Source organism: Bradyrhizobium sp. B025, assembly GCF_042257955.1.
GTDB lineage: Bacteria > Pseudomonadota > Alphaproteobacteria > Rhizobiales > Xanthobacteraceae > Bradyrhizobium > Bradyrhizobium diazoefficiens.
Window position 1 is genome coordinate 2,977,197 of record NZ_CP170150.1, and the last position, 57,111, is coordinate 3,034,307.

The window sequence follows — 57,111 nt, forward strand, 5'->3', positions numbered from 1 at the left end:
GAGTATCCTGCCCGGTCCGTACAAGATGCCGGCCTATCGCTGCCGCACCTTTTCGGTTGCCACCAACAAATGTCCGATCCTGCCCTACCGGGGCGTCGCGCGCACCGGCGTCTGCTTTGCGCTGGAATTGATGCTCGACCTCGTCGCGGTGGAGGCCGGGCTCGAGCCCGGCGAGGTGCGACTGCGCAATCTGGTGCGCCCCGAACAGATGCCGTTCGACAACATCACCAGGAAGCATTTTGACAGCGGCGATTATCCGGAAGCGATGCGCCGCGCGCTCGCCGCGATCGATGTCGAGGCCATTCGCGCGAAGCAAAAGCAGGGCAGGGCGGATGGCCGCCGCATCGGCGTCGGCGTCTCCATCTATTGCGAGCAGGCCGCGCACGGCACGTCGGTCTATGCCGGCTGGGGCATCCCGATGGTGCCGGGCCATGAGCAGGCATCGGCGCGGCTGACGCCGGATGGCGGTCTCGAGCTGCGTGTCGGCGTGCATTCGCATGGGCAGGGCATGGAGACGACGCTCGCCCAGGTCGCGCATGAAATGCTGGGAATAGACGTCGCAAAGATCCGCATCATCCTCGGCGACACCGCGATGACGCCCTATTCGACCGGCACCTGGGGCTCGCGCTCGATGGTGATGGCGGGCGGTGCGGTGGCGGCGGCCTGCCGCGAGCTCGGCGAACGTGCAAGGCGCATCGGTGCCAAACTGTTGCAGCACGAGCCGGCTTCGGTCGTTTTGCAGAACGGCGAGGTGCGTGGCGTCAACGGCAGCGTTAGTCTGAAGGCGATCGCCCACACCTGGTATCGCCGCCCGCAGGATCTGCCGGCCGATGTCGATCCCGGCGGGCTCGAGGTGACGCAGGGCTACAAGCCCGTGCGCGACAGCGGGACGTTCAGCTACGCCGCGCATGCGGCCGTCGTCGCGGTCGATCCTGATCTGGGCGAGGTGGAAATCCTCGACTACGTGATCGTCGAGGACGGCGGCGTGCTGGTCAATCCGCTGGTGGTCGACGGCCAGATCTATGGCGGTCTCGCGCAGGGCATCGGCACCGCGCTCTACGAGGAGATGCCGTTCGACGCCTCCGGCCAGCCGCTGGCGACGACGCTGGCCGACTATCTGCTTCCCGGCGCGACCGAGGTTCCGGCGGCGCGCCTCGATCACATGGAGACGCCGTCGCCCTATACGCAGTTCGGCGTGAAAGGCATCGGCGAGGGCGGTGCGATTGCCCCGCCCGCCGCGATCGCCAATGCCGTCAACGACGCGCTACGCCCGCTCGGTGTCGAGCTGATGCAGTCGCCGATCACGCCGCATCGCGTCGTCGCGGCTGTGCTGGCCGCTCGCGCGGGCGAAAGGAGCGCGGCATGAAACCGGCGCCCTTCGCTTATGAACGCCCGCGCGATCTCAATTCGGCGCTGTCGATGCTGGCAGCGGCAGGCGGATCGGCGAAGATCATCGCCGGCGGCCAGTCGCTTGGGCCCATGCTCAATCTGCGGCTGGTGCAGCCGGAGCTGATCGTCGACATCTCCGGGCTTGCCGAGCTCAAGCAGGCCGAGCTTCGCGATGGCGGGCTGGTGCTCGGGGCCCTCGTGACGCATGCCGATATCGAGGACGGACGCACGGCCGACGTGACCCACGGCGCCATGCGCGGCGTCGCGGCCAACATCGCGTACCGCGCCGTGCGCAACCGCGGCACGATCGGCGGCTCGCTCAGCCATGCCGATCCCGCCGCGGACTGGATTTCGGCGCTCGCGGCCTTGGGTGCGCAGGTGACATTGCGCAGTCTTGCCGGTGCGCGCACGATGGCGATCGAGGCGTTTGTCGTCGGTGCGCTAGAATCGGCGCTGCACGCCGGCGAAATCGTCGAGGCGATTCACGTGCCGGCCCGATCGGCCTCCGCGCATTGGGGCTATGCCAAGAGCTGCCGCAAGACCGGCGAGTTCGCCCATGCCATCGGCGCGGTGCTGGTCGACCCGGCCACCGCCACCGCGCGCATCGTGATCGGTGCGATCGATACGGCGCCGATCGTCGTGACCGATGCCGCCGGGTTGTTCGGCGGCCGGATTGCGGCCGACTACAAGCAGCGTTTCGACATCCGCGTCGTCGACGCTCTTCTGATGAAGGCCGGCATCGACGATGCCGCGCAGCGCCATATCCATGTCAGCGTGTTGAAGCGCGCCGTCCTGGAGGCCGCGGCATGAACACGGTCTCGCTTCAGGTCAACCGGCGTGCGGTGGAGGTCTCGGCCGAGCCGCGCACCAGCCTTGCCGATTTCGTGCGCGAAAAGCTCGATCTCACCGGCACCCATCTCGGCTGCGAGCATGGCGTCTGCGGCGCCTGCACGGTGCTGCTCGACGGCGTGCCGGCGCGCTCCTGCATCACCTATGCGGTGGCCTGCGAAGGCGCCGACATCACCACGATCGAAGGCCTCGACGAGGACGAGGTCACCACCGAGTTGCGCGCCGCCTTCACCCGGGAGCACGCGCTGCAATGCGGCTATTGCACGCCCGGCATGCTGGTCTCGGCGCGCGACCTGGTGTTGCGCCTGCCTGACGCCGACGAGCGGCGCATTCGCGTCGGCCTCAGCGGCAATCTCTGCCGCTGCACCGGCTATGTCGGCATCGTGCGCGCCGTGCAGTCCGTGATCGGGACGAGGCGTGCGCGCAACATTGCGCCGCAGGCCGACGGTGGCCGGACCAGTCTCGGCCCCGCCGGATCGGGGCGAGCCGCACCCGATCAAGATCGGCAGTCGCTGCAGCCTACGCGACAGGCGTTAGCGCCGGTGTCAGAGAGTGCTGCACCGGGCAGAATTCCCGACTTCACCCCAGCGACCGTTCTCGATCAGCGCTTCTCGCTGCCGTATCCACCGGCGAAAGTGTTCGCGATGTTCGATGATATCGCGGGTATTGCAGCCTGCCTTCCCGGCGTATCGCTCGCGGCGCCGCCAAGGCCCGAGCGTGTCGAAGGCGTGATCCGCGTCAGGCTCGGGCCGATCGCAGCAAGCTTCGAGGGGGCCGCGCGCGTCGAACGCGATCCCGCGACGCTCTCCGGCCGCATCGTCGGCATCGGCACCGACCAGCGCAGCCATTCGGCGACGCAAGGCGAAATCCGCTATCGCCTGATCCCGCTCGATGGCGGCGCGGCGACCGCGGTCGACCTGTCGATCGGCTACACGCTCACGGGCATGCTGGCGCAGGTCGGCCGGCCGGGCCTCGTGCGCGATCTCGCCAGACGCCTGGTCGCTGAGTTCGCGGGAAATCTCGACCGCCACATGTCGGGCGCGCCGTCGGGGGCGGCGGCCCCGGCGGAGCTCAGCTTCTGGTCGCTTGCATCGGACGTTTTGCGTGCTCGGCTCGCGCGCATGTTTGGCCGCGTCTTCACTGGAAAAGGTGGCGCGGAATGATTGGCGCGCTCGCGCCGCGGAGTGACGAAGGCTGGACTGCCTAGAGATCAACAGCGTTGGATTTGGAGAGACAACATGAAACGAGCACTCGGACTGGTTCGGACAATCGCGCTGGCGACGGCCTTGTTCGGCGGCGCGGCAGGGGCGCAGACCATCAAGATCGGCGTCAACGAGCCTCTTACCGGCGCCTTCGCGGCCTCCGGCACCTACGTCGTCAACGGCGCCAAGATCGCCGCCGACGAGATCAACGCCAAGGGCGGCATTTTGGGCAAGAAGATCGAACTGGTGATCGAGGACAACAAGAGCAACCCGACGGAAGCCGCCGCCGTCGCGGAGAAGCTCATCACCAGCGACAAGGTGCCGGTCCTGATGGGCGCCTGGGGCTCGAGCCTGACGCTCGCGGTGATGCCGAAGCTGATGGAATACGAGACGCCGATGGTGGTGGAGACCTCGTCCTCGGGCAAGATCACGACGACCGGAAATCCCTTCATCTTCCGCATCTCGCCGCCCTCGGCGGTCGAGGCCGCGGCGTTCAAGGGCATCGTCGACAAGCTCGCCCTGAAGAAGGTCGACTTCCTCGTCATCAACAATGACTGGGGCCGCGGCACCGCCGAGGACTTCAGCAAGATGATGAAGGACAAGGGCATCAGCATCGGCCTCGTCGAGACGATGGACCAGGGCGCGCAGGACATGAGCGCGCAGCTGTCCAAAATCAAGAGCTCGGAGTCCGAGACGGTCATCGTCACGACCGCCGTCGACCAGTTGACGCTGATCTTCAAGCAAGCTGCTGCGCTGGGCCTGAAGAAGCGCATCATCACCACCGGCGGCTCGCAGAACCCCGACCAGATCATCGCCCAGGCAGGAGCCGCCGCCAACGGAACCATGCATCTGACGACCTTCCTGCCGTGGTTCCCGGACAAGACGCCGAACCCCGAGGCAACCAACTACTTCATCACGGAATGGAAGAAGCGCGGCTTCGAGTTCGCCGGCTGCACCGAAAGCTTCCGCGGCTATGACGGCATCCGTACCGCGGCGGCCGCGATCGAGAAGGCCGGCAAGGCCGAGCCGGCTGCGATCAAGGCGGCGCTCTGGGATATCAACATCAAGGGGCTGAACGGCGACATCGTGTTCCGCAAGTCCGGCCCCGAGGGCAAGGAGAGCGGGCAGAGCCAGCCGAACGTCTATCTCATCGAGATCAACGACGGCAAGGTCGGGATGAAGACGCTCTAACGCGTTTCTTCGCGGGCGAGGGCGGCGCACCGCCGCTCTCGCCGCATTGCGGGTCATACGGAAACGGCTTTGAGCGAGTTTCTCCAGCATCTGGTCAACATGCTTGTGCTCGGCGGCACCTATGCGCTGCTCGGGATCGGGCTGACCTTGATCTTCGGCATCATGAACGTCGTGAATTTCACGCACGGCGTGCTCTACACGTTCGGCGCCTACATCATGTTTATCGTGGTGCAGCAGCTCGGGCTGAACTTCTTCCTTGCGCTGCCCGTCGCCGTGCTGGCCGGATGGCTGTTGGGGGCGGCTATCGAGCTGACATTGCTGCGGCCCCTGCGCGGCTCCGACATCGACACCACGATGCTGGTCATGATCGGCGCCTGGATCGCGATGCAGTCGGGCACGCTGTGGATCTGGGGCGGGGTCGCCAAATCGGTGGCGACGCCGTTTCCCGAGGCGCCCCTGGTGCTCGGACCTGTCTCCGTGTCCTGGCTGCGGCTGTTCGTGCTTGCCGCCGCGGCACTGCTGATCCTGGTGACGTATCTCCTGATCAACAGGACGAGCCTCGGCCGCGCGATGCGGGCGACGTTCCAGGACCACGACACGGCCTCGCTGATGGGCGTCAATGTCGACATGATCTACACCTCGACCTTCGCGATCGGCTCCAGCCTTGCCGCCGCGGCGGGGGCTCTGCTCGGCCCGGTCTACGTGATCTTCCCGCAAATGGGGGATCTTGCCGCCGTCAAGGCCTTCGCCATCGTCATCCTCGGCGGTCTCGGCAACATCACGGGTGCGGTGATCGGCGGCTTCATCCTGGCGCTCGCCGAGGAGCTCGGCGCGGGCTACGTCTCATCAGGCTATCGCGACGCGATGGGCTTCGTGATCATCATCGCGGTTCTCATCTTCAAGCCGACCGGCCTGTTCGCGCGCGCGGAGCGCGTCGGATGAGAATAGCCCTCACCATTCTCGCCGTCGCAGCGCTTGCCTCGGTGCCGCTCTGGCTGCGCGATCCCTATCTCCTCAACGCGCTGATCACGACCGGAATCTTCGTCATCGGCGCGATGAGCCTCAATCTGCTGCTCGGCTTCACCGGCCAGCTCAGTCTCGGCCACATCGCCTTCTTCGGCATCGGCGCCTATGTCAGCGCGCTGACATCGCTCGGTTTCGACGTCGGCCTGCCCGGAGACCTGCGCCTGGTTCACGCGCCTTGGCCGCCCATCGTGGGCTTCGTGCTCGCGATCCTGGTTGCCGGGCTGTGCGGCTATTTCGTCGGGTTGCTCTCGTTCCGCGTTCGCGGCGCCTATTTCGTCATTGTCACGATCTCCTTCGCCGAGGTCGTTCGGCTGGTCGCGCTGAACTGGGTCGAACTGACGCAAGGCCCGCTGGCGCTGACCAACATTCCCTCCATCGCACTGCCGTTGCCCGGCTTCGGTGAGCTGACGCTGCGCACCAAGATGCAGAACTACTACCTGGTGCTGGTGGTGGCGGTGATCGCCTATCTCCTGATCGCGCGTCTCGTTCATTCCCATTTCGGCCGCGCGATGCGCGGATTGATGGAGAATGAGACGCTCGCGGTCTCCGTCGGTATCGACGTGACGAAGACGCTGACGCTGGCGGCGGTGATTTCCGCCGCGATCGCTGGCGCCGCCGGCAGCCTCTATGCGCACTATATCCGGATCATCGATCCTGAAGTGTTTGCCTTCATCAACACCGTCACCATGGTGATCATGGTCATCAGCGGCGGCAAGGGCTCGCTGGCGGGGCCCGTCGTCGGCGGCCTGATCTTCGGGCTGTTGCCGGTTGCGCTGCGTCCGATCATGGCGCCGGAGGCGCAATGGATCGCCTATGGCGGCGTGCTGATCGCCATCCTGTTCGTGCTGCCGCGCGGCATCGTGCCCTCGCTCGCGCAGCGATTTCGCAGGAGACAGAGCGGCACGACGGCACTGGCGCCGGTGGCCCTCGCCGAGACAGCTGACAAGGAGCGGGCGTGATGACGGCACGCAGCGTTGCCATGACGATCGAGCAGGTCGCTGTCCGTTTTGGCGGGCTCGTCGCGATCTCCGACATGAGCTTCACCGTTGGCGAGGGCGAGATCGTCAGCCTGATCGGGCCGAACGGCGCCGGCAAGACCACCGCCTTCAACGTCATGACCGGTTTCCTGACGCCGAGCGCGGGCCGTGTCACCTATCAGGGCACGACGCTCACCGGGTTGAAGCCGCATCAGATCGCGGACCTCGGTCTGATCCGGACCTTCCAGCGCACCAGCGTGTTTCCCAATGACACCGTGTACGACAATCTCCTGATCGGCCTGCATCGTCAGGGCCGGGTCCGGCTGCTCGACGCCATCCTCGGGCTGCCCGGCGCGCGGGCCTCCGAGCGCAGGCTGCGGCAGCGGGCAAGTGAGCTGATCGAATGGGTCGGTCTCGAACGCCGTGCCCACGATGCGGCCGGCTCGCTCTCCTACGGCGAGCAGCGCCTGGTCGGCGTTGCGCTGGCGCTCGCGGCGGAACCCTCGATGCTGCTGCTCGACGAACCCGTCTCCGGCATGAACGCCTCGGAAACCCACCGCTTCGTCGAGCTCATTCGCGACATCCGGGGTCGCGGCATCACGATCCTTCTGGTCGAGCACGACATGCCGATGGTGATGACCGTCTCGGACCGCATCGTGGTGCTCAACTACGGCCGCATCATCGCCGAGGGGACGCCGGACGTGATCCGCAACGATCCCGCCGTGATCGAGGCCTATCTCGGACATGGAGCGGCGCGTGCTTGAGATCCGCGACATGGTGTGCGGCTATGGCGGCGTCACCGCGCTGCGCGGCATTTCGCTCGACGTGAAGGCCGGGCAACTGGTGGCGCTGATCGGGGCCAACGGCGCCGGCAAGAGCACGACGCTGCGCGCGATTTCCGGACTCGTGCCGCCGCGCGCAGGGCAGATGCGGTTCGAGGGCATCGACATCACCGAGGCGAGGCCGCCGCGCGTGCTGGCGAGCGGGATCGCGCATTGTCCGGAAGGGCGGCGCGTGTTTCCGCACATGAGCGTCGAGGAAAATCTCGACATGGGGGCTTACCTCCGTCGCGGTTCAGGCGAGATCGCAGCCGATCGCGATCGCATCTATACGGAATTTCCGCGGCTCGCCGAGCGGCGCCGGCAGGCGGCGGGCACGCTGTCCGGTGGCGAGCAGCAGATGCTCGCGATCGGGCGTGCGCTGATGTCGCGGCCGCGGCTGATCATGTTCGACGAGCCTTCGCTCGGCCTTGCCCCCAACATCGTCGAGCGCACCTTTGCGATCATCCGCGGCATTCGCGATGCCGGCACCACGGTGCTGCTGGTCGAGCAGAACGCGTTCGCCGCACTCGAGATGTGCGACCACGCCTATCTGCTCGAGAACGGCCGCATCGTGCTGTCCGGCGCTGGCACCGAGCTGATCGAGAACGAGCATGTGCGGAAAGCCTATCTCGGTGGATGATCCCGCTGTCCGTTCGGACGAGCCCGGATGGATCCCGGTCTGTGACCTCGGTCGCCTGAAGGCAGAGATCATCGTCCGCGTTGCCGGGCGCGATATGCTTGTGATCTGGAACGAGGGCGATGTCGTCGCGTGCGACCGTGCCTGCCCCCACGAACAGGCCGATCTTGGTCTTGGACAGGTGACAGCGGGGCGGCTGCAGTGCCCGCGCCATGCCGCATCATTCGATTTGCGCGGCGGGGCGATTACAGCGGGCTGGCCAAGTCCGCCATTGCGGCTCTATCCGGTCAAGGTCACGGGAGAGCAAATCTGGGTTGAAGAGCCTGAGCGGCGATCGGGGCGATGATGGCATCATGCCCCTGTTTTGCCCGACGAGTCAAAACGATCCGCGTCGTAGATTTTGCCTTTGGAAACAACGGCGTTCTATTGTGCATGGGGTTGTTTTCGCGTTTTTAGTCCAGCAACCGGCGTGCAGCCTCCACCAGAGCGCCGTCCGGCCGACGCAGCGCCTCGAGGATGGTGAAATGGTCGGCGCCTGCGACCGGAATGAGCTTGCCGGGCGCCTGTGCGGCCGCACGCTTCTCATGAAGGTTGATTGAATCCAGCACCAGGGCGGGGAGTTCGTTGCTGCCATAGGCGATGTCGAGCCGCTTCTGTGTCACGGGGAGGCGAAGCGGCGAGAGCTTGGCGATTTCCTCATCCGTCAGCTTCAGCGCGTTGTTCAGCCCGGTATCGCGGATCGGCGCCAGATCGTAGACGCCTGATATCGCAAGCCCCGCATGGACGCGCGGATGGTCCAGCGCCATCGCCACGAGATGGGCGCCGGCGGACCAGCCGGACAGGATGACCGGCCCGCCGATGCCATAGGATACGCCATGCGCGGCGAGCCAGTCGAGCGCGCGCGGGATCTCGGCCACGATGTCGGTGAGGGACACCTCGGGCGCCAGCGAATAGCCGGGAATCGCAACCGACCAGCCATGTGCGGCAACGCCTTCGACCAGCATGGCGAACAGTTCACGCGAATTGCGCTGCCAATAGCCGCCATGCACGAACACCAGGCAGGGCGCATCGGGCTTTGCGGCGGGGTAGAGATCGATCTTGTTGTTCGCCCGCTCGCCGTAAGGCAAATCGAGATGGGACTTCAGCGTACCGCGCAGCCGGCTGGAAGCTTCGTTGCGCTCGGCGATCAGGGCAGGGCTGTTCTTGACCGCCGCATTGTTGTCATAGGCGGCGCTGCGTTCCGCCTGGGACAGTTCGGCCCATTTGCTGCGGGGATCGAACGGCCGATGTGTCGAGCTTGTGTTGTTGACCATGGAGTCTCCGAGCGGCCGGTCGTGGCAATGACCGGCGTCGCTCGCTCCTGTCTGCCACGAATCCCGCTCGAATTGCAGATCGCTCGTGCTCAGACGAGGGATGCGCCGTTCGCGGAACTTGTTTCAACTGGCTGTGGAGGGACGGGTCCGGGGCGGCAAAGCCGGCGACGGAAATTGACGCGCAAAGGCGCTCGTCTTCGGCTGAACACGCGATCCGTCGATCACCTCCAGCCGGCCGCAGCGGTTCAGGGTGTGCAGCTTTCGGCCGGGCCATGCGGGTCCCGGCTTCAGGGAGTGGCGGACGATCTGCTTGAATGTCGTGGGCGACAGTTCGATGACCTCCGCCAGGGCGAGCGCCGCGCCGTATCCGTCGGCACAATTCTGGACCGGGCGCCACAGTCTTTCGTTGATGGTGACGAAATTCCCGGCCGGTCGCGTACTCGCGCGATCGATCAGGACCGGGTTGCTGGCATGAGGCAGCCAGGGGCCGAGCAGGTGGTCGGCGTAGTAGATCGCAAGCGAATCCGAATAGCCGCCGGCTCCGTCGCGCCAGGCGCCAAACAGGTAGTTCAGGCCGTTGTGCCGCGTGATCGTCGCGTCGGCGAGCTCCAGGCCCGAAAGCAGCGTCGCATGCCGCTCCCATTGGTCCGGAAACCGAACGCATTTGTAGAGGGCGACGTCCCCGTTGATCGAGCTCTCCGGGATCATCCACAACTCGCCGTCGTCCTCGATCAGGAACGGATAGGACAGGTGCCAGGGCTCTTCCAGCACGGGCATGACGTCGCCGACTGGCCCGGTGTCACCGAACTCGATCACTGAAATGATTCCCTTGCCGACCCGGTGATCGAGATCTTCAAAAAAGACGAACGTTCGTCCACGCCAGGTGACGGGAAAGGGATCGGCGTAGAAGTGGTTTCCGGGATCTCCCAGAACGTTCCAGCGGGGCCCGGAGAGATCTCCGGTCTGCCAGACGCCTGCGCCGTCATTGAAGCGCCATCCGATATGCCAATGCGGGGCGTAGCAGCAGAGGCGATAGATCTCCTTGGCGATCGAGACGGCAAGGCCGCGCGCGACGTAGCCGACAGGTCCACGTCGGTTCATGGCGCCGGCGGGACGCGACAGTTGTGGCAGAATGCGCGGCCGTCCCGACAGGATTGCCGCCACCATGGTCAGGGTTCGCGCCATGACCGTTTCGAGCGCGCCGCTCAGGCCGGCTGCAGTTTCTCCCGACGGGTGGCCGCGATCGAGGACGGCGCCGTCGATCTCGTTGACGATGTCGATCACCGGCATGTCGCCGGCAAGAATGGCGGCGAGCGCGGCGTTTTCTCCTGCAGTTCCGTTGAACAGCGGGCGCAGATACAGCGAAGCCGAGCAGTCCCGATCGCGCGCGCCGCCTGTGAAATCGACGATCACGTCGGCCGTGCCGGTGCGAGCCTGCGTCCGCTCGGGAATGATCTTCAGCCCGTCGGCACCGCCGGGTTTGCCCTTGTGCAACACCATGCGTTCGAGCGCGAACAGCGCGTCGAGACCCGCAGGCCGTGACTCCGCCGTCGCCGTCCAGGCGATCTGGACCGGAACGTCCCGCCCGTCGATCGACAGCGTCTCGCGGTGCATCCACCGCCGCGCATGCTCACGTTCACAGCGAAACTCGATGATCATGTCGAGCCAATCTATTCCAGCGGATCAGGTCAAATGACTTGGCCGAGAATTCGAACATATTCCTCAACCATGGAATCCACCGAATACCGCAACCTCAGGCCTTTGGCGTTTTGTCGCAGTTCGTCGCGCAGGGTTTGGTCGGTCAGGAGTTTCGAGACGGCGGCCGACAGCTTCGCATGATCGGAGGCATCCACGAACAGTGCTGTCGGTTTGCCTTCGAAGGACAGCACCTCGCGCAGGACGGGAAGATCGGTGACGACGGAGGGAACGCCGGCGTTTGCGGCTTCGACCGCGGCGAGGCCGAAAGTCTCGGCTTGTGTCGGAAATACGAACACGTCCAGGCAGGCGAGAAAGTCGGCCATCTGGCGCGGGGTGATTTCCCCGAGCAGATGCAGTCTGTCCGAGACTTTCAAATCATCCGCCAGCTGCCTTAGCCGAACCTCGTCGGCACCCTGGCCGGCCAGTGCGAGATGCCAGGACGGTTGATCCGGCAGCAGGCGTATCGCTGCATCGAGCCGCTTGTGCGGGTGCAGCCTGGCTGCGCAGCCAAGCAATATGCGGTCCGGCGGAAGATTGAACTTCTGTCGCGCAGCTTCCTTCGGCAGGGTGAGGGCCTTGTCGTCGAAGCCGTGCGGGACATGCACCATGCGCGACCGGTAGGCCGCAGGGTAGCGCGAATATTCGCGCTGCATGTCCAGCGAGTTCAGCGTGATGCGGTCGAAGAAGCCGAGGCTGCCCATGACGATGTCGGCCGTGCGGACCGGCCAGCTCATCGACAGTGCGGACGATACCTGATTGGCGACGACGGGCGCGCGGCAGACGAGGCGAGACACGCCCGCGCCGATGACGTTGCCGAAATGCTGAAAGGTCAGAACGGCGTCGGGCCTGGTGGTCCTGATATGACGGCCGAGCATCCACAGCATTTGCAGCAGGGCCAGTGGATGTCCCGGCCGGCGCGATGCGCAGTAGAGCGTATCGGGCGGCTCGTCGAATGAATCCGATTTGCGGAAGAAGAACAGATTGGTGACCCGATAGCCGCGCGCGGTCAGGCCGGCGCCGAGTAGCCTGGAAATCTCCTGGGCGCCCGCATTCTCGGCTTGCGTCTGGACGAGAAGCACGTGCGGCTTCGGTCGGCCGCTGCCCCGACTTGCGAGTGCTGCCGCGGTCGACGGCAGCTTCGGTGCCTCGCCCAGTTCTGCGCCTGGCTGGTAATGCAGCACGGATCCCGACCCGCTAATGAAACGTTCACCTTCTTAACGCCGTACCTATCATGCGAGCGTCGCGCGGACACCGGCTAGCAACAAACGGAGTTAATGCCCTGTCCGCCGGAACGGCATCGTTCACAGGAGAATGGCAGCGGTTTGCGGACGGTGCGAAGCGAGCGCGTTAACCAATTGGTCATCTTCGCGCGGAGGCGGGTAACCGCGGATTAACCATAGATATTTACGGTGGCGCAGGCCACTGAACAGTGCTTGCCAGTTGAATCCGAGTAAAGTCCATGACGTTCGGTCGCCGCGCAGACCCGACAAGTTCCGGATCGACCGGTGTCTCCGCGTCGTGGCAGACTCAAGATGCGTCGAACGGTGAGGCTGGCGCAGCCGCAGCCCGCCTTGGCGGTGTGCTCACTGCCGCAGGCGCGCTCTCCTTCATTCGGGACAATGCTCGCCGTATCCTGGCGCTCGCTCTTGCGATCTTCGCCCTCGGCGTCATCGTTCTGCTGGTGATCCCGGCTCGATTTGCGGCGACCGCGCTGGTCGTCGTCGATCCCCGCGAACAACGCGTGACCGCGGATCAGGACGTTCTGCCGGGCATAGGGCAGGATAGCGCCGCGCTGCAAAGCCTGGTCGAAGTGGCGAAGTCCGACGGCTTTCTCAAGCCGCTGATCGAGCAGCTCAAGATTCGGGATGACGAGGACATTTCCGGGGGACATACCGACCCCGCGCGCCTGCTCGAGAGGTTCCGCAACCGTCTCGACATTTCCCGCCGCGGGCTCACTTACGTCATCGCCATCCGCTTCACGTCGAACCGGCCGGAGCGGGCGGCCTATTATGCGAACGCGATAGCCGAGGCGTTCGTCGCGAGCCAGAGTCGCAACCGCACCGATGCGACCGACGAGGCGGCCGACTGGCTCAGTGGCCGGCTCAAGACATTGAACGACCGGTTGAGGGCGTCAGAGGACGCCGTGGCCACGTTCAAGCTCGAGCACAGGATCGTCAACGCCGGCAAGGATTCCACGACCCAGCAATTGCGCGTGACCGAGCTGTCGCAGCAGGTCGCCGCCGCGCGCGCCCGGGCCGAAGAGGCCAAAGCCCGCTACGAGCAGGCGCAGCGCGACGTCAAGGCGAATGTCGAGGGTCCGGCCAAGCAGGATCTCCTGAGCGCGCTGCGCGCGCAGCGGTCGGCGCTCAATGATCAAATCGCGCAGAAGCGCGCGGTGTTCGGCGATCGCCATCCCGACCTCGTCATGTCCTACAGCCAGCTGAACGATCTCAACAGGCAGATCGAGGTCGAGCGGGCCAAGAGCATCGACACCGCAAAGTCGGAGTACGAGGCCCAGCGCGAACAGCAGAAGGCCCTCGAAGGCCAGATGAAGGCGGCTGAATCGCAGCTCCTGGTCGACGGTCAGGCTCTGGTCAGGCTCCAGGAGTTGCAGCGCGACGCCGAGGCGAACAGAAACATCTACGAACAATTCCTGTCGCGCTCGAAGACGACGAACGAGCAGCGTCTCCTGCAGAGCTCCCAGACCAAGATTGCGTCGTCCGCCATTCCGCCGCTTCGCTCGACCCTTCCGCCGCTGCCCTTGCTGCTTGCCGCGCTCGCGATCGGCTCGCTGCTGACATCGACGGCGGTCGTTGCCGCTACGGGACGCCGATCGGACAAGCCCGTCGAAGACGTTCGTGCCCCCGATCCGGCTCCGCGCCAGCCCGCGTCGTGGCCACGCCCGCCCGTGTGGGCCCGCATTCCCGACTTGCTGCCGGGCGATGTGCCCCGAAACATCTGGCAAGGTCCGGTCTCAGCGACGGCTGCGCTCGATCTCAGTCCACATTTGCGCCCGCTGCTCGACCGGCTGGAGAAATTGCCGGGAGCCCGGGGCAAGGTCGCGCTCGTGATGTCGGTCGGCAAGCGGGCCGGCGGCAACACCGTCGCGCGGTCGCTGAACCGGTGGGCGGTGAACAAGGGGAAGTTGAGCGTCCTGATCCGGGTCGAGCCGGACCTCGGTGGTGCCGCGGTTAGCCTCGTCAAGGAGCAGGCGGACGGCATGACCACGGCGGACTTTCGCAGCGTCGACGCGCTTCTGGGCGCCGGCAAGCGGCCCGAGGCGTCGCCCGCGGATGACATTCGTTCGGAGTTCGATCTGATCGTCGTCCACGCCACCTCGCTGGCCTTGCAGCCGGAGGCGGCGGCGCTCGCCGCTCACGCTGATCTGGTCGTCCTGGTCGCTTGCGAAGACGCGGTCGATTCCGCTGCAATGCGCAGGGCAATGGCGGCGCTGTCCCGCTTTGGCAGCGTGCCGACCGGGCTCGTCATCAATCGTGTCCCGCCCGATCCGTCGGCGGCGCGTCGTCGGGGCGAAGTGTTGGGCCTGGCCGGTTGATCGACGCCTAATCGCCGGAGTCGGCACTGCGGACCGCAAAGGCGCCGCGTTTCGATGCCGAGAAGCGCAGAAGCACGAGAATTGAAGGGTCGACTCCGGTTCGCCGGCGACAGAGGATGTTGAGCGCGATGGTCGCGAACGCCAGCGACACGGTCGCCGAGATCGCCGCGCCAAGCACGCCGAGCCAGGGAATCAGGACGAGAAATCCGACCAGCCGCAGTGCGACGTTCGCCGCGACGACGGGGACATAGATGCGCTCATGGCCGGTCAGCTGCAGGATCGCGGCAGATGGACCGCCCGCCGCCTGGAAAGCGGTGCCGATCGCGAGCACGATCAGGACCCAGTGCTGTGCGGCGAAATGAGGCCCGAACAGGTTGAGAAGATGGGGGCCGCCGATCCAGATCAGGAGAAGTCCGCTGGCCACGCAAAGTGCGGTCACTTCCGCCATGAGCCGCAACGTTCGCCCGAACTCCTGGTGGTTCTTGCTGAAGTACAGCGAAGGAAGCCGACGCGCCCCGAAACTGTACAGCGCCGCCGACAGCATGGCGAAGATGTTGGCCAGGCGCGAGGCGGCGAAATAGATTCCAGCGGTCGCCGGATCCAGCATCCAGTAGACCAGGATGACGTCGAAATACTGGTTGGCCGCTTCCAGGATGGACGCAACCCAGAAATGGAGCGCGCTGGCTCTCCAGCGAGAGGTCTCGTAACGCGCCGCCGTGCTGCGCAAGTCCGGCAGGGCTCGCGCAATGGCAACGACCTGCGCGACAAGGCCGACCGACATGGCGATCGTCATCACGGCGAACAACTCGGCGGGATCGAGCTGCCGATGGCCGAACAACATGGCAAGCAGAAACAGGACGACGATGACCCGCCAGAAGAGCTCCCGGTTTCCTTCGCCCATGAGAATGCTGACCAGCGAGCGGGCGATCTGGCTGCCGAGCATCAGTCCGGCATTCACCGCCGTGTAGGCCGAGAGAGCAAGGATCAGCAGCCACCAATCGCCCCTCAAGCTCGCGGCCAACGCGACCGCGGCGATCGCGATCAGCATCGCGACGGAGGTCATCTTGAAGCTCGACAGGAGGACCCCTTTGGTGAGGTCGGGCCTGTCTTCGACCTGATACTCGTTCAAAAATCGCACCAGAAGCGACTCCTGGCCGACCAGCCCCACGACCGCTGCGATCTGGGCAACGGAAAGCCAGGTCGCAAAGATGCCGAATCCATCAGGCGACATCGTTCGCGCCGCCAGCGAGAACAACGCAAACGCAAGCGCGCCGCTGCCAACCTTGAGGAGGATGGTCCCGACAACACCGCGCGTCACGTCGCGCCGCAGGAACTGGACGATGGATTCGATCATGGACGTTGAGGGACGACTTTCCCCTGGAGATACGCGCTGCGATGGCGGTGACAGCCTAGCATGGTGAAAAACCGCGAGTGTTAATGGGGCCTCTGGAGTCCTGTTGGTTGCGGCCGATGTCGGCGAAACATCCGCTGCGTCACGGTGGGACACCTTCGTTCCGGCTGTCCCAGTTAGAGCGCAGGCCGGCTTCGTCGAAAAGCGACGTGATGTCGCTCTGACGAGAAGCAGCCATGCGTTCCGCCGTGGCGTCGCCGAACACCGGTTCTTGTCGAACATCCCGAGCAAGACGCGTGCCGAAACATCGTCCGGCCAGATCGAGTCTTCGGTTCGTTAACCTCGATCGACGGAAATGATCGCGTTCGGTCCTGCGATGCGACATCAGGCGGGATAATTGCACATGGAACCACCGTTAACCGTGGGAGCCTGGACCATGACGGCGGATAGCACCGTGACTGAGCCGATCGCCGCAGCTGCGACCACGACGATCGTTGCGGACGTCGCGATTGTCGGAGGTGGCCTTGCAGGTTCGCTCGCGGCTGCTGTCCTTGCGCGGGCAGGGCATCGCGTCGCGCTGGTGGACAAGCGCGCGGTCTATCCGGACGAGTTTCGGGTCGAGAAGATCGGAGGCCCGCAGCTGGAGATGTTCCGCAGGCTGGGCTTCATCCGCGGCCTCGCGAGCGTCGCTTGTCCATACGATCAGGTGCTCAATGTCAGGGAAGGCAAGGTGGTCGATGTCAGCGTCGGCCAGGCTTACGGGCTTCCCTATGCCGGTCTCGTTGCCATGGCGCGCGGCCAGATACCCGATCCGTCCAGCCTCATCGTCGACGAGGTCACCGCAGTCACCTGTAGCGACGACGTCCAGCATCTGGAGCTTGCCTCCGGGCGCCGCCTCAATGCGCGTCTTGTCGTTCTGGCGACGGGCGTGGCCGGAGCCCTCGGCTACAAGCTGGGCATCAGGCGGCGCGTGCTGGCCGCAGGCCACTCGGTCTCGTTCGGCTTCACGATCGCGCGCCGGGACGGCACGCCGTTCGATTTCAAGGCGCTGACCTGTTACGGCGAGCGCATTTCCGACGGCGTCGATTATCTCAGCCTGTTTCCGGTACCCGCCGGCATGCGGGCCAATCTCTTCATGTTCCGCGACCCGACCGATCCGGTCATGCGTGATCTGCGTCGCGACACGGAAGCGACGCTCCTGCGGCTGCTGCCGGGATTGCAGCCCTATCTCGGCGATTTTGGCGTGACGGACCGGGTCCAGAACTGGGTGATGGATCTGTCCGTCGTCGAAGGACACCTCCAGCCCGGCGTCGTGCTGATCGGCGATGCGTTTCAGACCAACTGTCCCGCCGCCGGAACGGGCGTAGCCCGCCTGCTGGTGGACGTCGAGCGTCTCTGCACCGAATATGCGCCGCGGTGGCTTGCGACCGAAGGCATGGGCAAGGAGAAGATATCGGAGTTCTATTCCGATCGCGACAAGATCGCCGCGGACCAGCAGTCACTGAAGATGGCGCGCTTTCGCCAGGCGCTGACGTCCCGCAACGATATCAGCTGGGACGTGCGGCGACGGTTGCACTTCCTGCGGCGGAGCATTACCCATCGGGTCGATCAGATGCGGCCGGGCTGGCTCGCGCAGGTCCGCAGCGCGCTGCGCGCCTGAGGCTGCAACCCTCCAGCGCCTCGCGCCCGTCAGCGCGTGGGCGTCGAGGTGCGGGTCGGCGAGAGCCTGACCTCCGAAATTCGCTTCGCGGCAAGTTTGAGCCAGGGCGCCTGCTTCAGTGCGAACAGGGATATCGCGCCTGTGGTGCTGCCGGCCTGCGTGACCGCCCACATCGGCGAGGCCTGCGCGCCGAACAATTTCTTGTATGGCTCGTCGCCAATGGTGAAGTCGAGCATCTGATCCCCGCGCTCGATGCAGTCCTTCGCCACCTGCTCGAACATCAGCGCGCCCAGGGACTGGCTCTTGTATCCGGCAATGTCGAAGGCACTCATGATGACGAGGAAGCTGTCGCGGTGCTGCAAGCCGAGCACGGCGGCGATCACCTCGCCATCCATCTTCATGGCATAGAGCCGCGCAAGGGACCCGAGACCGCGGACCGCGACGTCGGAATAGAAGTCGTAATATGCGGGGCGCTGGAGCAGATCTCCGTCGCCCTGCGACTGGAACCGCGGACCGCGAAATTTCCTCATCACGTCCAGCACCTCGAGCACGGCGGCGCTGTCGTTGCAGCACGAGAAGCTCAGCGCGCCCTTCTTCTGGAGCTGCCGATACTTCTTTGCGAGCTCCTTCTGATAGGAACGATCCATCGCACTGGCCCGCCATTGCTCGAATGGGGCGAGGAGAACGGTCGCGTAGGCATTGGTGTCCATCGCGACGCGGCGCGGCGCGGCCAGAAGGTTCTCGATCGGGAGCCGCCCGTCCGGCAGCTTGGTCACGCGGAGCAGGTCGAAAGGACGAACGAGGCGGCGAATTTCGGCGCATGCCTCCGCATCCCCAAGCAGTTCGGAAAACACCGCCGGACTGCAAACCGGCGCCAGATAGTCGGAGACGCGGAGATCTGCGAATTCGACGGTCCGTATCGGGCCGCGCCGGATCCGGAGCAGGGGCAGCACCATCGCAAGGGCGCCCGTCGCGCGGTAGCGAACGACGACGACCAGAGGGGTTGCTCCCGCATGAGACGCGAGCCTGCTGTAGAGGCTGTGCAGCCAGAGCGGATGCTGGAACGCGGTGGCGGCCGAGTGGTCGAACAGCTCTGCATAGTCCGCCGACAGGAAGTCGAATGCCGGCTCGACGGCGATATCGAACGTGTTGCCAGGCGTGTTCATGCGTAACCAGGGAAGCCAGGGAATTCGGGAGTGCTCGATCGAGCTGAGGGCTTATAGCAGGGGAGTGACGGTCGAGATACCGAGGTGGTACGATTTGCATTAAAAGGACCGAGCCGGGTTCGTATCGTTACCGAAGTCTTAAGATTTCGCGGCCGCGGAGGCTCGGAAGTGCAGACCTCGCCGCGCTAGCAAATAATTAACCGCGTTTAAGGAAGGTCAATCATGGCCAGCCTACAGACCGAGGTGGACTCCGGGGCTCCCGGGAGCGCGATCTGGAAGACGCGCAGCGTTGGCGTTGAGAAGATTGCCAGGGGCGCGATTGGCTGTTCGATCACCATCAACGTCGTCGCGTCGATGGGCACCTTCAACACCGGGTTGTTGCCGGCGGAGCTGACCTACCTGCAGCAGGCCGTCGCGGTCCTGATGTGGGGCGTCCTGATCTACGCCAGCGCATTCGTGCGTCCGCCCCTGCGTTTGCAGTTCAATCCCGATCTGATCGTTCTGGTCGCATTCTACGCCTTCGCCGTCATCTCCGTGTTCTGGACCAGCCTGAACACTGCCGCGATCATGAAGAGCCTGGCGCTTGCGATGACGACCTTCGGTGCATTCTGTCTCATCACGCGCATCGACATGGACGAGGTTGTCAGGGCCACGGCGTTGGGCCTTTTCATATTGGTCGCCGCATCGGCCTTCTTTGCGCTCGCCGTACCCGATATCGGGATAGACCACAGCTGGATGCATAACGGTCAATGGCAAGGCGTCTATGAATCGAAGCAGACCCTCGGTTTCGTCGGCGCGTATCTGATGTTCTTCGCCTGCTATCTGAAGATGAAGGGGCAGGGGTGGCCGGCTTTCCTCCTGACCTTCCTTCTGGCGTCCACATGTGTCCTCGCGTCGGAATCTCGGGGCGCCGGTGCCGTTGCCCTGGCCGCATGCGCATTGCTGTTGACCTCGATGTGGTCGGTCATCTGCATGAGACTCTATGCGGTCCTGCCGTTCGTCATGTGTTTGCTGGCCGGCGCGCTGATCTTCTATTTTTACGCGACGGGGTATGACGCGATCCATGTCGGCGACGCGTCCGTCGATTTGACCGAGCGGACGTTCATCTGGCATTACGCCATCAGCCATTTCGATGACGCGCCGCTGCTCGGCTTCGGGATCAACGGCTTCTGGACCATCCCGTCGATCTACGACTATTTCGAGCAGAACCATGGCTGGGTGCTCGACAATTATCACAGCGGCTATATCGCGATCCTGATGGAGTCGGGGTTTCTCGGCTACACGCTTTTCGCCGCGAGCGTCCTGCTGTTTTCGAACAAGGTTCTTCATCTGATTTCGGCCCGCGCGATCGACCGGTCGCACTGCGCGCTGATCATCGGATTTGTCGTTCTCAGCTTTCAGACCAATTTTACCGAGACGACGTTCCTTCGTTCGACGATGTTCACGTCGGTGCTGCTGGTGGCGTTCTTCTTCGCGACGTGCAGGCCTGTACCGCAGACCGATCTCTAGTCTCAACGAATGGAAGCAAGATGAGAGCCATCCGCGCTCGCTGGACGAGACGCTTCAATCTTGCGGCAACGGCAGTTTTCCTCGCGTCGTTTGGCTTCCATGCCCATGGGGCCGGGCAGGCTTCCCGTGACCTGCCGAAATTGGGGCGCGGCATCAATATTCTCGGCTATGACGGGATCTGGGAAGGCGGCCGGAACGCGCCGTTCCGCCTGGACAATCTGACGGCAATCAGGAAGGCTGGATTTTCGCACGTCAGGATCAATTTCTTCGGCTTCAAGTTCATGGGCCCGGGGAACATGCTGGACGAGATCGTTCTGAGGCGGCTCGATGCCGTCATCGAGGACGTCCTTGCAAGGAACCTCATTCCGATCGTCGACGAGCACGACACCCATATCTGCCAACGCGACGTTTCCGAATGCGGCGAGAAGCTCAGGGCATTCTGGCGGCAGATCGCCGAGCGCTATGCCGGAAAATATCCCGCGCTGGTCTTCGAGGTCCTGAACGAGCCTGGCGGGCAAATGACGTCCGCCGACTGGAATTCGCTCCTCAATGAATGTCTTGAAATCATCCGCCGCACCAATCCGTCGCGGCCGGTCATTGCCGCGGTTCTCAACACGGACGACATCCCCGCCGACGACCTGGCTTTGCCGGCCGACGACAGGAACATCATCGTCACGTTTCACTATTACGCGCCGATACGGTTCACGCATCAGGGCGCACCTTGGTCCCCGACGTTTTCGCGGATCGGGCCGCTGGATTGGGGCAGTCCCGACGACGAAGCGAAGGCTGCTGCTGACTTCGGGAAGATGAATCTCTGGGCGGAGAAGGAGCAGCGCCCCGTCTATCTCGGCGAGTTCGGGGTATACGAGCGCGCACCATCGGACAGCCGCGCGAGATATTTGTCGTTCATGGCGAGAAGCGCCGACAGGCTTGGCTGGTCATGGGCCTATTGGCAATTCGACCATGATTTCGCGGCCTTCGACAGCGCGCGTCAGGCCTGGAAGCCGGACATCCTGCGTGCGCTGATTCCGCCGCAGCGTTGAAGCGGCGGTCGCGATTTCGCTGCACAGTCTTGTCGGCCGTCGCGCGAAATCTGCCGCGCTCTCGCCGCTCGCAATCGCCTAGCGTGGCGCGTCGATCAAAACCATGTGGCGATCTCCCGGAGGCGTCGATACGCCGTCTCGCGCGCTGCGAGGATCGGGTCCGCCGGGCCGGTGGTCGGCCCGATCGGCACGAAGCGCACGTCGCTGATGCCAATGAAACGCAGCGCCTCGCGCAAATAGGGTGTCGCCATGTCGGTGCGGCCGCGATTCATGCCGGTGACGAAGTCGCTGCCGCTGGCGAGGATGACGATGGTCGGCCGGTCCTCTAGGAGCGGAAGATAGCCCGACGCCGGGTCGTACCGGAAGGTAAGGCCGGGCTGGACGATGATGTCGAACCACTGCTTGAGCTTGTAGGGGATGCCGAAATTCCACATCGGCGTCGAGATCAGCACGCGTTCGGCGAGCGACAAGCGCGTCGCCATTCGCTCGGCCTCGGCAAAGCTGTCGCGCTGGGCGTCGTCGAAGGCCTGGGCCTTCATCCGCGCATATTTGGCCTCGACAATCGGCCCCGCAAACTCCGGCATCCGCTCCCGCCAGAGATCCATGACGTCGATGTCCCAGTCGGGACGCACCTGGCGAAATCCGTCAAGGAAGACGCGCGCGCCGGCGCTCGACTCCGAGTCGGGACGCGGCGAGCAGGAGAGGTGCAGGAGCTTTGCCACCGCTCATCCCAGCGCTCTGATGACGGCATCCGCCCGCGTGACGATGGCGACGTTCTGCATGGCAAAATTGATCGAGGCCGAGTGCCAGTCGGCATTCATGGTCGAGCAGCAATCCTCCGGCACGATCATGAAATAACCCTTGTCAGCGCCGGTCCGCGCGGTGTGCTCGACCGACATGTTGGTCCAGGCGCCGGTGTTGATGATCATGTCGCGGCCGGTGGCCTTCAGGATCGTCTCCAGCCGCGTGCCCTCCCAGGCGCTCATCCGCATCTTCTCGACGACGAAATCGCCCGGCCGGGGCTCCAGGCCCGAGACCGGCGCCGCGCCCCAGCTGCCTCGCACCATCGCCTTGCTGTCGACCAGACCCTCGAACAGCGGCGCGTTCAGCGTCACGCCGGGGGCGCCGGGCTCGACCACGAACCAGACATGGATGATGGCGACGCCGCGCGCCCGCGCGGCCTCGGCAAGACGCCGGACATTCTCGACCACATGCTGCTGCTTCGCGTGAGCGGGCGCGCCTGACCCGTCGAAGGCGCCGCCATCCATGATGACGTCGTTCTGAAGATCCTGGATGATCATGGCGCAGCGCTGCGGATCGAGCCGCATCTCGCCGTCGGTGAGGATGGGCGCTGCGGCCGCGGGGCCGGCGCTTGCGCCGGCGCCGCCGCGCCTGCCGCTCATATAGGGCTCGTGGCGCGGTCCCACCCTGGTCGGGATGGCATAGACCGAATGCGTCGAGGTCAGATAGAGCGTGCGGAAATCCGGCCCGCCCCAGGCGAGGTTGGCGACGAGCTCGGGCACACGTACCTTGCCGAGCAGCTCGCCGCGCGGCGAGTAGACCCAGACGCCGCCGGGTGCGGTGACCCAGACATTGCCGTGCTGGTCGCACTTCATGCCGTCGGGCAGGCCAGGCTCGAGCTCGGACTTGATGCCACTCGCGAACACCCGCGCATTCGAGAGCGTGCCGTCGGCATTGACGTCGAATACGCGGATCAGCGCCTGCACGGTGTCGTTGACATAGAGCAGCCGTTCGTCGGGCGAGAAGCACAGTCCGTTCGGCTGGTCGAACAGATTGCGGTCGACGACGAGCTTCGGCTCGCCGCCCGGCATGACACGATAGACGCCTTGGAAGCCAAGCTGCCGCGGCCGCTCGACGCCATAGACCGGCATGCGGCCGTACCAGGGATCCGAGAAATAGATTGCGCCCGAGGAGTGCACGCAGACGTCGTTGGGGCTGTTGAGCTCCTGGCCCCCGAAATGCGAGGCCAGCACCTCGCGCCGGCCGTCCGGCCGCTCGCGGATCAGCGACGAGGTCGCGTGCTCGCAGACGATCAGATTGAGCTCGGCGTCGTAGGTCATGCCGTTGCATTTGTTCGACGGGCGCTTCACCTCGGCCACGCCGCGCCGTGCGTCCCAACGCCGCCGAACGTCGCCAGGCATGTCCGAGAACAGGAGGTAGTGATCGATCGGATGCCAGATCGGGCCCTCCGTGAAGTCAAAGCCTGTTCCGACCTGCGCGACCGGCGCATAGGGATCGATCAAGGTCTCGAACTCACTTCGCAAGGTGACATGCGTCATCGGTCGATCCTTCGAGCGCGTCAGGCCGGGAACCAGTTGCGCGGGGGCAGCGACTGCACGATCGGGCCGGGGACCTGGTCGTGCAGACGGCCGACGACCATGCCGCCTTCGATCTTGGCCGGCCTGTCGTGCACCGGCAGCAAATAGCGCGAATTGCTCAGCAGCTTCTTGATCGAGGCCTTCTCCGCCCGCTTGCTGGTGCCGTGGTTGCCGGTCGTCCGCGGCTCCCAGTCGTGAATCTCGTTGAACGGCGTGACGATCTGGTCGTTGAAATCGTAGATCACGTCCCCGCAGATGGTGGCGATCCCGTCGGCGGTCTCGACGATGATGTTCATGGAGCCCTCGGTGTGGGCGTTGGCGGCGTCGCAATAGACGCCGGGCATCAGCTCGATTGGCCCGGTGATCTCCAGATCGAGGAAGCGCAGCGCGCTCTTGGTGTGCAGGCGGTCGATCAGGTGCTTGATGTCGGGCGCCGGATATTGCGGATGCATCAGGCCGGAGACCGAATATTCCAGCTCCTTGCGGTTGAGGACGACGGTCGTGTTCATCGGAAACAGATCGTCCTTGCCGGCGTGGTCTATGTGCAGATGGGTGTGGCAGACAAAGCGCACGTCGCCCATGCGCACGCCATGGCGGGCAAGCTGGTTCTCGATCATGTGCTCGTGGTACTGCAGCCCGCGCATGCCCAGCGTCTCCATGATCTGGTTGGAGCGGTAGCCCGTGTCGACCACGACCGGATATTTGCCGCCGAGGATCAAAAAGCCGAGCGTGAGGACGCGGCGGGTGCGGCCGCAGTCGCGGCCGAGAACCAGAAAGCTCGATTCCAGCTCGATATCGCCATAGTCCAGGATCTTGATCTCCAGCGCCATCCGTGTCTCTCCCTGTCTCGTTTCTTGTCTGTCAAAGCCGGTAGACGCGCGCTGCGGTGGTCCTGAAGATCGCGTCCTGTTGCCCGGTCCTCAGCGGAGCGGCCGCCGCGCGAAACGCGTCGACGAGCTCGCGATAGCTGGTCCACAATTTCTCGATAGGGAAATTCGATCCGAACAGGCAACGCTCGGCGCCGAAGATCGCGACCGTGTCGGTCAGTACCGCGGCGATATGCGCGGGATCGTTGCGGTGGATGAACGTGCCGAGCCCGGACAGCTTCGACACCACGTTCGGACATGCGGCGAGGCGCGCCATCCCCGCGCGCCAGGCCGCGCGGCCCGCCGGCGAAAGGTCCTCCAGCATCCCGGCGTGCTGGAGGATGAACGTCACCTTCGGACAGGCCTCGGCCAGGTGCGCGGCATCCGGCATCTGCGGCGTGAACACCTGAAGGTCAAAACTCCAGCCGTAGTCGGCGAGGTATCCGACGTTGCGGCGGAACAAGGGATCGAGACAGAGATCAGGCCTGGTGGCAAACCGATAAAGCGGGTTCTCGTGCCAGTGCAGCTGCATCCGCACGCCGCGCACGAGCGGGTAACGCTTGAGGCGGTCGAGCTGCGGGCGTACGTCGTCGACGGCGAAATTGGCGTAGGCGACGATGGCGTGGGGCCAGCCATGCTCGTCCGCGGTCTGCTGCACCCAGGCCGCCTCGTCCTCGAAACGATCGTTGGCCCAGTTGGTCTGGACGTAGACGGAGCGATTGACGCCGGTGCCCTTGAGATCGCCGATATATTCCTGGATCGGATAGTCGCGCCGGATCGGCTCGTAGGGTCCGAAGATGCGGGGCTGCATGGGGCCGATCAGCCAGGGCAGGTCCGCCTGCCGCCAGATGTGATGATGGCCGTCGACAATCTCGGTCACGCAACTCTCCTTCGTCCCAGTGCCAGTACATGCGCGACGATCGACGCGCTCGACCCGCCGTCGACGAGATCGTCAACGAAGCGTTCGATGGCGACGAGCGCTTCGGTCTGCGGGCGAAAGCCTGGGCTAGTTGCGAGCGGCGTCAGCCAGCTCATGCGCCAGGCCCGCCGCGACAGTCTTGCCACGGCGTCGCGCAGCGCGTCGGGTGCGCCGCGCTCCAGCCCGTCCGAGACGACGATAACGGCCGCCCCGCGCGCATAGCCGCCGAACCGCGGCACCGCGAGAAAGGCTTGCAAGGCATCGCCGATCCGGGTGCCGCCGTCCCAGTCGCTGACGAGATGGGCGGCCGCGCTCAGCGCCTGTTCGCGGCGCTTGAGCCGCAGCGCGCGGGTGACACGGGTGAGGCGCGTGCCGAAGGTGAAGACCTCGACATTGGGCGCGGCCTGCACCAGCGCGTGGGCGAGCTTCATGTTCTTCTCGGTGCGGCTCTTCATAGAGCCGGAGACGTCGATCAGCAGCAGAATTTTTCGCGGGCGCTGCCTGCGCTTCAGGTGGCCGAGACGCAGGACCTCGCCGTCGCTGCGCACGGAATCGCGCAAGGTCCGGCGAAGATCGGCGAACGGACCGCGCCGGGCCTGCATGCGCCGGTGGCCGCGTCGCCTGGGCAGACGCCGCGGCGCTTCGCGGGTTAGGCGGCGCAGCGCATCGCCGGGAGAGAGTTGCGCAAAGCGGCGGTCGACCAGCGCCTCGGTACGGGTCGCGGTGAGGCCGGATTCGTTGGCGTCGTCGGAGAGCAGAGGCTCCTCCTCGCCGCGGCCTTCTTCCTGAAGCCGGACGGTCTCGTCGTCCTCGCCGTCGTCATCGCGCGTGACGGCCTCGCTGCCGCGGAAATGGAGGTCGAACAGCCGGTCGAAGGTCGCGCGGCGTTCGGGCGGCGGGGCGAGGGTGGCCAGCGCCGCCTGACGGATATCGCCGAGGTGGCGCGGGCCGAGCAGCTCGATCGCGGTGAGGAACGCGGTGGTCTGCTCCGGGGCGACGGCAAAGCCGTTGGCGCGCAGCAGTGCGACGAAGGAGACGAACACGCGCGCCGCCTGCGGCAGTTGCAGTTCGGGACTCATGCGGTTGCCTCCGCAAGCATCGCATCGAGCCGGGGTGAGATGAAGTGCAGGTCCTCCTCGTCCTTGAGCGCCACGCCGATCGAGCGCCTGAAGGCATCGGGCCAGCGCGCGCCGCCCTTGTGCAGCAAGGTTGCAGCCTCGGCCCAGTCGACGGCTTCAGCGATGCCCGGGGCCTTGCTGAGCGGCTCGCGTCTGAGCTTGCCGACGGCGGCAACGACGGCGCGTGCGGTTGCCTCCGCAACGCTGGAGGCGCGCAGCATCACGATGCGCGCCTCGCGCTCTTCGGTGGGATAGTCGATCCAGTGATAGACGCAGCGGCGGCGCAGGGCCTCGTGCAGGTCGCGCGTCCGGTTCGAGGTCAACACCACGACAGGACGCTCCGCCGCGCGGACCGTGCCGCGCTCGGGGATCGAGATCTGGAAGTCGGACAGGAATTCGAGCAGGAAGGCCTCGAACTCCTGATCGGCGCGGTCGATTTCGTCGATCAGCAGCACGGTGGAATCGGGCGCACGCAGTGTGGCGAGCATCGGCCGTTCGATCAGGAACGTCTCGCCATAGATGTCGATGCTCTCGTCGCCGGCCTGGCGGATCGCGAGCATCTGGCGCGGGTAGTTCCACTCGTAGAGCGCCGCGGACGAATCGATGCCCTCATAACATTGCAGCCGGATCAAACGCCGCCCCAGCACGGCGGCGATGGCCTTCGCCGCCTCGGTCTTGCCGACGCCCGGCGCGCCTTCGAGCAGCAGGGGCTTGCCGAGGGCGAGGCCGAGATAGGCTGCGGTCGCGAGCCCCTCGTCGGCGAGGTAATAGGCCGCGCGCAGCGCCTTCTCCAGCGCTTCGGGGCTGTCGATGCCGACGATGTTGCTGCGGACCGCCATTGCAAGACCTCTAGCGCCGTGCCTGCGGTCGCGCGCCGCCCTGGGATTTGATGGCGCGCAGCACTTTTTCCGGGGTGATCGGCAGATCGTCGATGCGGACGCCGACCGCGTTGAAGATCGCATTGGCGACGGCCGGTAGCACCGGATTGGCGCACATCTCGCCGGGGCCCTTGGCGCCGAACGGGCCATCCGGCGCAGGACGCTCCAGCACGGCGATGTCGTGCGGGCAGATATCGCCGGGGCCGGGCATCAGATATTCGACGAAATCGCGGGGGCCGTGAACGGGATCGGGATAGTAGGGCTCAGGCGTCTCGTAGAGCGCGTGGCTGACGCCCATCCAGGCGCCGCCGACCAGCTGCTGCTCGACCAGGCGCGGATTGAGCGCGCGGCCGAGCTCATAGGCGGAGTCCATGCGCACCATCGCGACCTCGCCGGTCTCGTCGTCCACCTCGACCTCGGCGACCAGGCAGGCATGGGCGTAGCAGGTTGCCGGCGACATCTCGCCGGTTTCCGGATCGACGTTGGAAAGAGGGACGAGGAAGATGCCGCGGCCGGAGATGGTCTTGCCCTGCTTGAACTGCGCGGCGATCGCGACGTCCTTGGTCGAGATCGACCGGTGCGGCGCGCCCTTGACGTGGATGTTGCCGCGCCCGTCGGTCTCGAGATCGGCGGCGTTGACCTCGAGCTCCTCTGCGGCGGCCTCCATCATCACGCCGCGCGCCTCGCGGGCGGCGGCCATCACGGCATTGCCGACGCGGTGGGTGCCGCGCGAGGCGAACGAGCCCATGCAGTGCGGGCCGGTGTCGGAGTCGGCCGTGTCGACATAGACGTCCTCGACCGGCACGCCCAGCGTCTCCGCGCAGATCTGCCGTGTCACCGACTTCATGCCCTGGCCGAGGTCGATCGACGACAGCGCGACGGTGAACTTGCCGCTCGGATTGGAGTGCACCAGCGCCTGGCTGGGGTCGCCGCCGAGATTCATGCCGATGGGATAGTTGATCGACGCCATGCCGCGTCCGCGATGCCGGGTCATCTAGCGCCTCCTGGTGCCGAAGACGGAGGAGAAACGGGTCGCGCCATGCGAGGGCGCAGCGGGCCGCGGGGGAGGCGGCGCCGGTGGTGGCGGCTCGCGCGGCGGCTCGCGGGTGACCGTCGGTGGAAGCCGGTCATAGGTCGTGCGCTGCTGCGCGGCCACAGCCGGCCTTGGGTGCGAATCCGTCGGTGTCGGCGGAATCACGGCGCGGCTGCCGCCGCCGTCCTTGCGCGAGGACGCGCGCTTGAACTCGTCGCGGATCGGCCATTTGGCCTTTTCGGCCGCAACCTGAACACATTCGATCAGCGCGGTGTTCTTGGCTTCGCGCCTGTGCGCCTTCATGTCGCCGTCGCGATAGGCGTTCAGGATGCGGAACTCCATCGGGTCCATGCCGACGAGATTTGCCAGCTTGTCCATCTGACACTCGATGGCAAAATCCATCGCGGTGACGCCGAAGCCGCGCATGGCGGTTGCAGGCGTCCGGTTGGTGAAGACGCAATAGACGTCGCCATAGACGTTCGGGATGGTGTAGGGGCCGGGCAGGTGGGCGGCGCATTTCACGGCCGCGTAGCTGGACAGCCGCGTATAGGCGCCGCTGTCGAAATAGGCGCGGATCTTGCGCGCGACGATGCGGCCGTCGCGCATCACGCCATCCTTGATGTAGATGCGCTCGGCGCCGCGCGGCGGGCCGTATTGCATCTCCTCCTCGCGGCCGAACACGTAGCGCACGGGCCGCCCGGTCAGCATCGCTCCCAGGATCGCGAGCGGTTCCGTCAGCGTGTCCACCTTGCCGCCAAAGCCTCCGCCGACGGTGCCGCCGATGAAGTGGAAGGTGTTGGATGGCACGTCCAGGATCTTGGCGCAGGTGTCGACCGAGAAGAACAGCGCCTGCGTCGAGGTGTAGACGACGTAGCGGCCGTTGGTGTCGGGCGCGGCGATCGCGCCGTTGGTCTCGGTCGGCGCGTGCTCGATCGGCGACATCTGGTAGCGCTGCTCCAGCACGTGATCGGCGGTGGCGAGCGCCGCATCGGCGTCGCCGAAACGCAAGCGCTGGTGATCGTAGACCTCGTGATAGGTGAATGTGTTCTTCGGGTAGGTCTCGTTGACCACGGGCGCGCCAGGCTTGAGCGCGTCCTCGACGTCGAACACCGCCGGCAGCACCTCGTAGTCGACCTTGACCTTGGCAATCGCCTCGAACGCCTCGCGCTCGCTGTCGGCGACGATGGCGACGATCGGCTCGCCCTTGTAGCGGACCTTGTCGACCGCCAGCGAAGGCTCGTCGTCCTTGCCGAAATTGATCAGGCTCAGCAGCGTGTTGAGATTGACCGGCACGTCAGTGCCGCGGATGATCCGGCGCACGCCGGCCGAGCGCTCGGCCTCGGTGGTATCGATACGGCGCAGTCTCGCATGCGCCTCGGTCGAGCGGACGACCTTCAGGTGCAGCATGCCCTGAAGTTTGTGGTCGTTGAAATAGCTCGACGTGCCCGTGACGTGGCCGAGCATGTCCTGGCGCTGCGTCCCCTTGCCGATCTCTTTCAAATTATCGTCGCGCTCGTCGGCGAAGATGTCCTTGCGCAGTTCCAGCATGATGGGGATCCTCAGGCACTCGCTCGGCTGCCGGAAGCAGCGAGGATGGCGTCGATGATGGGCTCGTAGCCGGTGCAGCGGCAGATATTGCCGGAGATCGCCTCGACGACCTCGGCGCGGCTCGGGGCGGGGTTGCGGTCGAGCAGGGCCTTTGCCGCCATCAGCATGCCCGGCGTGCAATAGCCGCATTGGGCGGCAAAATGGTCGGCGAAGGCGCGCTGGAGCGGATGCAAATTCGGGCCCTGCTTCATGCCGTCGAGCGTCTCGACCGCGCGGCCCGCGACGGTCTCGGCCAGCGTCAGGCACGAGAGGTGCAATTCGCCGTCGATGAGCACGCTGCAGGTGCCGCAGCCGCCCTGGCCGCAGCCGAATTTCGGTGTCATGTCGCCGATCAATTCGCGCAGCGCCACCAGCAGATTGGTGCCGCCGTCGACGAAGATCGCGACGTCGCGGCCGTTGTGACGAAATTGCAGGGGTATTTTGGACATGACGATCTATTCCCTGTCTATTCCTGGCCGGACAGCAGACGCCGCAGATGGACGCCGACGATTTCGCGGCGATACCAGGCGCTGCCGAGCGCGTTGTCGGATGGCGATGTTCCTTCGGTTGCTGCGGATGCGGCGGCCGCGATCGTCGCGGCATCGAGCGAGCGGCCCTCGAGCGCTCGCTCGGCGGCGCGCGCGCGGATCTGCGTCGGCGCCATCGAGCCCAGCGCGATGCGGGCGCCCGCGATCCGGCCGCCGCTGACCGGCAAATGCGCGGCAAGGGTGATGACCGAGCCGCCCTTCGGCTTGATGCGCGCGATCTTGCGATAGCGGAAGGCCTCGCTGCTGGCCGGCCGGGTGCAGGACACCGACAGCACGAGCGTCCCGGCCTGGCGGTCGCGCGCCTGCAAGAACTCTTCGATCGGGACGTCGCGCGCGCCAAAGCCGCCCTGCACGGCGACGGTGGCGTCAAGCGCCAGCAGCGCGACGGTGAAATCGCCATAGGGAGTGGGCGCAAAGAGATTGCCGCCGACGGTGCCCATGTTGCGCACGGCGGGACCGCCGATCGAGCGGGCAGGGGCATGCAGGAAGGCGAGGTCCCGTTCGGCGAGGATGCGCGCGAAGGTGACCCCGGCCCCGAGCGTCACGCGCGGACCGGATGCGTCGATCCGGGTCAGCGCCTGGTCGTGGGCGCGAACGACGGTCGAGATCGTCACGTCGCCCTCGTTCAGCGCGCGCATCACAAGTGTGCCGCCGCCGAGATAGCGCGCGCTGCGGTCCGAGGACAGCGCCCCGGCCGCCTCGCTGGCACTGGTGAACGTCTTCACTGTCACGGCCATGATGATGCGGCCTCCTTCAGATGCCGGCGGATCGCCTCGAACCCGGCCTGATAAATGTCTTCGGCGACCATGTGGGTGATGCGATCCTTGTCTTCCGGCCTGGTCGTGAAGCGTGACTCCCAGTGCCAGAAGGTGCGGTCGCCGTCGGTGACCGGCAGCAGCCGGACATGGGCGACGTAGTTGAACATCGGCACCGGCGTATCGAGGAGGCAGTAGCTGAAGGACTGCTCCAGGTCGGACAGCGCCAGAAGCTGCTCCCGCAGCTCGGAGCCGTCCTTCAGCTTGAAGCGCCTGACACAGCCGATCTTGTCGGAGGGCTGCGCACGCTCGATCGTGGAGGTCGCAACCGCCGGGTGCCAGCGGTCGTGCCCGTTGAAATCGCGCAGCACGGACCACGCCGCATCGGTCGGCGCGTCCAAAATCGTGCTTTTGACGATATGCGGCACGGGTGTCAGCCTCCGAACACGCGCTTCAGCGCGTCAAACCCGCCCTGGAACACGCCGCCGCCGATATTGTTGACGAGCTCCGTCTCGCGCTCCGGCGCGCAGTCGAACTCGGCGGTCCATTCCATGAACGTCTGGTCGCCGTCGGTGACGGGCGTGAGCCGCAGGGTGGCGACGTAGTTCTCCACGCCCATTGGCGATTCCAGGATCGAATAGGTGCAGAACATGTCGTAGTCGGAGAGGCCGAGCAGCTTCTCGCGGATGCGGTCGCCGTTGCGCAGGCGAAAATCCCTGACGCAGCCGATCTTGTCCGAGGGCTCGCCGCCCTCGATCCGGCTCTCCGCGATCGCCGGGTGCCAATTCGGCAGGCCGTTGAAATCGCGCACCCGCGCCCAGACGCGGTCGTTGCGGGCGTTGACGACGGTGGAGACGTAGACGCGGGCCATGAACGCGATCCTCAGCTCTTCTTCCGCGGCCCGCGCTCGGCCGGCGGTTCACCGCCTCCCTCAGTCGCAGGCGGGGAGGCGGCTGGCTTGTCGCCGCCACCGCCGCCTTTGCGCGCGGACTCCTTGATGCCCTGCATGTCGCGGGCTTCGCGGATCAGGCCCGGCATCTTGGCGAGGCTGCCGCCCTCGACGCCGATGTCGGCGAGGATCGAATCGATCAGCGGCGCCTGGACGCGGTAGCGCAGCGCCGAGTCGATCACCTCGTCGGTGGCGCTGCGGCCGCCATTGCCGCCATGGCCATTGCCGTTGAGCCCGTCGACCTGGAGGATGCGGATGCCCTCGATCTTCTCCATCGGCTTGACGCTCTCGCGCACGATGCCTTCGATGCGGTCGAGCAGCTTTCGTCGGAACAGCGAGTAGCGCGCCTGATCCGTGAGGACGTTCTCGGCCTCGTTGAGCATCCGCTGCGCTTCGGCCTCGACGGTGGCGCGGACACGCTCGGCGTCGGCCGCGATCCGGGTCTCCTCGGCCTGCTTCTCGGCCAGCAGCACCTCGACCGTCTTGCGCCGCCTTGCGATCTCGCTCTCGCGCGCGGTGATGACGCGCTCGGTGGCTTCCGTCGCATGGATGCGGGCTTCCTCCGCAGCAGCACGCGCTGCGGACTCTTCCAGCGACTTCTGATGAATCGCGATGGCCTTCTCCATCAGCACCGTCTCGACGTCCTTTTCGCGGTTGACCTCGAGCTTGCGCAGCTCGCGCTCGCGGCCGATGCGCGCCTCATCGAGGCCGCGGTCGGACGCGATCCGCGCGCGCTCCACCTCTTCGCGCGCGGCAATCTCGGCTTCCTGCAGCGACTGGACGCGGGCGACCTCGAGCTGCTCGATGGCGCGGCGGCGCTCGATCCGCGCCGCTTCCAGCGCCTGCTCGCGCGACACGTCGGTGGTCTCGACGTCCTTGCGCGCGACGATCTCGGCCTGCTTGACCTGGCGGTCGGCGTCGATCCGTTCCGAGCGCTTGGTGGAGAGCGCGATGACGCGGTCCTCGTCCGCGATCTCGATCGCCTTCTTCTGCTCGATATTGAGCACCTCGCGCTTCTTGGACGAGTTGATTCGTTCGGCCTCGAGCGCAAGATCGACGCCGATGCGCTGGCGCTCGATCGCGTCGCGCCGCTTCAGCTCGGCGGCCTCCAGGACGCCGGTGCGCTCGATTTCGAGCGCGCGGGTTTCGCGCTCGGCCTGGATGCGCTCGGCCGCAACGGTCTTCTCCTGCGCGATCCTGGCGGCCTCGATCGCTTCGCGCGAGGCGATGTCGGCTTCCTCGACGGCGCGGTTGCGGGCGATTTCCAGCGAGCGCACCCGCTCCTCCTGGGCGATGCGGGAGGCTTCGGTCGCCTCGCGCGCGGCAATTCCCGCGACATCGAGCGTCTGGTTGCGCTCGATCTCGAGCTGCCGCGTGTTCTGCTCGGCGGCGATGCGCTCGGCGGCCAGCGTCCGTTCGCGGGCGATACGGGCGGCCTCTACCGCGCGCTGCGCCTCGATCTCGGCCTCCTGGATGGTGCGGACCTGCTGGATTTCCAGGGCGCGGGTCCGCTCGTCCGAGGAGATGCGCTCGACATTGACCGTCATGGTCTGGGCGATGCGCGCCTTCTCGGTGGCTTCGCGTGCGGCGATCTCGGCCTCGTCGACGGCGCGGGTGCGCTCGATCTCGCGGCGCCGCGTCTCCTCCTCGTTGGCGATGCGGGCATCGGTGACGACGCGGTCCTGCTGGATGCGGGCCTTCTCGATCGATTCGCGTGCGGCGATCTCGGCCTCCTCGACGGTGCGCATGCGCTCGATCTCGCGCTGGCGCACGTCGCGCTCCGAGGCAATGCGGGTGGTGTCGATCGAGCGCTGGTTGGCGATCCGGGTCTTCTCGATCTCCTCGCGCGCCAGCAGCTCCTTTTCCTCGATGGTGCGGGTTCGCTCGATCTCCTTCTGGCGGGTCTCGCGCTCCGAGGCGATGCGGGCCTCGGCAATGGCCTGGTCATTGGCGATCCGCGCGCGCTCGATGGTCTCGCGCGCGGAGATCTGGGCCTGTTCGGCCTCGGTCTCGCGCAGTGCGCGTTCGCGGGCGACTTCGGTGCGCTGGAGCGCGCGGCGCATCTCGATGTCGCGTTCCTGCTCCAGCCGCGCCGTCTCGCTCTCGCGCTCGATCTCCAGCGCCTGCCGCTCGGCCTCGAGATTGCGGGAGCGGATCTTGATCATCGAGTCCTGCTCGATGTCGTTACGCAGCTTGCGCTTGGCCTCGATGTCCTCCATCAGGCGGGTCAGACCTTCAGCGTCGAACCGGTTCGACGGGTTGAAGAATTCGAGATCGGTCTGATCGAGATCGGTGATGGCGACGGATTCGAGCTCGAGTCCGTTCTGGGCAAGTGCCTCCGCCGCATTGGTCTTGACGCGCACGACATAGTCGCCGCGCCGCTCGTGCATCTCCTCCAGGGTCATTTCGGACGCGACCGACCGGATTGCGGAAATGAACTTGCCGGCCAGCAGCGCGTGGAGCCGTTCGGGTTCCATGGTGCGGCGGCCGAGTGTGGCAGCCGCGATCGAGACCGCCTCCTTGGTGGCCTGGACCCGGACGTAGAAGTCGGCCTCGATATCCACGCGCATGCGGTCGCGGGTGATCACGGCGTCCTGGCGGGAGCGGACGATGCCCATCGGCAGCACGTTCATGTTGACCGGCGTGTAGTCGTGGATGAACGGCAGCACAAAGGCGCCGCCGTTGATCACCACGCGTTCGCCGAGGAAGCCGGTCCGGACGAACGACGTCTCCTTGGAGGAGCGATGGTAGAGCCAGTTCACGATGTAGACGGCCACGACGATCACGATGATCGCGACGATCAGCCAGAGGATCAACTCGCCGACCAATATCCCTGACATCTTGTCCTCCCTCGAACCTGAAAGGCGTTATCGCGCGCCGATCGCCTTGAATTGACGCACCTGTTCCGTCAGGGCCCGCTCCACGGGCAGTCGCTCCATCGAGGACGCGCCGTAGAAGCCGTGACAGTTGCGGGTGTTCTTCATGATGAAATCGGCGTCGGCGGGATCGGCGATCGGCCCGCCATGCGCGAGCACCAGAATCTCCGGATTGACGCTGAGCGCGGCCGAGGCCCAGGTGTCGATGCGCGCCGGGCAGTCCTGCAATTTCGGCGCGGTCTGCGCCCCGATCGTGCCGCCGGTGGTGAGCCCGAGATGGCAGACGATGATGTCGGCCCCGGCGATCGCCATCGCGGCGGCTTCCTTCTCGCTGAAGACGTAGGGCGTGGTCAGCAGGTCCTTCTCGCGCGCCTTCGCGATCATGTCGATCTCGAGCGCGTAGGACATCCCGGTCTCTTCGAGATTGGCGCGGAACACGCCGTCGATCAGGCCGACGGTCGGGAAGTTCTGCACGCCGGCAAAGCCGAGCGCCTTCAACTGGTCGAGGAACACGTCCATGTCGCGGAACGGATCGGTGCCGTTGACGCCGGCGAGCACCGGCGTCCTGCTGACGACGGGCAGCACTTCGCCGGCCATCTCCAGCACGATGGCGTTGGCATCGCCGTACGGCATGAGCCCCGCGAGCGAGCCGCGGCCAGCCATGCGGTAACGGCCGGAATTGTAGATGACGATGAGATCGACGCCGCCGGCCTCCTCGCATTTGGCCGACAGCCCCGTGCCGGCGCCGCCGCCGACGATCGGCTCACCCCGCTTGGCCATGCCGCGAAATCGCCTCAGGAGTGCTGCGCGCTCAAACCTGGCCATCGGTCACCTCGCTAGTCTCCGGCGCGCCCCGGTGCGGCCGAACAGCGTTCGGAACGCAGCTGCGATGGTCGAGGCGAACTCGGGATCGTTGATGTTTCTGGGGACGCGAATGAGCTGACGGTTGCCAGTCTGCCGCACGGTGCGTTCCAGGGTGCGGAACAGCGCGGCGTCGGCATCCGGATCCCAGAACGGCTGACCACGGGTATCGAGCGCGGAGACGCCGCCCTCGGGCAGGAAGAAGCGCACGGGCCCGTCCATCTGGTTCAGCTTTTCGCCGATCCAGCGGCCGATGCGCTCGTTCTCCTCGGCGGTGGTCCGCATCAAGGTCACCTGCGGATTGTGAACGTGGAACTTGCGGCCCCGGTAACGCTCCGGGATGGTGTCGGGCGCGCCGAAATTGACCATGTCGAGTGCGCCGACCGAGCCGACATAGGGCGCGCGCGTGCGGATGATCGCACCGAAACGATCCTCGGTCGCGGGAAACACGCCGCCCATCAGGAGGTCGCAGACTTCGGTCGTGGTCAGGTCGATGACGCCTGCGAGCTGGCCGGTCTCGACCAGCTTCTCCATCGAGCGGCCGCCGACGCCGGTGGCGTGGAAGACGAGGCACTCGAAATCCTCGCGCAGATCGGCGGCGATCCTCTGCACGGCTGGCGTCGTCACGCCGAACATGGTGATGCCGATCGACGGCAGGCTGGCGGCGGTCGCGCGCTCCCTGGCTTCGCGCTGATCGAGGCGCGCCTTCACCATGCCGGCGATGGCATTCGCACCGTTCGACAGCACCGCGCGCGAGATCGCGTTGAGCCCCTGCACGTCGGTGACCGAATACATCATGGTGATGTCGGCGGGCCCGACATAGGGCCCGACATCGCCGGAGGCGACGGAGGAGATGATCAGCTTCGGCACGCCGACGGGCAGGGTACGCATGCCCGGCGCAACGAGCGATGCGGCACCCGAGCCCCCGGCCGTGATCACGCCGGCGATATTGCCTTGCCGCCGCAGCCAGTTGGCGAACGCATCCGCCATCGCGGTCACGGCGGCGCCGCGGTCCGGGCCGAACACGGCCGAGCCGCCGCGTCCGTGGTTCAGCGCGATCTCCTGTGCGGAGACGTCGCAGCTCGCATGCCTGCCGCTGGTGGAGACGTCGACCAGCCGTGTGCGCAGGCCGCTTCCCGTGATGATGTCGCGGATGAAGCGCAGCTCGGTGCCCTTGGTATCGAGCGTGCCGACGACCAGCACCACCGGAGGTCCGGATGCCTGTGCCGTCGCCGGCTCGCGCTTGCGCCGCGCGGTCTCGTCGAGACGTGCGACCTGCGTCGAGAGCGTGCGTGCGGCGGCTTCGATCCGCGCGATCGAGACCGGCTGGGACCAGCGCGTCGGCAAGGTAGGGTTGGAGATGTAAATCCGGATCGGCCCGCTCGGGCGCGACGGCTGCGGGGCCGGCTTCGGCTCACTGTCGGCAGCGGGCGCGTCGGGATCCGGCTCGAGCGTCGCGTGCAGTCCGACGCCGAGCAGGCGCTGCTGGAGTTCGCGATCGGCGGCAAGCCGCGCCGAATCGATGATGCGGTTGATGCGGCCGTTGACCATGATCGCGACATTGCGCGAGACCGCGGTGGCGACGCCGATGTTCTGCTCGATCACGAGCACGGCCATGTCGCCGTCCTCGCCGAGCCGCAGCAGCATCTCCTCGACCTGCGCGACGATGACGGGGGCAAGCCCCTCGGTCGGCTCGTCCATGATCAAGAGATGCGGATTGGTGAGCAGCGCGCGCGAGATCGCGAGCATCTGCTGCTCGCCGCCGGACAGCTGGCCGCCGCCATGGTCCTTGCGCTCGGCGAGGCGCGGGAAGGTGTCGTAGATGCGCTCGACTGTCCAGGCACCGGATCGCATGCTGGCGGCGAGCCGCAGGTGCTCGTCGACGCTGAGCGAGCGCCAGAGGCGGCGGCCCTGCGGCACATAGCCGACGCCGAGGCGGGCGATGTGAGCCGGCGAGCGCCGCGTGATGTCCTCGCCGCGGATGCGGATCGATCCGCCGCTCACCGGGACCAGTCCCATGATCGCCTTGCACAGCGTGGTCTTGCCCATGCCGTTGCGGCCGACGACGGAGAACACGCCGCTCTCCAGCGCGAGGTCGACGCCTTGCAGCGCGTGCGAGTGGCCGTAGTAGACGTCGAGGCCGCGGACCTCGAGCGCGGCGGCTGTGCGGCGGACCTCATTCATGGCCGCCTCCGAGGTAAAGCTCCTGCACCTCGGGATCGGACTCGATCTCCTGCGGCAGGCCTTCCTTGAAGACGCGGCCGTTGTGCATCATCGTGACGCTCTCGACGACGCGCAGGGCGACGTCCATGTCGTGCTCGATGATGATGTAGCCGATATGGGCGGGCAGCGAGGTCAGGATCTCGATCAGCTCCTGCCGTTCGGTCGGGGACAGGCCCGCGGCCGGTTCGTCGAACAGCACGAAGCGCGGGGCGCCGGCGAGCGCGAGCGCGATCTCGAGCTGGCGCTGCTGGCCATGCGCGAGCTCGGCGACGCGCTGGTCCTTCACCGCGGTCAGGTGCACGGCCTGCACCAGGTTGTCGGCTGCGTGCATCAGGGCGTCGTTCTGTCCCGGGCGCAGGAACGAGAAACGTCCGCGCGAGATGCCGCGGCAGGCGAGATAGACGTTGTCCTGCACGGTGAGGCCGGGGAACAGCGCCGAGATCTGGTAGGTCCGGCGCAGCCCGCGGCGGATGCGTTCATAGGGCGGGAAGTGGGTGACGTCCTCGCCGAAGAAGCGGATGGTGCCCGAGGAGGGCGGAAAGTCGCCGGTGATGCAGTTGAACAGCGTGGTCTTGCCGGCGCCGTTCGAGCCGAGCACGGCGCGCCGCTCGCCGGGACGCACGGTAATGGTGACGTCGGTCAGCGCCGCCAGCGCGCCGAACAGGCGCGTCACGCCGCGCAGCTCGAGCGCGGCGCCGGCGCCGACGGCGGAGAGGCGTTGGGCGACGCTATCCATGGCCGCTTGCTCCGCCCGAACGGCTCGTCGCGGGGCGATGGCTCTGGCGCCAGCGCTGCCACAGGCCGATCACGCCGTCCGAGGACCAGAATACGATGGCGAGGAAGCCGAGCCCGATCAGCAGCCGGAAACGGTTGCCGTCGAGCCCGAACTTGATCAGGACGTCGAGCGCGAAGGTGCGCAGCAGCACGAAGATCAGCGCGCCGATGAAGGGACCGATCGGGCGCGTGATGCCGCCGACCACGGCGATGATCAGCACGTCGATGCAGGCGCCGACGCTGACCGAGCCCGGTGAGATCTGGCGGTAGTTCCAGACCTGGAGCACGCCGGCGAGCGCCGCGACGAAGGACGCGAAGGCGTACGCCGCGACGCGGTGCGCATTGACGTTGAAGCCGAGCGCGGCCATGCGGCGCGGATTGTCGCGCACGCCTTGCAGCGCCAGGCCGAACGGTGCGCGGGAGATGTAGTCGACCGCGAAGTAGCACAGCGCGGCGACTGCGAGCACGATGTAGTAGAAGGGAATGTCAGCGCGCCAGTTGACGCCCCAGAAATGCGGCGTCGCGACGGTGTTGATGCCGGTGTGGCCGTTGAAGATCGCCCAGTTCTGGTTGGTGAAATAGTAGAAGGCCGCGCCGATCGCGAGCGTGATCATGATGGTGTAGATGCCTTCGGTGCGGACGGCCAGCGCGCCGCCGAGCGTGCCGAAGACGGTCGCGAGCGCGAGCGCCATCGGGACCGCGAGCCACCACGGCCAGCCGAGGCTGATATTGGTGTTGGCGCTGACGCCGAACACAGCGACCATGTAGGCCGCAAAGCCGGCGATGGTGAGCTGCATCAGGCTGACCATGCCGCCATAGCCGGCCAGGAACATCAGGCTCAGCGCCATGGTGCCGAGGATCAGAGTGGTGGCGAATATCTCGATCAGGAAGAAGCCGTTGGCGATCAGCGGCATGATCAGGAGGAGGACCGCGACGATCCAGGCGGCGGGATTGTCGATCTCCGGCCATGCCCGTCCGGAACGCTGTGCCACGGCGGCGGGGTGGACGGTGACGCGGGCATCGTGGGCGAGGGACATGTCAGCGCCTCGCCAGGAGGCCCTGCGGCCGGATTGCCAGCACCAGCACCATGATCAGAAAGGTCACGACGATGGCGTAGGTCGGGATGTAGACCGAGCCGAGCTGCTCGGCGAGGCCGATGATGAGCGCACCGAGCGCCGCACCGGGGATCGAGCCCATGCCGCCGACGATCACCACCACCAGCGAGGCCAGCAGGAAACGAATGTCCTCGCCGGGGGACAGCGACTGGAAGGTGCCGCCGACGACGCCAGCGATGCCGGCGAGCCCGGCGCCGAACGCGAACACCAGCACGAAGACGAGCTGGATGCGCACGCCGGTGGCGGCCAGCATGTCGCGATCGTCGACGCCGGCGCGGATGATCATGCCGATCCGGGTGCGGTTGAGCGCGAGCCACATGCCGACGCCGATCACGACGGACGCCGCGAAGATCACCAGCCGCACCACCGGATATCGGAGATAGACCGGCTCGCCCGAGGATTTCACCGCCGTGATCAGCGGCAGGTCCACGGGCCCGATCAGCCAGCTCGGGGTCTGGATCTGGTAGAAGTCGCCGCCGCAGGCCCAGAGCATCAGGTCGGCAAACACGATCGAGAGCCCGATCGTCACCATGGTCTGCCTGAGGTCCTGGCCTTCCATGCGCCGGAACACGATCACCTGAAGCAGCACGCCGACCAGTGCAGTCAGGACGAAGGCAACGATGAAGCTGAGGAGCCAGGAGCCGGTGGCTGTGCTGATGGCGTAGCCGACATAGCCGCCGAACAGATAGAGAGAGCCGTGCGCCAGGTTGACGTTGCGCATCAGGCCGAAGATCAGCGTGAAGCCGCTCGCGACGAGGAAGTAGAGCCCGCCGAGCGTGATGCCGTTGAAGACGGCGTTGAGGAAGACGCGCTTGCGCCCGATTGCCTCTTCGAGGCCCGGCGGCCAGACTGCGAAGATCAGCCACAGCGCGATGGCGATCGCGATGATCGAGATCAGCGCCCAGGCGGGATGGCGTTCGATGAAACGGCTCATTTGCGCCGCCCGCTTGTCCAGGCGGCGCGCCGAAGCTCCACCGAATGCAGGTCAGACAGCCTTGCAGCGGCTGCTCGCCTCGCCATGAACGTGCGCTCCCGTCGTCGCGACCATCTGGGGGTCGCGTTGCGCTCATCCTAGCCGGGCTTTAAGTGCGACATTTGATCGTGAGTATCTTTTCGCGCGGCGGTCAGGCGCGCAAGACCTTGGCGGCGCGACGATAGTCGGTCGGAGCCATCCCCACATTGGCGGCGAAGAAGCGGGTGAAGCCGCTCTGCGAGGAGAAGCCGAGATCGAAGCCGATATCGGCGATCGGTGCCTCGCTGGCGACCAGCGCTTCGAGCGCCTGTTCCATGATCAGCGTGTTGAGATAGAGGTTCGGCGTGACGCCGGTCTGGACGCGGAACAGCCGGTAGAAGTGAGGTCGCGACAGGCCGGACTCGCGCGCGATGGTGTCGAGCTCCATCTCCGCCCCCGGACTCTCGGACATCAGCTTGATGCATTTGCGCACGCGGAAGTCGGTCACGGCGCCGCTCGCCCGCGCATCGCGTACGGTCTCCGCCTGTTGCCAGCTTTCATCGTAGCAAATGTCGATCAGCCGCCGGAGCTCGGAATCGAGGCTGGAGAGCGATGGTGCGCCGCACACCAAGGCGGCTGTTCGCCGGATGTGCTTGTCGAGCGCGACAGTGCGCTTGAACTGCGTGCGGCCGAAGCGCAGCCGGTCGGTGCCCGATGCATCGGGCGCAAACCATTCGGGATTGACATAGAGCACGAAGAAGATCGCGCCGCCGTCGAGGTCGGTCGGCAGAAAATTGTGCGGCTCCCAGGGATTGACGGCAACGACCGAGGTTTCGTTGAGATCGTAGTGGCCGGCGGAGACATCGATGCATGCGGGCATGCCGCCGACATGGAAGATCAGATGACCTTCACGATGCGCGTGGATATTGAAAGGGCGGTTCAACTGATAAACCGTCGCCCGACCGAACCGGCCGTGGAAGACGGCGAGCGCACGGCTCATGCCTTCCCTCCCGAATGTTCTTGTCTTTTCAGCCAGCGTTCAACAACGCCGCCGAGATTGCAAGAGCGGAGAGCGCCCGCGTCAGCAAGTCGCTCCCCGCTCGTCTGCTGCCGATGTGATGCGTCAGTATTTCTTACATTCCGGCACGGTGCGGCTCGGCAGCCCGATCTTCGAGAACACGGCCGGGTCGTAGCCGAGCGTCTGGTTCACGTTCGGGATCACCTTCACGACCTTGCTGAACAGCGCGCCCTTGCCGTCATCGACGACTTCGGTGACGAAGTTGGTGCCGATCGCCTGACGATTGGAGTCGAGCTTGATCTTGCCGTTCGGCGCGTCGAGCTCGATCTTCGCGAGCGCAGTCCTGAACTTCGATTGGTTGTCGCTGAGATCGCCATTGACCTCGCGCAGCGCCAGGATCAGGGCCATTGTCGAGCCATAGTAATTGGTCGCGAGCAGTGACGGGCTTGGAAAACGCTTGTTGGGCGGGAAGGCGTCCTGATAGGCCTTCACGAACTTCTGCCAGCCCGGATCCTCCCAGGTATCGGCCTGGCCGCTCGCAGCGATGGTGCCGATCAGCGCGTTCTTGGCATTCCCCTTTGACGACAGGATGGTCTGGTCGATCATGATGGAGCCTCCCATCAGATGCGCCTTGCCGCCGGCCTGCTGATACTGATTGAGGAAGTTGACGGCGTCCGCCCCGCCAAGCCCGAGATAGATGGCATCGACGTCGTCGGGCAGCGCGGCGATGACGGAGGCAAAGTCCTTGGTGCCGAGCGGCACCCATTGCCGGTTGGTGACCTGGCCTCCGGCGCCGCAGAACTCGAGCACGAGGCCGAACACCTGGGTGTAGATGAAGGAGTAGTCTTCGCCGACGGTCGCGATCTTGCGATACTTCTTGTCGTCATAGGCGTATTTGCCGAGGCCGACCTGCCACTGCGCGCCGTCCATGTTGTAGCGGAAGAAGTTCGGGGCAGGATCGACATAGGTCGTTTCCTGGGCGCCGGATGCCGCATTGATGAAGGTCAGCTCGGGATGGGTCTTTGCAAAGTTCTTCACCGCGATACCCTCGTCGCCGGAGAGCGGCGACAGCAGGATCTGCACCTTGTCCTGCTCGATCAGCTTGCGGACGGCGCGCACTGCCGAATCCGGCGTCGCGTCGGTCGATGCGACGATGAATTCAAGCTCCTTGTCGCCGATTTTCTTGCCCAGCACGTTGAGTGCCGTCTGGTGGCCGCGCATGCCGTCCTCGCCCAGCACCGTGTAGGTGCCTTCGAGGGTTGCGGTCACGCCCACCTTGATCTTTTCCTGGGCGATCGCCGCGCTCGAAAGAAACAGGCTGCTCAGCGCAAGCAGTCCCACACCGCATTTCGACATTGTGCTCCTCCCTGTGTCGTCGCTTTGTTGCCGCGCCGAACCGGGCGCGACGCCCGTGGCTCTCGAACGGCCCGCGGCTTTGGAGGGAAGCTAGCTGAAGTCGAATGCGGTGCCTGCGTGGGCGCCTCGTCCGGTTTGACGGGCAGTCTCATTTTTGAATGTTGCGGCGCAAGTGATTTTGCAGTGCAATCGGCGACCGTGCCGCGCCCTGATGCGCCCGCCGTCCTCAAGGCATCTCACACCCAGCCGCCATCCACGACGTAGTGCTGAGCGGTGCAGGCGGAGGCCTCGTCCGAGGCGAGGAAGACGGTGAATTTCGCGACCTCGTCCGGCACCAGCCGGCGCTTCAGGCACTGTCGCTGCTGCAGTTCGATCTCGCCCGCCGGCGTCATCCATTTCTCAAGCTGGCGCTCGGTCATGATCCAGCCCGGCGCGATCGCGTTCACGCGGATATTGTAGGGACCGTAGTCGCGCGCCAATGAACGCGTGAGACCGACTACGCCCGACTTGCTGGCTGTGTACGCCGCCATGCCGCCTTGTCCGGCCATCCACGACACCGAGCCGAAATTGATGATGGCGCCGGCCTTCGCCGCCTTCATGTCCGGCAGCACGGCTTGCGCCGCAAAGAACTGGTGCTTCAGGTTCACCGCGATGCGGTCGTCCCAATATTCCGGCGTCATCTCTTCGGTGTTGTGGCGTTCGTCATGCGCGGCATTGTTGACGAGGATATTGATCGCGCCGTGCGCTTTGCGCGCCTCGGCGACGCCGGCGCGCAACGCGGCGATGTCGGTCAGGTCGACGCGCTGGAAATGCGCAGCCAGACCCTGATCGGACAGCTCGCGTGCCAGGCGTTGGCCCTCGTCGGCCTTGATGTCGAAGAACACGACATTGGATTTCTGCTGCGCGAAGCGCCGCACGATCGCAGCCCCAATCCCCGATGCGCCACCAGTGACGAGAACGACCTTGCCGGCAAGGTCGGAATAAACGGCGGCCATGGGCACCTCTTTTTCTTGTGTTGCGGGCGGTGCAAGGCGCCGCCCGGTTGTCCTGCCAACCTTAACCGCTTCCGCCGTGAGGTCCATAGATCAGAATTTTAGTTGCGTACCTCAAAAATCGAAGGCAGGATTGCAGCCAAAGAATAAGAGCCGATCGGGAGGGATGTGATGAGACTGCTCGGGAAGCTGGGACTCGCCGCTGCCGCATGCCTGCTTTGGGTCAACTCTGCCGCAGCCGACACGACGGTGAAATGGCTCCACATCGAGGCCAATCCGGCCCAGGTGAAGATCTGGGAGGAGGTCGCGCGCGACTATGAGGCGTCGCATCCGGGCGTCAAGGTCGAGATGCAGTTCCTCGAGAACGAGGCCTACAAGGCCAAGCTGCCGACCATCCTGCAATCCAAGGATCGGCCCAACATCATCTACAGCTGGGCCGGTGGCGTCCTGACGGCGCAGATCGAAGCCGGCGTCCTCGACGACATCACCGATTCCGTGAAGGGTTACAGCGACAGCCTGACGCCGGCAGCGCTCGCTGCCTTCACCAGCAATGGCCGCGTCTATGGACTTCCGACCGCGCTGTCGCAGGTCGGCTTCCTCTGCAACAGGGAGCTGATGGCCAAGGCGAAGGTCGATCCCGCGGGGATCAAGAGCTGGGATGACCTGCTTGCCGCCGTCAAGACGTTGAAGGCCGCAGGCGTGACGCCGATCGTGGTCGGCGGCGCCGACAAATGGCCGTTGCACTTCTATTGGACGCATCTTGCCGTGCGCATTGGCGGCAAGCCGGCCTTCGACGCGGCGCTGCGCGGCGAGAACGGCGGCTTCGCCGGCGAAACCTTCCAGAAGTCCGGCGAGCTGTTCAAGCAGCTCGTCGATCTTCAGCCGTTCCAGAACGGTTTCCTGGGCTTCAAGAATCCGCAGGCCGTCGGCTATTTCGGTGACGGCAAGGCCGCAATGACGCTCGCCATCAGCACCGTCTATCATCTGCAGCGCGCGCTCGCCGCCGACAAGGTGGGCCTCTCCGAGGACAAGATCTGCTGGTTCGACTTCCCGGTCGTCTCGGGCGGCAAGGGCGCGCCGACCGACACGCTCGGCGGCATCACCGGCTGGCTGATCACCAAGGGCTCGCCGAAGGAGGCGGTCGACTTCCTGAAATACTTCGTCTCCAAGGACGTACAGACGCGGCTTGCGGCGGGCAATTTCATCATCCCGGTGGTGCAGGGCGCGGATGCCGGCCTCAACAATTCCTTCATGAAGCTGATCGCGGCCAATCTGGCGAAGTCGAACTATCACCAGAACTTCTACGACCAGAGCCTCGGTCCCTCGGTTGGCCGCGTCGTCAATGACGTTACTGCCGAAATCGCCGGCGGCAGCATGAGCCCGCAGGACGCCGCGAAAGCGATCGAGGCGGCCTGGAAGCAGGGTAACTGACGGTGGCGCGACCGATCGCGAGCGCGCCGGCGATGAGCGTTGCGCAGACATCGGTCTCGCCGACGGCGGTGCGCGGCCCCGGCTGGGACGGCCGCTTCACGGTGCTGATCCTGTTCCTGCCGCCGGCGCTGCTGTTGTTCACGCTGTTCGTGGTGGTGCCGATCGGCGAGGCGGCCTGGTACTCGGCCTTCAACTGGAACGGCTTTGGCCGGCCGACCAACTGGATCGGCTTCGACAATTACCGCTTCGTGCTCGAGACGCGCGCCTTCTGGCTCGCGCTGCGCAACAACGGCCTGATTATCGCGGTCTCGCTGCTGGTCCAGCTGCCGCTGGCGCTCACGCTGGCCTTGATGCTCGCCGAACGTTTCCGCGGGGCAGTGGCGCTGCGCATGCTGTTCTTCATGCCCTATATCCTGGCCGAGATCGCAACCGGGCTGATCTTCTCATTCGTCTATGATGGCGATTATGGCCTGGTCGCCTCGATCTGGCGCACCTTCGGCGCCGAGCCGCCGCATCTGCTGGCCTCGACCGACACTGCGATGCTGGCGGTGCTGATCGTCATCGTATGGAAGTATTTCGGCTTCCACATGATGCTGTTCATCGCCGCGCTTCAGGGCCTCGACAAGAGCCTGGTCGAGGCGGCCACCATCGATGGCGCGACGCGGTCGCAGACGCTCCGCCACGTCGTCATCCCGTTGCTCTATCCGACCATCCGCCTCTCGGTGTTCTTCGCCATCATCGGCTCGCTCCAGCTGTTCGACCTGGTGATGCCGCTGACGCGCGGGGGACCTGCGGATTCCTCCAACACGATGGTGAGCTTCCTCTACAACAACGGCATCTCCCGCATGCGCGTCGGCTATGGCAGCGCCATCGGTCATCCTGTTCGTGATCTGCGTGACCTTTGCCTTCACCTACAAGCGATGGTTCATGCGCGATGAGTAACACTGAGACCACCCGTGCCGCGTTCGATCCCGCCGTGCTGTTCAAGGCGCTGTTCCTCGCCGTGATCGCCGTCTTCGTGCTGGTGCCGCTGCTCGCGACCCTGCTCGGCGGCTTCAAGTCGCTCGGTGAGCTGCGCGTCAATCCGTTCGGCCTGCCAAGGCACTGGGAATGGCAGAACTATGCCGACATCCTGTTCTCAGCGCGCTACTGGCAGCTGCTCCGCAACTCGCTGGTCATCTCGACGCTCGCGGTGGCGCTGACCCTGATCGTGGCTTCGATGGCCGCGTTCACCTTCGCTCATGTCAGGTTCTACGGCTCATCGATGCTGCTGAGCTACCTGACGCTCGGCCTGCTGTTTCCCGCCGCGACGGCGGTGTTGCCGCTGTTCATCAAGGTGCGCGATCTCGGGCTGCTCGATACGTATTTCGGCGTCGCGCTGCCGCAGGTCGCATTCAGCCTGGCCATGAGCGTGCTGCTGCTGCGGCGCTTCTTCAAGGACATTCCCTATGAATTGCTCGAAGCCGCGCTGGTGGACGGCTGCAGCTACATCAAGTTCTTTCGCTACGTGACGCTGCCGCTGTCACGGCCGATCCTTGCCACCGTCGGCACCATCACCTTCGTCAACAGCTGGAACGCCTATCTGCTGCCACTGGTGATGCTCAACACCGATGCGCTCTATCCCTGGCCGCTCGGTATCATGGTTTATCAAGGCGAGTATTCGTCCGAGTGGCACCTGATCCTGGCCTTCATCACGCTGACCATCCTGCCGACGGTCATTCTCTTCCTTCTGGCGCAGAAGCACATCGTTGCCGGCCTCACCGCAGGCGCGGTCAAGGGATGAACGGAATCTCACGGAGATCACAATGAGAAGAATAGGCGTCGGAATCATCGGCTGCGGCAATATCAGCACCGCCTATCTGAAGGCGGCCCAGCGCTTCCCGGTCATGGAGGTCAAGGCGCTCGCCGACATGCGCAGCGATGCCGCGGAGCGCCAGGGCGCGGCCTTCGGCCTGCCGGGGATGCGGGTCGATCAGTTGCTGAGGCGCGACGACGTCGAGATCGTCATCAATCTCACGGTGCCGCTCGCTCACACCGACGTCAGCCTCGCCGTGCTCAATGCCGGCAAGCATGTCCATTCCGAGAAGCCGCTCGGCATCAACGTCGCGGAGGCGCGCAAGGTGATCGATCTCGCGGCGCAGAAGAACCTTCGCGTCGGCTGCGCGCCGGATACGTTCCTGGGCGGTGGACACCAGACCGCGCGCAAGCTGATCGACGACGGCGCGATCGGCACGCCGGTTGCGGGCAGCGCCTTCTTCGGCTGTCCCGGCCACGAGCGCTGGCATCCGGCGCCAGGCTTCTATTACCTGCGCGGCGGCGGGCCGATGCTGGACATGGGGCCATATTACATCACCGATCTCGTCCAGCTGCTCGGCCCGGTCGCGAGCGTGATGGGCTCGACCGCGCGTCCGAAATCCGAGCGCGTGGTGACCAGCCGGCCGATGAACGGCACGCTGATTCCGGTCGAGGTCTCGACCCATGTGGCGGGCACGCTCGAATTCGAGAGCGGGGCGGTCGTCTCGATCGCGATGAGCTTTGATGTCCCGAAGCACCGGCACGCGCCGATCGAGATCTATGGCGACAAGGGCAGCATGCTGGTGCCGGACCCGAACCGCTTCGGCGGCGAGGTGCAGGTCGCGAGGACCGGCGGTGAATGGGAGACGGTGCCGCCGACGCACGGCCATGTCGACGGCGAGTTCCGCTCGATCGGCGTCGCCGACATGGCCGCCGCGATCCTGAACAACCGGCCGCACCGCGCCAGCGGGGCGCTCGCCTTCCACGTGCTGGAGGTGATGGAGGCGTTCCAGACCTCCGCCGACGACGGGCGGCGCGTCAAGATCGAGAGCCGCGTCGAGCGGCCGGCGATGCTGCCGGCCGGACGCGAAACCGGACAGATCGACTGAGGACAGAAACATGCGCAAGGCAATGATTGTTTGGGGCGGCTGGCCGGGACACGATCCGGATCTCTGTGCCTCGATGATCCGCGGCTGGCTGAAGGCGGAAGGCTTCGAGGTGCGGATCGAAACCACGACGGCGGCGTTCGCCGATCCCGCGATTCACGATCTGTCGTTGATCATCCCGATCTACACCATGTCGAAGATCGAGAAGGCGGAAGCGCTCAATCTCTGCGCGGCGGTGCGCAGCGGCGTCGGGCTCGCCGGCCATCACGGCGGGATGTGCGACGCGTTCCGCGATTCGGTCGACTACCAGTTCCTGTGCGGCGGGCAGTGGGTTGCGCATCCCGGCAACATCATCGACTACAAGGTCGACTTGACGAAGCCGGACGACCCCATCATGAAGGGCCTGAAGAGTTTCGAGCATCGTTCAGAGCAGTATTACATGCATGTCGACCCCGCCAACGAGGTGTTGGCGACGACGACCTTCACCGGCGAGCACGCGCCCTGGATCGAGGGCGTGGTCATGCCCGTGGTGTGGAAGAAGCGCTACGGCGCGGGCAGGGTGTTCTACTCCTCGCTCGGCCACCGTGCCTACGAGCTCGACGTGCCGGAGATCCGAACGCTGATGACCCGCGGCATGCTGTGGGCGGCGCGCGAATGACAGCCGGCGCGGCGCAGCCGGTGCTTCGCGCGACGCTCGAGGATGTCGCGCGCGCGGCGGGCGTTTCGCTCGCCACCGTCGACCGCGTCGTCAACCGGCGCGAGGGCGTGCGCGCCAAGACGGTTGCGCGTGTCGAGGCCGCGGTAGCAAAACTCGGCTATCGTGCCGACGTCGCGGCCGCGCGGCTTGCCCGCGGCCAGACGTTCCGTTTCGCGTTCGTGCTGCCGACCGGCAGCAACAGCTTCATGACCAACCTGACCGAGCAGGTCCAGCGCACCGCGGACTGGCTCGCCGGCCAGCGCGGCTTCATCGATATTCTCCATGTCGACGTGTTCGATCCGGACGTGCTGGCCAGCGCGCTGGAAAACCTGTCGCCGGCCTATCAGGGCGTCGCCGTCATCGCGCTCGACCATCCGAGGGTACGCGCCGCGATCGACGAGCTCGCAGGCCGCGGGGTCGCCGTGGTGACCCTGGTGTCGGACGCGCCGAGCTCGCGCCGCCTGCACTATGTCGGTATCGACAACCCGGCCGCGGGGCGGACCGCTGCCACGCTGATGGGACGCTTCCTCGCCGGCAACGAGGGGACGGTCGCGGTGATCGCGGGATCGTTGTCGCTGCGCGATCACACCGAGCGGCAGTTCGGCTTCCACCAGATCCTGTCCAGCGAGTATCCGGATTTGCGCGCGCTCCCGGTCATCGAGGGCCGCGACGACAGCGACCGAACGCGGAAGCTCACGGCCGCGCTGCTGGCGCGCCATGCCGATCTCCGCGGCATCTATTGCTGCGGCGCCGGGAACCGTGGCATTGCTGATGCGCTCGAGGCCTCGGGACGGGCGCGCGAGGTGGTCTGGATCACCCATGAGCTGACTCAGTATACGCGGCGCTTCCTGGTCCGCGGCACGCTCGACGCCATCATCAACCAGGACCCCGGCCACGAGGCGCGGTCCGCAGCGCGCGTCCTGCTCGCGCATTGCTCGGGTGAGCCCATCAGCCCCGACCAGGAACGCATCCGCATCGACATTTTTCTGCGGGACAATCTGCCGTAACTGCGAGCTCTGATGCGCGGCCGCTGCTCTCGCCCGATCGAGCCGGCGAGGGCGGTTCAGCCTCCGCCTTGCCAGCCGGCGGTCGCGGAGAGGGCGCGCGCGTGGGCGCTCAGGGCCGTCGCTGTCGGACCTTTCAGGTCATCGTCGAGAATACCGATGGGTCCCATCATCGTGATGGCCGCGATCATGAATCCGCCCTGGTCGAAGATCGGTGCGGACAGGGAGGTGAAGTTCGGCAGCAGCGCGTCACGACAACGGCTGATGCCGTCGCGCCGGATCGTGTCCATCATCTCCTCCACCTCGGCCTTGGTGGTTGGCGCGTCATCGACCCGCGTCTCGCGCGAGCGTTCCTCCTTGAGCTCCTGATCCAGCATCTCGCCCGTCAGCGAGCGCGGCAAATGTGCAAGAAAGTTTCGCCCCAGCGCGGACCGCAGCAGGCTCAGGACGCTTCCGACACGCAGCTCGATGATGGGCCGGCTGGCTCCGCCCTCGACGCGATAGATGATGGTCGGTCCGCGATTGCCCCACACGCCGAGAAATACGGTGTGGCCGATCGTCGTTGCGAGTTCGGTCATGGCCGGCCGCGCGACGGCGAAGACGTCGAATTGCTCGATGGCCGCCATGCCAAGCTTCAATGCGTAGGGGCCGAGGGCATAGCAGCCGGTGTCGCTCTCCTGTCGGACGATGCCCACCGCCTGAAAGCTCACGAGATAATAGTGGACGTTGGCCGCGGACATTCCGGTGTTGGCGGCGATCATCTTCAGCGGCACGGGCCGCATTTCGGTCCTAAGGTAGTCGAGGATCTTGAAGCCGATCTCGATCGACTGAATGCCGCGCCGTCCGGGCCGTTCCGCCTTGGTGATCTTGCCGGGTTTGGCTCCTCGTGCGGATGCGGGCGCCGGATCCGGCGGACGGGGTCGGCGCGGCTTCTTCACTGAAAATCCTTATAGATCAGGGTGTTATGACGGGTGTCGTGCTGGCGCATTATTGGGCGCGTCGCGCCGGATATTCAAGCTTGCTGTATTTGACGACATCATATGTATATGACTAAATAAAATTGCCTGAAGCGGGGCTGGGTTTGGCCGCGGGCGCAAACAGGGGAATGACGATGGATGCACGAGCGACGGCGGTACCCGCCGACCAGAATCTGACGCGCAGCGAGGAGCGGCAGGTCGTTCTCGCCTCGACCCTCGGCACCGTGTTCGAGTGGTACGACTTCTTCATCTACGGCTCGCTGGCCGTGTTCATGAGTTCGGTATTGTTTCCGCCGGACAACCCGACCGCCGCCGTGCTTGCGTCGCTCGGTGCTCTTGCGGCAGGCTTCGTGATCCGGCCGATCGGCGCAGTGGTCTTCGGCCGCATCGGCGATCTGGTCGGTCGAAAATATACCTTCCTCATCACCATCGTGATGATGGGCGGCGGCACGGCCTTGATCGGCTTCCTGCCCACCTATGCCAGCGTGGGTCATGCCGCATGGATCTCGCTGGTCATGCTGCGATTAATCCAGGGCCTCGCGGTCGGCGGCGAATATGGCGGTGCCGTCATCTACGTTGCGGAGCATTCGCGTACGGACCGGCGCGGGCTTCTGACCGGCTGGATCCAGATCACATCGTCGGTCGGGCTGGCGCTCTCCATCGCGGTCATCATCGGCACGCAGAGCGTCATGAGCGAGGCCGATTTCAAGGCCTGGGGATGGCGCGCTCCCTTCATCATCTCGATCGCGATGCTGGCGTTCTCGATCTACGTCCGAGCCAGGCTGCATGAATCGCCCGTCTTCACGCGTCTCAAGGCCGAGCGTCGCCTGTCCAGGAGCCCGGTCAGAGACACGTTCGCCCGGTGGTCCAGCCTTCGCCTGGTGTTGATCGCGCTGTTCGGTGTGACCGCGGGGATGGGGTCAACCTACTTCACCGGCCAGTTCTACGTGATGATCTTCATGCAGCAGATCGCAAGGATCGACCTGCAGACATCCTATACCCTGATGGCCATCGGCCTCGTCATCGGTGCGCCGGCTTTCGTTTTCTTCGGCTGGCTGTCCGATCGGGTCGGACGCAAATGGCTGATGATGACGGGTCTCGTACTTTCGGCGCTGTGCTACCGGCCGATGTTTTCGTCGCTGCTGGAGGCAGCAAACCCGCAGCTCGTGGCTGCGACGCGCAGCGCGCCGGTGACGGTGCACGCCGACACCACCAGCGAAGCATGCCGGTTCGGCCTTGCGGCCGCATTGCTGAGCTCGCATGGTGATCACGGCAAGCCTTGCGTCCAGGCCAAGAAGCTGTTGATCGGAAGCGGCATCAACTTCAGCTATGCCGCCCCGGTCGACGGCCAGGCCGTAGCCATGACGGTCAACGGCAAAACGATTGCCGGATACGATGCGGCGGCTTACCGCAAGGCCTTGTCCGAGGCGGGTTACCCCGCCAAGGCGGATCCCGCGAAGGTGTCGTCAGCCTACATCGTCTTTCTGCTGGTCGTCATGACCGTCATCGTCGCGATGGTCTATGGGCCGGTGGCGTCGTTCCTGGTCGAGGTGTTTCCGGCCAACATCCGATACACGGCACTTTCGTTTCCCTACCACATCGGCGCCGGCATCTTCGGTGGCTTCCTGCCGTTCTTTGCAACCTATCTTTCGCTCGCGGTCGGCGACGTGTTTGCGGGGCTCTGGTATCCGGTCGTCATTTGCACGGTCGTCGCCGTGATCGGATCGATCATGCTGCCGAACAGGCCGCAAATCGAGACGGATCACTGAGTATGACATGCCGGCGGGCCGCAGCAGCGGCCCGCTCTCCGTTTCCGTGCCCGGGATGACATGATGGATAGCAACCGACCGAACACCTACAAGGCGGCCGTCGTTCAGGCCGCGTCAGATCCGACAAGCTCGCTGGTGTCGGCGCAAAAGGCTGCAGCCCTGATCGAGAAGGCCGCTGGTGCCGGCGCCAGGCTGGTCGTTTTCCCTGAAGCCTTCATTGGCGGCTATCCCAAGGGAAATTCGTTCGGCGCTCCCGTCGGCATGCGCAAGCCCGAAGGACGCGAGGCGTTCCGTTCGTATTGGCAGGCGGCCATCGATCTCGATGGCGTGGAGGTCGAGACGATCGCCGCGGCGGCGGCCGCAACCGGTGCCTTTACAGTCATCGGCTGCATCGAGCGAGAGCAGGGCACGCTCTACTGCACGGCCCTGTTCTTCGACGGGGCGCGTGGGCTCGTCGGCAAGCACCGCAAGCTGATGCCGACTGCGGGCGAGCGGCTGATCTGGGGGTTCGGCGACGGCTCGACCATGCCGGTGTTCGAGACCTCGCTCGGCAATATCGGCGCCGTGATCTGCTGGGAGAACTACATGCCGATGCTGCGCATGCACATGTACAGCCAGGGCATCAGCATCTACTGCGCTCCAACCGCGGATGATCGCGACACCTGGCTTCCGACCATGCAGCATATCGCCCTGGAGGGACGCTGCTTCGTCCTGACGGCCTGTCAGCATCTCAAGCGCGGCGCCTTCCCGGCGGACTACGAGTGCGCGCTGGGTGCGGATCCCGAGACCGTGCTCATGCGCGGCGGCAGCGCCATCGTCAATCCGCTCGGCAAGGTGCTGGCGGGCCCATGCTTCGAGGGGGAGACCATCCTGTATGCCGACATTGCGCTCGATGAGGTGACGCGCGGCAAGTTTGATTTCGACGCCGCGGGGCACTATTCCCGTCCGGACGTTTCCAGCTCGTCGTCGACGATCGACCGAAGCGGGCAGTATCAACCGTCAGCGCCGTTCGCGCGCGCAATTGAGGGACCGATGCTCTTCGATATGGGCCACCTTCCGGCGGATGTCCGCTACAAGATTCTCACCGCGACCGTTACGCCGCGCCCCATCGCGTGGGTGACGACCCGCTCCCGGGACGGCGCCGCCAATGCCGCGCCCTTCAGCTTCTTCAACGTCCTCGGGCATGAACCGCCGACGGTCGTGCTCGGCCTGCTGCGCCATCCGAACAAGGGCTTGAAAGACACGGCGCAGAATATCGTCGAGACGGGCGAGTTCGTCGCTCACCTGGTGTCGCACCAGATGGCTGAAGCCATGAACGCGACGGCCGTCGATGCTCCGGCCGGTGTCGACGAGATGGAGATCGCGGGACTTCAAACATGTCCTTCGCAGATGGTTGCGCCTCCGCTCATCGAGGGGTGCCCGGTGGCGTTCGAATGTCGCTCCCTCTCGGTTCACGAGACCGGGCCCCGGCAGATCGCGGTGATCGGCGAAATCGTCTGTGCTCATGTGGCCGAGCAGTTCGTGATCGATGCACAGAGAGGCTATATCGATACGGTCGGCCTCGATCTCATTGCCCGCATGCACGGGTCGGGCTGGTATGCGCGGCCCCGCGATCTCTTCCAGCTGGTGCGGCCGGCGCCGATCGAATAGGCGGCCGGCGCCGGGGCCTCCGGCCATGCCCGCCCATGGCGCCCCCTTGCGGCCGATTGACATCCAATTATTACATGTCTAAAAATATGCAAATTCATATAATTCGTGAGATGCCTGAATGGACGCGCATCCGCTCAAGCTCAGGGTCAGGTCGTATGCCGCGGAGACGCCGTTCGTACGGAGCCTTGTGCTTGGCGTGGAGGACGGCCCCGTGCCGCCATGGCGGGCAGGCGCACATATCCGCGTGTCGCTCCCGAACGGAGGGGACCGTCCGTACTCGCTGATGGCCCTGCCGGGTCTTGCCGAGGATGCGCTGGCGCTCGGGGTGCTGCGCGAGGAGGCCTCGACCGGCGGCTCGCAGTTCATGCATGCGCTGAAGATCGGCGATGTCGTCAAGGCAAGCGCGCCGGTGAACAATTTTCATCTGCACGAGGGGCCGGCGCCCGCGCTGCTGTTTGCCGGCGGCATCGGTGTCACGCCGATCCTGTCGATGGCGGCAGAGCTCACCGCCCGCGCAAGTCCGTTTCGCCTGCATTACGCCGGCCGCACGCAAGGACTTCTGGCGTTCCTGCCGCATCTGCGGGAGGTCTGCGCCGATGGCCTGTCCGTTCATTACGACAACGACGAGTCCCGTCTGGATCTTGCCGTGGCGCTCAGGGGAGCAGCCGCGAACGCCCACATCTACGTCTGCGGTCCGGCGGGAATGATCGACGCCGTGAAGGCGGCCGCGCTTGCCGAGGGCGTCCCGGCGGACCGCATTCACTACGAACTCTTCAAGTCGGAGCAGCCGTCTTCACTCGACCTGCCGTTCGAGGTCGAGATCAGATCGACCGGACAGGTCGTCGGCGTCGCAGCCGGCCAGACCATCATCCAGGCGCTGGAGGCGGCGGGGCTCGACGTGCTCTACGATTGCCGGCGCGGCGATTGCGGCATCTGCCAGTGCGGCGTGGTCGCGGGGGTGCCCGACCATCGCGACGTCATCCTCAGCGACGACGAGAAGGCCTCCAACAAGGTCATGCAGATCTGCGTGTCGCGCGCGAAGTCGGAACGTCTGGTGCTGGATTTGTGAGGGAGGCGAGGGACGCCATGGCGAAATACGGAAGGGATGCCCACGCGATTGCCGCGCTGGTGCGCGAGGCCGAGGTTCATCGCGACGTCTATGTCGACCCCGAGATCTTCGAGCTCGAGATGGAGCATCTGTTCCCGAACAGCTGGGTCTATGTCGGGCATGCCAGCCAGTTGGCGAAGCCTGGCGATTTCATCACCGCCACGATCGGCCGCCAGCCGGTGCTGGCGAGCCGCCATACCGACGGCTCCATCCATGTGTTCTACAATCGCTGTCCGCACAAGGGCGTGAAGATCGCCTCCGAGCCCTGCGGCAACACCGGAAAGTTCTTCCGCTGCCCCTATCACGCCTGGTCCTTCAAGACCGACGGCTCGCTGCTCGCGATCCCACTGAAGAAGGGCTATGAGGGCACCGGCTTCGGCGACACCCAGGCGAATGAGGGGCTGTCCAGGGTCAAGAACGTCGTGATCCATCGCGACTTCATCTTCGCACGGCTCAGCGAAAGCGGCGTTTCCTTCGAGGACTATTTCGGCGAGAGCCTTTCGACCATCGACAACATGGTCGACCGCTCGCCGGAGGGCAAGCTCGCCGTCATGGCGACGCCGATCCGCTACATGCACACCTGCAACTGGAAGATGCTGGTCGAGAACCAGACCGACACCTGCCATCCGATGGTGGCGCATGAAAGCTCGGCCGGCACTGCGGTCAAGGTCTGGAAGCGCGAGCAGGGCGATTCCACGGAAACGCCGATGGCGGTGCAGCTCTACGGTCCCTTCATGAGCCCGTACGAATTCTACGAGCAGAGCGGCATCAGGATCTGGCCGAACGGCCACGGCCATACCGGCGTCGCCAACTCCATCCATTCGAACTACTCGGATGTCCCGGGCTATCTCGACCGGATGGTCGCGGCCTACGGCGAGAAGCGGGCGCACGAGATCCTCGGCGAGGTCAGGCACAACACCGTCTATTTCCCCAACATCATGGTCAAGGGTGCCGTCCAGATCCTGCGCAACTTCATCCCGATCGCGGTCGACAAGACCCTGGTCGAGAGCTGGGTCTATCGCCTGGTC

The 57,111-nt window shown here is 65.5% G+C and carries 49 protein-coding genes and 2 pseudogenes (2 of these 51 running past the window's edge); 24 read left to right on the forward strand and 27 right to left on the reverse strand.

Translation table 11 applies throughout. The features are described from left to right. From ACE10W_RS13635 to ACE10W_RS13675, 9 genes are all read left to right on the forward strand, one after another. A protein-coding gene (locus ACE10W_RS13635; RefSeq protein ID WP_304552127.1) for a xanthine dehydrogenase family protein molybdopterin-binding subunit crosses the window boundary here: on the forward strand, positions 1-1,366 show its 3' portion. The gene continues 1,028 nt to the left of window position 1, outside the view; 1,366 of the gene's 2,394 nt are visible here — the last part of the coding sequence; its start codon lies beyond the left edge, outside the window; the stop codon is at positions 1,364-1,366. Then, entirely contained in the window at positions 1,363-2,199 is an 837-nt protein-coding gene (locus tag ACE10W_RS13640; RefSeq protein ID WP_304552129.1) for a xanthine dehydrogenase family protein subunit M, read from the forward strand. The genes ACE10W_RS13635 and ACE10W_RS13640 overlap by 4 nt, the downstream gene beginning before the upstream one ends. Continuing rightward, complete coding sequence (locus ACE10W_RS13645) at positions 2,196-3,401, forward strand: 2Fe-2S iron-sulfur cluster-binding protein (protein WP_304552131.1); 1,206 nt, start codon at positions 2,196-2,198, stop codon at positions 3,399-3,401. Before ACE10W_RS13640 ends, ACE10W_RS13645 begins: the two co-directional genes overlap by 4 nt. A gap of 75 nt (positions 3,402-3,476) precedes the next feature. Further along, entirely contained in the window at positions 3,477-4,631 is a 1,155-nt protein-coding gene (locus tag ACE10W_RS13650; RefSeq protein ID WP_202633033.1) for an ABC transporter substrate-binding protein, read from the forward strand. A 69-nt stretch (positions 4,632-4,700) separates the two neighbouring features. Next, on the forward strand, positions 4,701-5,573 hold the full coding sequence (locus tag ACE10W_RS13655) for a branched-chain amino acid ABC transporter permease (protein ID WP_028172054.1): 873 nt from the start codon (positions 4,701-4,703) through the stop codon (positions 5,571-5,573). After that, positions 5,570-6,616 carry a branched-chain amino acid ABC transporter permease gene (locus tag ACE10W_RS13660; protein ID WP_375762601.1) on the forward strand — a complete coding sequence of 349 codons (1,047 nt, stop codon included), beginning with the start codon at positions 5,570-5,572 and terminating at the stop codon, positions 6,614-6,616. Before ACE10W_RS13655 ends, ACE10W_RS13660 begins: the two co-directional genes overlap by 4 nt. Further along, a complete protein-coding gene (locus ACE10W_RS13665; protein WP_038965992.1) occupies positions 6,616-7,398 on the forward strand; it encodes an ABC transporter ATP-binding protein in 783 nt (260 codons plus the stop codon). The genes ACE10W_RS13660 and ACE10W_RS13665 overlap by 1 nt, the downstream gene beginning before the upstream one ends. Beyond that, a complete protein-coding gene (locus tag ACE10W_RS13670; protein ID WP_375762602.1) occupies positions 7,391-8,095 on the forward strand; it encodes an ABC transporter ATP-binding protein in 705 nt (234 codons plus the stop codon). The genes ACE10W_RS13665 and ACE10W_RS13670 overlap by 8 nt, the downstream gene beginning before the upstream one ends. After that, the gene (locus ACE10W_RS13675; RefSeq protein ID WP_304552138.1) at positions 8,088-8,438 is read left to right on the forward strand and encodes a Rieske (2Fe-2S) protein; all 351 of its coding nucleotides are present in this window, start codon (positions 8,088-8,090) and stop codon (positions 8,436-8,438) included. Before ACE10W_RS13670 ends, ACE10W_RS13675 begins: the two co-directional genes overlap by 8 nt. 106 nt (positions 8,439-8,544) lie before the next feature. On the opposite strand, the gene ACE10W_RS13680 is transcribed toward ACE10W_RS13675, so the two are convergent. The 3 genes from ACE10W_RS13680 to ACE10W_RS13690 all read right to left on the reverse strand — a co-directional run bounded on the left by ACE10W_RS13680 (position 8,545) and on the right by ACE10W_RS13690 (position 12,284). Further along, positions 8,545-9,405 carry an alpha/beta hydrolase gene (locus tag ACE10W_RS13680; RefSeq protein WP_304552140.1) on the reverse strand — a complete coding sequence of 287 codons (861 nt, stop codon included), beginning with the start codon at positions 9,403-9,405 and terminating at the stop codon, positions 8,545-8,547. Positions 9,406-9,528: 123 nt separating this feature from the next. Next, positions 9,529-11,064: a hypothetical protein gene (locus ACE10W_RS13685; RefSeq protein ID WP_304552142.1), complete on the reverse strand. Its 1,536-nt coding sequence runs from the start codon at positions 11,062-11,064 to the stop codon at positions 9,529-9,531. Between the two features lie 29 nt (positions 11,065-11,093). Continuing rightward, the gene (locus ACE10W_RS13690) at positions 11,094-12,284 is read right to left on the reverse strand and encodes a glycosyltransferase family 4 protein (RefSeq protein WP_304552144.1); all 1,191 of its coding nucleotides are present in this window, start codon (positions 12,282-12,284) and stop codon (positions 11,094-11,096) included. Positions 12,285-12,562: 278 nt separating this feature from the next. Between ACE10W_RS13690 and ACE10W_RS13695 the strand changes: the two genes are divergently transcribed. Then, positions 12,563-14,659 (forward strand): GumC family protein, encoded by a 2,097-nt coding sequence (locus ACE10W_RS13695; protein WP_304552146.1) that lies wholly within the window; start codon positions 12,563-12,565, stop codon positions 14,657-14,659. Positions 14,660-14,666: 7 nt separating this feature from the next. Here ACE10W_RS13695 and ACE10W_RS13700 read toward each other — a convergent pair whose 3' ends face one another. Continuing rightward, on the reverse strand, positions 14,667-16,013 hold the full coding sequence (locus ACE10W_RS13700) for a lipopolysaccharide biosynthesis protein (RefSeq protein ID WP_304553752.1): 1,347 nt from the start codon (positions 16,011-16,013) through the stop codon (positions 14,667-14,669). 433 nt (positions 16,014-16,446) lie between these two features. On the opposite strand from ACE10W_RS13700, the gene ACE10W_RS13705 reads away from it, so the two are divergent. Beyond that, the gene (locus ACE10W_RS13705) at positions 16,447-17,670 is read left to right on the forward strand and encodes an NAD(P)/FAD-dependent oxidoreductase (protein WP_304552149.1); all 1,224 of its coding nucleotides are present in this window, start codon (positions 16,447-16,449) and stop codon (positions 17,668-17,670) included. Positions 17,671-17,699: 29 nt separating this feature from the next. Here the strand turns inward: ACE10W_RS13705 and ACE10W_RS13710 are convergent, their stop codons facing one another. Next, complete coding sequence (locus ACE10W_RS13710; RefSeq protein WP_304552151.1) at positions 17,700-18,836, reverse strand: GNAT family N-acetyltransferase; 1,137 nt, start codon at positions 18,834-18,836, stop codon at positions 17,700-17,702. 222 nt (positions 18,837-19,058) lie between these two features. Between ACE10W_RS13710 and ACE10W_RS13715 the strand changes: the two genes are divergently transcribed. After that, positions 19,059-20,345, forward strand: a complete 1,287-nt coding sequence (locus ACE10W_RS13715) for an O-antigen ligase family protein (protein ID WP_304552153.1) — start codon at positions 19,059-19,061, stop codon at positions 20,343-20,345. 20 nt (positions 20,346-20,365) lie between these two features. Continuing rightward, positions 20,366-21,388 carry a glycoside hydrolase family 5 protein gene (locus ACE10W_RS13720; protein WP_304552155.1) on the forward strand — a complete coding sequence of 341 codons (1,023 nt, stop codon included), beginning with the start codon at positions 20,366-20,368 and terminating at the stop codon, positions 21,386-21,388. Positions 21,389-21,483: 95 nt separating this feature from the next. Here ACE10W_RS13720 and ACE10W_RS13725 read toward each other — a convergent pair whose 3' ends face one another. The 21 genes from ACE10W_RS13725 to ACE10W_RS13825 form a co-directional block, all read right to left on the reverse strand. Further along, the gene (locus ACE10W_RS13725; RefSeq protein WP_161535587.1) at positions 21,484-22,110 is read right to left on the reverse strand and encodes an FMN-dependent NADH-azoreductase; all 627 of its coding nucleotides are present in this window, start codon (positions 22,108-22,110) and stop codon (positions 21,484-21,486) included. 3 nt (positions 22,111-22,113) lie between these two features. Next, a complete protein-coding gene (locus tag ACE10W_RS13730) occupies positions 22,114-23,688 on the reverse strand; it encodes an isochorismatase family protein (RefSeq protein WP_304552159.1) in 1,575 nt (524 codons plus the stop codon). Between the two features lie 20 nt (positions 23,689-23,708). Further along, positions 23,709-24,557, reverse strand: coding sequence for an MBL fold metallo-hydrolase (locus ACE10W_RS13735; protein WP_011086154.1), 849 nt, complete (start codon positions 24,555-24,557; stop codon positions 23,709-23,711). A 31-nt stretch (positions 24,558-24,588) separates the two neighbouring features. Then, on the reverse strand, positions 24,589-25,473 hold the full coding sequence (locus ACE10W_RS13740) for an amidohydrolase (RefSeq protein WP_304552162.1): 885 nt from the start codon (positions 25,471-25,473) through the stop codon (positions 24,589-24,591). Further along, positions 25,470-26,591: a VWA domain-containing protein gene (locus ACE10W_RS13745; RefSeq protein WP_304552164.1), complete on the reverse strand. Its 1,122-nt coding sequence runs from the start codon at positions 26,589-26,591 to the stop codon at positions 25,470-25,472. Before ACE10W_RS13745 ends, ACE10W_RS13740 begins: the two co-directional genes overlap by 4 nt. After that, on the reverse strand, positions 26,588-27,469 hold the full coding sequence (locus ACE10W_RS13750) for a MoxR family ATPase (RefSeq protein ID WP_011086157.1): 882 nt from the start codon (positions 27,467-27,469) through the stop codon (positions 26,588-26,590). Before ACE10W_RS13750 ends, ACE10W_RS13745 begins: the two co-directional genes overlap by 4 nt. Positions 27,470-27,479: 10 nt before the next feature. Continuing rightward, positions 27,480-28,502 (reverse strand): xanthine dehydrogenase family protein molybdopterin-binding subunit, encoded by a 1,023-nt coding sequence (locus ACE10W_RS13755; RefSeq protein ID WP_011086158.1) that lies wholly within the window; start codon positions 28,500-28,502, stop codon positions 27,480-27,482. Then, positions 28,503-30,089, reverse strand: coding sequence for a xanthine dehydrogenase family protein molybdopterin-binding subunit (locus ACE10W_RS13760; RefSeq protein WP_060911357.1), 1,587 nt, complete (start codon positions 30,087-30,089; stop codon positions 28,503-28,505). 11 nt (positions 30,090-30,100) lie between these two features. Then, positions 30,101-30,577 carry a (2Fe-2S)-binding protein gene (locus tag ACE10W_RS13765; protein ID WP_027548905.1) on the reverse strand — a complete coding sequence of 159 codons (477 nt, stop codon included), beginning with the start codon at positions 30,575-30,577 and terminating at the stop codon, positions 30,101-30,103. Between the two features lie 17 nt (positions 30,578-30,594). Then, complete coding sequence (locus ACE10W_RS13770; RefSeq protein ID WP_011086161.1) at positions 30,595-31,413, reverse strand: xanthine dehydrogenase family protein subunit M; 819 nt, start codon at positions 31,411-31,413, stop codon at positions 30,595-30,597. Then, positions 31,404-31,859, reverse strand: coding sequence for an SRPBCC family protein (locus ACE10W_RS13775; protein WP_028172034.1), 456 nt, complete (start codon positions 31,857-31,859; stop codon positions 31,404-31,406). The genes ACE10W_RS13770 and ACE10W_RS13775 overlap by 10 nt, the downstream gene beginning before the upstream one ends. Before the next feature lie 5 nt (positions 31,860-31,864). Further along, positions 31,865-32,302 (reverse strand): SRPBCC family protein, encoded by a 438-nt coding sequence (locus ACE10W_RS13780; protein ID WP_011086163.1) that lies wholly within the window; start codon positions 32,300-32,302, stop codon positions 31,865-31,867. An 11-nt stretch (positions 32,303-32,313) separates the two neighbouring features. Beyond that, positions 32,314-35,220 (reverse strand): flotillin family protein, encoded by a 2,907-nt coding sequence (locus tag ACE10W_RS13785; RefSeq protein WP_304552174.1) that lies wholly within the window; start codon positions 35,218-35,220, stop codon positions 32,314-32,316. Between the two features lie 27 nt (positions 35,221-35,247). Next, the gene (locus tag ACE10W_RS13790; RefSeq protein WP_304552176.1) at positions 35,248-36,081 is read right to left on the reverse strand and encodes a phosphoenolpyruvate hydrolase family protein; all 834 of its coding nucleotides are present in this window, start codon (positions 36,079-36,081) and stop codon (positions 35,248-35,250) included. A gap of 3 nt (positions 36,082-36,084) precedes the next feature. Continuing rightward, entirely contained in the window at positions 36,085-38,301 is a 2,217-nt protein-coding gene (locus ACE10W_RS13795) for an ABC transporter permease (protein WP_304552178.1), read from the reverse strand. Beyond that, complete coding sequence (locus ACE10W_RS13800; protein WP_011086167.1) at positions 38,294-39,076, reverse strand: ABC transporter ATP-binding protein; 783 nt, start codon at positions 39,074-39,076, stop codon at positions 38,294-38,296. The genes ACE10W_RS13795 and ACE10W_RS13800 overlap by 8 nt, the downstream gene beginning before the upstream one ends. Next, complete coding sequence (locus ACE10W_RS13805) at positions 39,069-40,151, reverse strand: branched-chain amino acid ABC transporter permease (RefSeq protein ID WP_304552181.1); 1,083 nt, start codon at positions 40,149-40,151, stop codon at positions 39,069-39,071. The genes ACE10W_RS13800 and ACE10W_RS13805 overlap by 8 nt, the downstream gene beginning before the upstream one ends. Position 40,152: 1 nt before the next feature. Further along, positions 40,153-41,163, reverse strand: coding sequence for a branched-chain amino acid ABC transporter permease (locus ACE10W_RS13810; RefSeq protein WP_011086169.1), 1,011 nt, complete (start codon positions 41,161-41,163; stop codon positions 40,153-40,155). Between the two features lie 190 nt (positions 41,164-41,353). Continuing rightward, positions 41,354-42,181, reverse strand: coding sequence for an AraC family transcriptional regulator (locus ACE10W_RS13815; protein WP_011086170.1), 828 nt, complete (start codon positions 42,179-42,181; stop codon positions 41,354-41,356). Between the two features lie 123 nt (positions 42,182-42,304). Further along, positions 42,305-43,555, reverse strand: a complete 1,251-nt coding sequence (locus ACE10W_RS13820) for an ABC transporter substrate-binding protein (protein ID WP_011086171.1) — start codon at positions 43,553-43,555, stop codon at positions 42,305-42,307. Positions 43,556-43,791: 236 nt separating this feature from the next. Beyond that, complete coding sequence (locus ACE10W_RS13825; RefSeq protein WP_028172029.1) at positions 43,792-44,550, reverse strand: SDR family NAD(P)-dependent oxidoreductase; 759 nt, start codon at positions 44,548-44,550, stop codon at positions 43,792-43,794. 168 nt (positions 44,551-44,718) lie between these two features. Here ACE10W_RS13825 and ACE10W_RS13830 point away from each other — a divergent pair, with 168 nt between their 5' ends. The 6 genes and pseudogenes from ACE10W_RS13830 (at position 44,719) to ACE10W_RS13855 (ending at position 50,582) form a co-directional block, all read left to right on the forward strand. After that, positions 44,719-45,978, forward strand: coding sequence for an extracellular solute-binding protein (locus ACE10W_RS13830; RefSeq protein WP_370204069.1), 1,260 nt, complete (start codon positions 44,719-44,721; stop codon positions 45,976-45,978). A gap of 2 nt (positions 45,979-45,980) precedes the next feature. Beyond that, positions 45,981-46,920: pseudogene (locus tag ACE10W_RS13835) on the forward strand (carbohydrate ABC transporter permease). Then, positions 46,913-47,761, forward strand: a complete 849-nt coding sequence (locus ACE10W_RS13840) for a carbohydrate ABC transporter permease (RefSeq protein ID WP_060911365.1) — start codon at positions 46,913-46,915, stop codon at positions 47,759-47,761. The pseudogene ACE10W_RS13835 and the gene ACE10W_RS13840 overlap by 8 nt, the downstream one beginning before the upstream one ends. Positions 47,762-47,783: 22 nt before the next feature. After that, the gene (locus tag ACE10W_RS13845) at positions 47,784-48,881 is read left to right on the forward strand and encodes a Gfo/Idh/MocA family protein (RefSeq protein WP_304552191.1); all 1,098 of its coding nucleotides are present in this window, start codon (positions 47,784-47,786) and stop codon (positions 48,879-48,881) included. Positions 48,882-48,891: 10 nt separating this feature from the next. After that, entirely contained in the window at positions 48,892-49,536 is a 645-nt protein-coding gene (locus ACE10W_RS13850) for a ThuA domain-containing protein (RefSeq protein WP_018643025.1), read from the forward strand. Then, positions 49,533-50,582, forward strand: coding sequence for a LacI family DNA-binding transcriptional regulator (locus ACE10W_RS13855; protein WP_011086178.1), 1,050 nt, complete (start codon positions 49,533-49,535; stop codon positions 50,580-50,582). The genes ACE10W_RS13850 and ACE10W_RS13855 overlap by 4 nt, the downstream gene beginning before the upstream one ends. A 56-nt stretch (positions 50,583-50,638) precedes the next feature. Here the strand turns inward: ACE10W_RS13855 and ACE10W_RS13860 are convergent, their stop codons facing one another. Next, entirely contained in the window at positions 50,639-51,361 is a 723-nt protein-coding gene (locus tag ACE10W_RS13860) for an IclR family transcriptional regulator (RefSeq protein WP_162494206.1), read from the reverse strand. A 329-nt stretch (positions 51,362-51,690) separates the two neighbouring features. Between ACE10W_RS13860 and ACE10W_RS13865 the strand changes: the two genes are divergently transcribed. The 5 genes and pseudogenes from ACE10W_RS13865 to ACE10W_RS13885 form a co-directional block, all read left to right on the forward strand. Beyond that, a complete protein-coding gene (locus ACE10W_RS13865; protein WP_304552199.1) occupies positions 51,691-53,325 on the forward strand; it encodes an MFS transporter in 1,635 nt (544 codons plus the stop codon). 60 nt (positions 53,326-53,385) lie between these two features. Further along, a pseudogene (locus ACE10W_RS13870) lies at positions 53,386-54,350 on the forward strand (nitrilase). 19 nt (positions 54,351-54,369) lie between these two features. After that, complete coding sequence (locus ACE10W_RS13875; RefSeq protein ID WP_304553754.1) at positions 54,370-54,975, forward strand: flavin reductase family protein; 606 nt, start codon at positions 54,370-54,372, stop codon at positions 54,973-54,975. Positions 54,976-55,093: 118 nt separating this feature from the next. Beyond that, positions 55,094-56,044, forward strand: a complete 951-nt coding sequence (locus ACE10W_RS13880; RefSeq protein WP_304552201.1) for a PDR/VanB family oxidoreductase — start codon at positions 55,094-55,096, stop codon at positions 56,042-56,044. Between the two features lie 17 nt (positions 56,045-56,061). Beyond that, positions 56,062-57,111, forward strand: the 5' portion of a protein-coding gene (locus ACE10W_RS13885; RefSeq protein ID WP_304552203.1) for a Rieske 2Fe-2S domain-containing protein. 291 nt of this gene lie beyond the right edge of the window; only the first 1,050 of its 1,341 coding nucleotides appear in the window; the start codon lies at positions 56,062-56,064; its stop codon lies off the right edge, out of view.

Bases quoted from the DNA above. Each gene is read 5' to 3' on its own strand.
- ACE10W_RS13640 (WP_304552129.1), top strand. From the start codon at position 1,363: ATGAAACCGGCGCCCTTCGCTTATGAACGCCCGCGCGATCTCAATTCG.
- ACE10W_RS13645 (WP_304552131.1), top strand. From the start codon at position 2,196: ATGAACACGGTCTCGCTTCAGGTCAACCGGCGTGCGGTGGAGGTCTCG.
- ACE10W_RS13650 (WP_202633033.1), top strand. From the start codon at position 3,477: ATGAAACGAGCACTCGGACTGGTTCGGACAATCGCGCTGGCGACGGCC.
- ACE10W_RS13660 (WP_375762601.1), top strand. From the start codon at position 5,570: ATGAGAATAGCCCTCACCATTCTCGCCGTCGCAGCGCTTGCCTCGGTG.
- ACE10W_RS13665 (WP_038965992.1), top strand. From the start codon at position 6,616: ATGACGGCACGCAGCGTTGCCATGACGATCGAGCAGGTCGCTGTCCGT.
- ACE10W_RS13680 (WP_304552140.1), bottom strand. From the start codon at position 9,405: ATGGTCAACAACACAAGCTCGACACATCGGCCGTTCGATCCCCGCAGC.
- ACE10W_RS13685 (WP_304552142.1), bottom strand. From the start codon at position 11,064: ATGATCATCGAGTTTCGCTGTGAACGTGAGCATGCGCGGCGGTGGATG.
- ACE10W_RS13695 (WP_304552146.1), top strand. From the start codon at position 12,563: ATGACGTTCGGTCGCCGCGCAGACCCGACAAGTTCCGGATCGACCGGT.
- ACE10W_RS13700 (WP_304553752.1), bottom strand. From the start codon at position 16,013: ATGATCGAATCCATCGTCCAGTTCCTGCGGCGCGACGTGACGCGCGGT.
- ACE10W_RS13705 (WP_304552149.1), top strand. From the start codon at position 16,447: ATGACGGCGGATAGCACCGTGACTGAGCCGATCGCCGCAGCTGCGACC.
- ACE10W_RS13710 (WP_304552151.1), bottom strand. From the start codon at position 18,836: ATGAACACGCCTGGCAACACGTTCGATATCGCCGTCGAGCCGGCATTC.
- ACE10W_RS13715 (WP_304552153.1), top strand. From the start codon at position 19,059: ATGGCCAGCCTACAGACCGAGGTGGACTCCGGGGCTCCCGGGAGCGCG.
- ACE10W_RS13720 (WP_304552155.1), top strand. From the start codon at position 20,366: ATGAGAGCCATCCGCGCTCGCTGGACGAGACGCTTCAATCTTGCGGCA.
- ACE10W_RS13730 (WP_304552159.1), bottom strand. From the start codon at position 23,688: ATGACGCATGTCACCTTGCGAAGTGAGTTCGAGACCTTGATCGATCCC.
- ACE10W_RS13735 (WP_011086154.1), bottom strand. From the start codon at position 24,557: ATGGCGCTGGAGATCAAGATCCTGGACTATGGCGATATCGAGCTGGAA.
- ACE10W_RS13745 (WP_304552164.1), bottom strand. From the start codon at position 26,591: ATGAGTCCCGAACTGCAACTGCCGCAGGCGGCGCGCGTGTTCGTCTCC.
- ACE10W_RS13750 (WP_011086157.1), bottom strand. From the start codon at position 27,469: ATGGCGGTCCGCAGCAACATCGTCGGCATCGACAGCCCCGAAGCGCTG.
- ACE10W_RS13755 (WP_011086158.1), bottom strand. From the start codon at position 28,502: ATGACCCGGCATCGCGGACGCGGCATGGCGTCGATCAACTATCCCATC.
- ACE10W_RS13760 (WP_060911357.1), bottom strand. From the start codon at position 30,089: ATGCTGGAACTGCGCAAGGACATCTTCGCCGACGAGCGCGACGATAAT.
- ACE10W_RS13765 (WP_027548905.1), bottom strand. From the start codon at position 30,577: ATGTCCAAAATACCCCTGCAATTTCGTCACAACGGCCGCGACGTCGCG.
- ACE10W_RS13770 (WP_011086161.1), bottom strand. From the start codon at position 31,413: ATGGCCGTGACAGTGAAGACGTTCACCAGTGCCAGCGAGGCGGCCGGG.
- ACE10W_RS13780 (WP_011086163.1), bottom strand. From the start codon at position 32,302: ATGGCCCGCGTCTACGTCTCCACCGTCGTCAACGCCCGCAACGACCGC.
- ACE10W_RS13785 (WP_304552174.1), bottom strand. From the start codon at position 35,220: ATGTCAGGGATATTGGTCGGCGAGTTGATCCTCTGGCTGATCGTCGCG.
- ACE10W_RS13790 (WP_304552176.1), bottom strand. From the start codon at position 36,081: ATGGCCAGGTTTGAGCGCGCAGCACTCCTGAGGCGATTTCGCGGCATG.
- ACE10W_RS13795 (WP_304552178.1), bottom strand. From the start codon at position 38,301: ATGAATGAGGTCCGCCGCACAGCCGCCGCGCTCGAGGTCCGCGGCCTC.
- ACE10W_RS13800 (WP_011086167.1), bottom strand. From the start codon at position 39,076: ATGGATAGCGTCGCCCAACGCCTCTCCGCCGTCGGCGCCGGCGCCGCG.
- ACE10W_RS13805 (WP_304552181.1), bottom strand. From the start codon at position 40,151: ATGTCCCTCGCCCACGATGCCCGCGTCACCGTCCACCCCGCCGCCGTG.
- ACE10W_RS13810 (WP_011086169.1), bottom strand. From the start codon at position 41,163: ATGAGCCGTTTCATCGAACGCCATCCCGCCTGGGCGCTGATCTCGATC.
- ACE10W_RS13815 (WP_011086170.1), bottom strand. From the start codon at position 42,181: ATGAGCCGTGCGCTCGCCGTCTTCCACGGCCGGTTCGGTCGGGCGACG.
- ACE10W_RS13820 (WP_011086171.1), bottom strand. From the start codon at position 43,555: ATGTCGAAATGCGGTGTGGGACTGCTTGCGCTGAGCAGCCTGTTTCTT.
- ACE10W_RS13825 (WP_028172029.1), bottom strand. From the start codon at position 44,550: ATGGCCGCCGTTTATTCCGACCTTGCCGGCAAGGTCGTTCTCGTCACT.
- ACE10W_RS13830 (WP_370204069.1), top strand. From the start codon at position 44,719: ATGAGACTGCTCGGGAAGCTGGGACTCGCCGCTGCCGCATGCCTGCTT.
- ACE10W_RS13840 (WP_060911365.1), top strand. From the start codon at position 46,913: ATGAGTAACACTGAGACCACCCGTGCCGCGTTCGATCCCGCCGTGCTG.
- ACE10W_RS13845 (WP_304552191.1), top strand. From the start codon at position 47,784: ATGAGAAGAATAGGCGTCGGAATCATCGGCTGCGGCAATATCAGCACC.
- ACE10W_RS13850 (WP_018643025.1), top strand. From the start codon at position 48,892: ATGCGCAAGGCAATGATTGTTTGGGGCGGCTGGCCGGGACACGATCCG.
- ACE10W_RS13855 (WP_011086178.1), top strand. From the start codon at position 49,533: ATGACAGCCGGCGCGGCGCAGCCGGTGCTTCGCGCGACGCTCGAGGAT.
- ACE10W_RS13860 (WP_162494206.1), bottom strand. From the start codon at position 51,361: ATGCGGCCCGTGCCGCTGAAGATGATCGCCGCCAACACCGGAATGTCC.
- ACE10W_RS13865 (WP_304552199.1), top strand. From the start codon at position 51,691: ATGGATGCACGAGCGACGGCGGTACCCGCCGACCAGAATCTGACGCGC.
- ACE10W_RS13875 (WP_304553754.1), top strand. From the start codon at position 54,370: ATGGGCCACCTTCCGGCGGATGTCCGCTACAAGATTCTCACCGCGACC.
- ACE10W_RS13880 (WP_304552201.1), top strand. From the start codon at position 55,094: ATGGACGCGCATCCGCTCAAGCTCAGGGTCAGGTCGTATGCCGCGGAG.